Source organism: Nonomuraea sp. NPDC003201, assembly GCF_053590415.1.
On record NZ_JBSFTC010000069.1, the window covers coordinates 1 to 43,225 of the forward strand.

The 43,225-nt window shown below is 70.2% G+C and carries 35 protein-coding genes and 1 pseudogene; 22 read left to right on the forward strand and 14 right to left on the reverse strand.

Annotated elements, in window-relative coordinates:
* Window positions 1-531, reverse strand: a 531-nt coding sequence (locus tag ACWDX9_RS24310) for an ABC transporter permease (RefSeq protein WP_449957579.1), incomplete at its 3' end; no start/stop codon positions are given.
* Window positions 531-2,078: an ABC transporter substrate-binding protein gene (locus ACWDX9_RS24315; protein WP_449957581.1), complete on the reverse strand. Its 1,548-nt coding sequence runs from the start codon at window positions 2,076-2,078 to the stop codon at window positions 531-533. The genes ACWDX9_RS24310 and ACWDX9_RS24315, both read right to left, overlap by 1 nt.
* A gap of 330 nt (window positions 2,079-2,408) precedes the next feature.
* Here ACWDX9_RS24315 and ACWDX9_RS24320 point away from each other — a divergent pair.
* Window positions 2,409-2,570: pseudogene (locus ACWDX9_RS24320) on the forward strand (hypothetical protein); the annotation flags it as partial.
* A 117-nt stretch (window positions 2,571-2,687) separates the two neighbouring features.
* On the opposite strand, the gene ACWDX9_RS24325 reads toward ACWDX9_RS24320, so the two are convergent.
* Window positions 2,688-3,557, reverse strand: a complete 870-nt coding sequence (locus ACWDX9_RS24325) for a LysR family transcriptional regulator (RefSeq protein WP_449957582.1) — start codon at window positions 3,555-3,557, stop codon at window positions 2,688-2,690.
* Between the two features lie 68 nt (window positions 3,558-3,625).
* Here ACWDX9_RS24325 and ACWDX9_RS24330 point away from each other — a divergent pair, with 68 nt between their 5' ends.
* Window positions 3,626-4,504, forward strand: a complete 879-nt coding sequence (locus tag ACWDX9_RS24330) for an EamA family transporter (RefSeq protein WP_449957584.1) — start codon at window positions 3,626-3,628, stop codon at window positions 4,502-4,504.
* A 108-nt stretch (window positions 4,505-4,612) separates the two neighbouring features.
* Window positions 4,613-6,025, forward strand: a complete 1,413-nt coding sequence (locus tag ACWDX9_RS24335; RefSeq protein WP_449957586.1) for a WS/DGAT/MGAT family O-acyltransferase — start codon at window positions 4,613-4,615, stop codon at window positions 6,023-6,025.
* 4 nt (window positions 6,026-6,029) lie between these two features.
* Here the strand turns inward: ACWDX9_RS24335 and ACWDX9_RS24340 are convergent, their stop codons facing one another.
* Complete coding sequence (locus ACWDX9_RS24340; RefSeq protein WP_449957588.1) at window positions 6,030-6,698, reverse strand: helix-turn-helix domain-containing protein; 669 nt, start codon at window positions 6,696-6,698, stop codon at window positions 6,030-6,032.
* Between the two features lie 126 nt (window positions 6,699-6,824).
* Between ACWDX9_RS24340 and ACWDX9_RS24345 the strand changes: the two genes are divergently transcribed.
* The 3 genes from ACWDX9_RS24345 (at window position 6,825) to ACWDX9_RS24355 (ending at window position 9,068) form a co-directional block, all read left to right on the forward strand.
* Window positions 6,825-7,667: a universal stress protein gene (locus ACWDX9_RS24345; protein ID WP_449957589.1), complete on the forward strand. Its 843-nt coding sequence runs from the start codon at window positions 6,825-6,827 to the stop codon at window positions 7,665-7,667.
* A gap of 96 nt (window positions 7,668-7,763) precedes the next feature.
* Window positions 7,764-8,432, forward strand: coding sequence for a CBS domain-containing protein (locus ACWDX9_RS24350; protein ID WP_449957591.1), 669 nt, complete (start codon window positions 7,764-7,766; stop codon window positions 8,430-8,432).
* 111 nt (window positions 8,433-8,543) lie between these two features.
* Window positions 8,544-9,068, forward strand: coding sequence for a hypothetical protein (locus ACWDX9_RS24355; protein WP_449957593.1), 525 nt, complete (start codon window positions 8,544-8,546; stop codon window positions 9,066-9,068).
* Between the two features lie 182 nt (window positions 9,069-9,250).
* On the opposite strand, the gene ACWDX9_RS24360 is transcribed toward ACWDX9_RS24355, so the two are convergent.
* The gene (locus ACWDX9_RS24360) at window positions 9,251-10,156 is read right to left on the reverse strand and encodes a TNT domain-containing protein (RefSeq protein WP_449957595.1); all 906 of its coding nucleotides are present in this window, start codon (window positions 10,154-10,156) and stop codon (window positions 9,251-9,253) included.
* A 703-nt stretch (window positions 10,157-10,859) separates the two neighbouring features.
* Here ACWDX9_RS24360 and ACWDX9_RS24365 point away from each other — a divergent pair.
* On the forward strand, window positions 10,860-11,297 hold the full coding sequence (locus tag ACWDX9_RS24365; protein WP_449957596.1) for a hypothetical protein: 438 nt from the start codon (window positions 10,860-10,862) through the stop codon (window positions 11,295-11,297).
* 409 nt (window positions 11,298-11,706) lie between these two features.
* Here the strand turns inward: ACWDX9_RS24365 and ACWDX9_RS24370 are convergent, their stop codons facing one another.
* Window positions 11,707-12,348: a response regulator transcription factor gene (locus tag ACWDX9_RS24370; protein ID WP_350735980.1), complete on the reverse strand. Its 642-nt coding sequence runs from the start codon at window positions 12,346-12,348 to the stop codon at window positions 11,707-11,709.
* A gap of 323 nt (window positions 12,349-12,671) precedes the next feature.
* Between ACWDX9_RS24370 and ACWDX9_RS24375 the strand changes: the two genes are divergently transcribed.
* Window positions 12,672-13,091 (forward strand): pyridoxamine 5'-phosphate oxidase family protein, encoded by a 420-nt coding sequence (locus ACWDX9_RS24375; RefSeq protein WP_449957597.1) that lies wholly within the window; start codon window positions 12,672-12,674, stop codon window positions 13,089-13,091.
* A 231-nt stretch (window positions 13,092-13,322) separates the two neighbouring features.
* Complete coding sequence (locus ACWDX9_RS24380) at window positions 13,323-14,999, forward strand: sensor histidine kinase (RefSeq protein WP_449957599.1); 1,677 nt, start codon at window positions 13,323-13,325, stop codon at window positions 14,997-14,999.
* 2 nt (window positions 15,000-15,001) lie between these two features.
* Here ACWDX9_RS24380 and ACWDX9_RS24385 read toward each other — a convergent pair whose 3' ends face one another.
* Window positions 15,002-15,982: a helix-turn-helix transcriptional regulator gene (locus tag ACWDX9_RS24385; protein ID WP_449957600.1), complete on the reverse strand. Its 981-nt coding sequence runs from the start codon at window positions 15,980-15,982 to the stop codon at window positions 15,002-15,004.
* A gap of 65 nt (window positions 15,983-16,047) precedes the next feature.
* On the opposite strand from ACWDX9_RS24385, the gene ACWDX9_RS24390 reads away from it, so the two are divergent.
* Window positions 16,048-17,517, forward strand: coding sequence for an MFS transporter (locus tag ACWDX9_RS24390; protein ID WP_449957602.1), 1,470 nt, complete (start codon window positions 16,048-16,050; stop codon window positions 17,515-17,517).
* A 56-nt stretch (window positions 17,518-17,573) separates the two neighbouring features.
* On the opposite strand, the gene ACWDX9_RS24395 is transcribed toward ACWDX9_RS24390, so the two are convergent.
* From ACWDX9_RS24395 to ACWDX9_RS24405, 3 genes are all read right to left on the reverse strand, one after another.
* Window positions 17,574-18,428 (reverse strand): hypothetical protein, encoded by an 855-nt coding sequence (locus ACWDX9_RS24395; RefSeq protein WP_449957603.1) that lies wholly within the window; start codon window positions 18,426-18,428, stop codon window positions 17,574-17,576.
* Window positions 18,429-18,572: 144 nt separating this feature from the next.
* Window positions 18,573-18,920: an STAS domain-containing protein gene (locus ACWDX9_RS24400; RefSeq protein ID WP_449957605.1), complete on the reverse strand. Its 348-nt coding sequence runs from the start codon at window positions 18,918-18,920 to the stop codon at window positions 18,573-18,575.
* Window positions 18,921-19,170: 250 nt separating this feature from the next.
* Complete coding sequence (locus tag ACWDX9_RS24405; RefSeq protein ID WP_449957606.1) at window positions 19,171-20,304, reverse strand: mandelate racemase/muconate lactonizing enzyme family protein; 1,134 nt, start codon at window positions 20,302-20,304, stop codon at window positions 19,171-19,173.
* Window positions 20,305-20,498: 194 nt separating this feature from the next.
* On the opposite strand from ACWDX9_RS24405, the gene ACWDX9_RS24410 reads away from it, so the two are divergent.
* The 10 genes from ACWDX9_RS24410 (at window position 20,499) to ACWDX9_RS24455 (ending at window position 34,264) form a co-directional block, all read left to right on the forward strand.
* Window positions 20,499-21,566 (forward strand): GntR family transcriptional regulator, encoded by a 1,068-nt coding sequence (locus ACWDX9_RS24410; RefSeq protein WP_449957608.1) that lies wholly within the window; start codon window positions 20,499-20,501, stop codon window positions 21,564-21,566.
* A gap of 64 nt (window positions 21,567-21,630) precedes the next feature.
* The gene (locus ACWDX9_RS24415) at window positions 21,631-22,953 is read left to right on the forward strand and encodes an ABC transporter substrate-binding protein (RefSeq protein WP_449957610.1); all 1,323 of its coding nucleotides are present in this window, start codon (window positions 21,631-21,633) and stop codon (window positions 22,951-22,953) included.
* A gap of 35 nt (window positions 22,954-22,988) precedes the next feature.
* The gene (locus ACWDX9_RS24420) at window positions 22,989-23,879 is read left to right on the forward strand and encodes a carbohydrate ABC transporter permease (RefSeq protein WP_397370475.1); all 891 of its coding nucleotides are present in this window, start codon (window positions 22,989-22,991) and stop codon (window positions 23,877-23,879) included.
* Window positions 23,872-24,717: a carbohydrate ABC transporter permease gene (locus tag ACWDX9_RS24425; RefSeq protein ID WP_449957612.1), complete on the forward strand. Its 846-nt coding sequence runs from the start codon at window positions 23,872-23,874 to the stop codon at window positions 24,715-24,717. Before ACWDX9_RS24420 ends, ACWDX9_RS24425 begins: the two co-directional genes overlap by 8 nt.
* A gap of 25 nt (window positions 24,718-24,742) precedes the next feature.
* Window positions 24,743-25,762, forward strand: coding sequence for a Gfo/Idh/MocA family protein (locus tag ACWDX9_RS24430; protein ID WP_449957614.1), 1,020 nt, complete (start codon window positions 24,743-24,745; stop codon window positions 25,760-25,762).
* On the forward strand, window positions 25,759-26,535 hold the full coding sequence (locus ACWDX9_RS24435) for a sugar phosphate isomerase/epimerase family protein (RefSeq protein WP_449957616.1): 777 nt from the start codon (window positions 25,759-25,761) through the stop codon (window positions 26,533-26,535). Before ACWDX9_RS24430 ends, ACWDX9_RS24435 begins: the two co-directional genes overlap by 4 nt.
* Window positions 26,532-30,608 (forward strand): alginate lyase family protein, encoded by a 4,077-nt coding sequence (locus ACWDX9_RS24440; protein WP_449957618.1) that lies wholly within the window; start codon window positions 26,532-26,534, stop codon window positions 30,606-30,608. The genes ACWDX9_RS24435 and ACWDX9_RS24440 overlap by 4 nt, the downstream gene beginning before the upstream one ends.
* 9 nt (window positions 30,609-30,617) lie before the next feature.
* Window positions 30,618-31,220 (forward strand): GNAT family N-acetyltransferase, encoded by a 603-nt coding sequence (locus ACWDX9_RS24445; protein ID WP_449957620.1) that lies wholly within the window; start codon window positions 30,618-30,620, stop codon window positions 31,218-31,220.
* 13 nt (window positions 31,221-31,233) lie between these two features.
* Window positions 31,234-32,481 carry a carbohydrate-binding protein gene (locus ACWDX9_RS24450; protein ID WP_449957622.1) on the forward strand — a complete coding sequence of 416 codons (1,248 nt, stop codon included), beginning with the start codon at window positions 31,234-31,236 and terminating at the stop codon, window positions 32,479-32,481.
* Window positions 32,482-32,617: 136 nt separating this feature from the next.
* Entirely contained in the window at window positions 32,618-34,264 is a 1,647-nt protein-coding gene (locus tag ACWDX9_RS24455; protein WP_449957624.1) for a beta-N-acetylhexosaminidase, read from the forward strand.
* A 14-nt stretch (window positions 34,265-34,278) separates the two neighbouring features.
* Here ACWDX9_RS24455 and ACWDX9_RS24460 read toward each other — a convergent pair whose 3' ends face one another.
* The 4 genes from ACWDX9_RS24460 to ACWDX9_RS24475 all read right to left on the reverse strand — a co-directional run bounded on the left by ACWDX9_RS24460 (window position 34,279) and on the right by ACWDX9_RS24475 (window position 37,678).
* Window positions 34,279-35,325 carry a LacI family DNA-binding transcriptional regulator gene (locus ACWDX9_RS24460; RefSeq protein ID WP_449957626.1) on the reverse strand — a complete coding sequence of 349 codons (1,047 nt, stop codon included), beginning with the start codon at window positions 35,323-35,325 and terminating at the stop codon, window positions 34,279-34,281.
* On the reverse strand, window positions 35,322-35,627 hold the full coding sequence (locus ACWDX9_RS24465) for a hypothetical protein (RefSeq protein ID WP_449957627.1): 306 nt from the start codon (window positions 35,625-35,627) through the stop codon (window positions 35,322-35,324). Before ACWDX9_RS24465 ends, ACWDX9_RS24460 begins: the two co-directional genes overlap by 4 nt.
* Entirely contained in the window at window positions 35,624-36,238 is a 615-nt protein-coding gene (locus ACWDX9_RS24470) for a DUF305 domain-containing protein (protein WP_449957629.1), read from the reverse strand. The genes ACWDX9_RS24465 and ACWDX9_RS24470 overlap by 4 nt, the downstream gene beginning before the upstream one ends.
* Before the next feature lie 90 nt (window positions 36,239-36,328).
* Window positions 36,329-37,678 (reverse strand): DUF1996 domain-containing protein, encoded by a 1,350-nt coding sequence (locus tag ACWDX9_RS24475; protein WP_449957630.1) that lies wholly within the window; start codon window positions 37,676-37,678, stop codon window positions 36,329-36,331.
* Window positions 37,679-38,020: 342 nt separating this feature from the next.
* Here ACWDX9_RS24475 and ACWDX9_RS24480 point away from each other — a divergent pair, with 342 nt between their 5' ends.
* Entirely contained in the window at window positions 38,021-40,981 is a 2,961-nt protein-coding gene (locus ACWDX9_RS24480; protein WP_449957632.1) for a discoidin domain-containing protein, read from the forward strand.
* Between the two features lie 45 nt (window positions 40,982-41,026).
* Window positions 41,027-43,201 carry a discoidin domain-containing protein gene (locus ACWDX9_RS24485; protein ID WP_449957633.1) on the forward strand — a complete coding sequence of 725 codons (2,175 nt, stop codon included), beginning with the start codon at window positions 41,027-41,029 and terminating at the stop codon, window positions 43,199-43,201.
* Window positions 43,202-43,225: the final 24 nt, after the last annotated feature.

The following is a 43,225-nucleotide window of genomic DNA, read 5'->3' on the forward strand; positions in this document are numbered from 1 at the left end:
GCCGTCGCCCGGTGTGGACATGCCGGACGACGGCGCCCAGCCGAGCCGCAGCGAGAAGAGGTAGATCGCGGCGATGCCCAGGAAGAAGCCGGGCACCGAGATCGCGCCGAGGCCGGCGACGGTGGTGGCGTGGTCGACGGCGGTGTTGCGCCGGATCACGGCCAGCGTGCCCGCCGCCACCGCCAGCACCAGGCCGATCGCCAGGGCGGTGCCCATGAGCAGCACGGTCGGCCCCATTCGCTCGCCGAGCACCTCGGCGACCGGGCGGCGGCTGACGAAGGAGTGGCCGAGGTCGCCACCCAGCACGTCACGCAGCCAGATGCCGTACGTGACCAGGATCGGCCTGTCCAGGCCGAGTTCGGCGCGTTTGGCGGCCACGAACGCCGGACCGCCCGAGGCCAGCCGCTCGGGGTCGACCATCATCCGGACCGGGTCGCCGGGCGCGGCGCGGACCAGGAGGAACACGCCGGCGCTGATGAGCAGGAAGACGGCGGCGTTGGTCAGGAGCCGGCGCGCGAGGTAGGCGAGCATCAGCCGGCCAGGGTCCACTCGTCGGCGTTCCAGAAGCCGGTGGTGAAGTCGCCGCTGGGCTTGAAGCCGCGCAGCCGCGAGCCGGTGGCCCACAGGGTGTCGGGGTTGTACAGCCACAGGTACGGGACCTGGGCGTTGTCCTTGCTGGCGGCCTCCTGGTAGAGCTTGGCGCGCTGGTCGCGGTCGGTGCGGGCGTCGGCTTGAGCGGCGAGGGTGTCCAGCGACTCGTCGCAGAAGTTACTGATATTTCCCCCGCTGGGGTAGAAAGCGGCGCAATTGATGATCGTGACGCTGCTGGAGGGGTCCACGGCGTAGCTGCCGCCGCCGAAGAGCGCCAGGTCGAACGTGCGTTTCTCGTAGGACTCCAGCAGTTCGGCCGCCTGCACCTGCTTGAGCTCGACGGTCATCCCCGCCGCGCTCAGCGCGCCCTGCACCACCGTGGCCGTCACGTCGCGGTCGCGCTGGCCGGGGATCCACGACAGCGTCACCTTCTGGCCGGCCTTCCAGCCCGCCTCGGCCAGCAGCGACCTGGCCCTGGCCGGGTCGTAGGCGTACTCCTCCAGCGTGCCGGGCAGCGCCCAGGGGGTGACGAACGAGGAGTTCTGCACCCGGCCGCGGCCGGCCAGGAGCTTGGCGACCAGCGCCTCGCGGTCGATCGCGTGGAGCATCGCCCGGCGTACCCGGGGATCGGCGAAGCGCTTGTCGCTCTGGTCGACCGCGATCCTGATGAAGCCCGGGCTCGGCTTCGCCGAGACGGTGACGCCCTTGAGCTCCTCCACCGCCCGCAGGTCGGTGGGGGAGATCTGGACCAGGTCCATCTCGCCGGTGCCGAGCTGCGCGGTCGCCACGTCGGAGCTGATGGGTTTGAGGAAGATCCTGGGGATCGCGACAGGCTTGCGGTAGTGCGGGTTGGCGGCCAGCTCCACGTACTGGTCGGTCTTGTAGGTCACGAACGTGTACGGGCCCATGCCGACCGTCGGGTGGTTGAAGAAGGTGCTGCCGGCGATCTTGTCCACCGGCTCCATGCCGAGCACGTGCTCGGGCAGGATGAAGGCGAACGGCCCGGCGATCAGGCTGAGGAAGCCGACGTTCGGTCTGGCCGGCCTGATCACGAACGTGGCGTCGTCCGGGGCCTCGAAGGCGGCCCCGGCCAGCTTGCCCGCCATCGCGCTGCCGCTCTTGGCGTCGGCCAGCAGCCTGTAGGTGAACAGCACGTCTTCGCTGGTGAACGGCATGCCGTCGCTCCACTTCAGGCCCGCGCGCAGGTGGAAGGTGATCCGGTCCTCGTCCACCTCCCAGCGCTCGGCCAGGCGCGGCGCGTAGGCGTAGGAGTCGTCGACGGTCAGCAGGTTGTCGAAGATCAACGTCATGACCTGCTGGTCGGGGCCGGTGGGCGGATCCAGCGGGGAGAAGCGCTTCGGCTTCTGGTACAGGTGGATGTTGATCGCGTTGTGCGCGGAGTCCTGGGTGGGGGAGTCGGCCGGGCCGGAGCAGCCGGCGGCGAGCACGAGGACGACGACGGCCAGCGCGCCTGACAGGCGGTTCATGGGAGCCTCCTGAAAGGGTCGTGCACATTGAGTGACTGTAAAGATACTTACAGTAATGTAGGCTCCACGCAAGCGGGCGGGGTTTGTGTAGCGTTCCACTGAGTCCTCGGGCCCGACTCCGACGACCGCGCGTTGTCCGGGTCGTTCGAGCCGACCGGCGCTTCGCGGCGCTGGAGGCCGGTGAACGGCCCGCCTCGTTCGACGTGCCGGAGGTCGACACGTCGATCGCCGACTACGCCTGGTTGCCGATCCGCTTCGACGGGCGGACCCCGGCGATCGAATGGCATGCCGAGTGAGCGCTGAGCTGCCGCCGTCCCGGCGGCATCGTTCCAGGACATGGCCGCCGCGGTGGCCGATGGCCGGCGCGAGGGCCGGATCAACCCCGCCTTCACGCCCGAGTTCGTCGTGATAACGCTGATGGCGGTGGCCACGGCGTGGTCGGCGCGTCCACCAGGCACCCGGAGCCGGAGGTGCTGCGGGAGAACATCGTGAAGGCGATCGCGCTGCTGGTGCGGCCCCTTGCCGCTGCTCACACGGTACCCAGGCGAACGGGCCGATCCCGACGCCGAGCACCTGGCCGGGCGGGCTGGGGAACGCTTCGCTTGAGCGTCAGGCGCCTTCGCGGTAGAGATCGGCGAGCAGGGCGACGGCGGCGTGGGTGGCCGGGTGGGGGTCGTGCCGCCGCCAGATGAGATGGACGGGTACGGGGTCGGCGTCGCGCAGGGGACGGTAGGTGATGCCGTCGCGGCGGTACTGGTTGGCGGTGGCCTGCGGGGTGACGCCGACGCGGCGGCCGGTGGCGATGGCGGCGAGCCAGTCGTCGATGTCGTGGGTGTACTCCGTCGCGGGTCGGGCGCCTTCGGGCCACAGGTCCAGCGTGGTGGTGCCGGTGCGGCGGTCGACCACCAGGGTGCGCTCGCGGATCTCGTCCAGGCGGATGCTGCGGCGGCCGGCCCAGGGGTCGTCGGAGGCCAGGGCGAGGTAGCGGCGCTCGTGGCCGACGAGCGCGTGGGCGTGGCGGCGGGTGTCGATGGGGGTGCGGACGACGGCCAGGTCGCACAGGCCCTCGGCGAGGCCGCCGGTGGGGGTGTTGTGGCGGATCAGGTGGAGCTCGATGCCGGGGTAGCGGTCGTGCCACCGGCGCTGGAACTCGGCCGTGTGCCGGCCCATGGCGGACCAGGCGTGGCCGATGCGCAGCCGGGTGTGGCCGGTGGTGGCCTGGTGGACCAGCTCGTCGGCCTCGGCGAGCAGGTGGCGGGCGCGGGCGAGGACCTGCACACCGGCGGTGGTGGGGGTGAGCGTGCGGCTGGTGCGGTGCAGCAGCCGCACCCCGAGGATCCGCTCCAGCGCCAGCAGGGTGCGGGAGACCGCCGCCTGGGACAGGCCCAGCTCGATCCCGGCGTCCGTGAAGCTGCCGGTGTCGACGATCGCGACCAGGCAGCGCAGGTGCCGCAGCTCCAGCTCCTTACGACCATCCATGCGTCCAGAGTATAGATACGTCCTTGGATGCATTTTGCGTATGCTTCGGCGTACCGGATGGTTGTGCCATGGCACTCGAAGCAGGCACGGAGACGGCCATTCCCGCGTCGCGGACGAGCCCGACGCGGTGGTCCGGGATGGCGCTGATGGTGGGCAGCGGGCTGTCCAACCAGGTCGGAGCGTCGGTCGCCGCGCTCGCCCTCCCGGTCCTCGGGCCGGTGGGGGTGGTGGCGGTGCGCCAATGGGTGGCCGCCGCGGTGCTGCTGAGCGCCGGCCGGCCGAGGCTGCGCTCGTTCAGCGCCGAGCAGTGGCGGCCGGTGCTGGGGCTGGCCGTGGTGTTCGCGACCATGAACCTGACGCTCTACGCGGCGATCGGCCGGATCGGGCTCGGACTCGCGGTCACCCTGGAGTTCCTCGGCCCGCTCGCCGTGGCGCTGGCGAGTTCGCGCCGCCGTACCGATCTGGTGTGCGCTCTCGCCGCCGCGGCGGCCGTGGCGATCCTCGCCCGCCCCCAGCCCAGCACCGACTACGTCGGCATCGGCCTGGCCCTGGTCGCCGCCGTCTGCTGGGGCTGCTACGTCCTGCTCAACCGCACCGTGGGCGAGCGCTTGCCCGGGCTGCAGGGATCGGCCGCCGCCGCGGCCGTCTCCGGCGTGCTCTACCTGCCCGTCGGCGTCGCCGTCCTGTGGCTCCACCGGCCCACCGCCGGTGCCCTGCTGTGCGCGTTCGCCGCGGGGGTGCTGTCCTCCGCGGTGCCGTTTCTCGCCGACCTGCTCGCGCTGCGCCGGGTCCCCGCCCACTTCTTCGGTATCTTCATGAGCGTCAACCCGGTGTTCGCCGCCCTGATCGGCATGGTCGTTCTCGATCAGCGCCTTGACGCGGCCTCGTGGCTGGCCATCGCCATGATCGTCACCGCCAACGCCGCCGCCGTGGCTCCCAAACGCTGATCATCGTACGCCGAGTCGGCCGATCAGGTCGTTGGCCCTGTTCAAGGGGGGACTTGTGGCCCTGGGGCGGCGCGGTGGCGCACAGTGGAATGAGGGGAGGGGAGAGACATGCGGCAGCTCAGCGCGCTGGACGCGCAGTTCCTCAACTTCGAGACCGCCACCAACGTCGCGAACGTCGGCGGTCTGGCCGTGCTGTACAAGGACCTGTCCAGGAAGAAGATCCAGCGTAGGCTGGCGGAGCGGATGGCCGGGGTGCCGCAGCTCCGGCAGCGACTGGTCCGCGTGCCCCTCGGCCTGGATCACCCGTACTGGGCCGACGACGGCGAGGTGGACCTGGACCATCACGTCCGGGAGCTCACCCTGCCCCCTCCCGGTGACGACATGCAGCTGGGCGAGCAGGTGGCCCGCCTGCACGAGCGCCGCCTGGACCGAACCCGTCCCCTGTGGGAGATGTACCTGATCCACGGCCTGGCCGGCGGCCGCTGCGGTATCTACGCCAAGGTCCACCACGCCGCCGTCGACGGGCTGACGGGGGCGGAGGTGCTCGCCGCGCTCATGGATCCCGTGCCCGAAGCGGCCTCGTACGAGCTCGAAGCCCCTCCGGGGCTGTGGCGGATGCTGGCCAGGAGCGCCTGGCACCTTGCGGGGAATCCCGCGCACCTGCTGCGGTTCGCGGGCGAGGCCCTGCCGGTGCTGGACCAGCTCCCCGTCATCTCCCGGCTGCCCGGCGCGAGCGGTGTCGCGCGGCTGATCCGGCGCGCACCCCGGCCTGAGCTGCCGGACATGGAGGCCCCGCACACCCCGCTCAGCGGCCCGGTCTCCTCCCGCCGCCGTTACGCCTTCGCCGAACTGCCGCTGAAGGAGATCAAACGGGTCAAGAACGCCTTCGGCGTCACCGTGAACGACGTCGTGATGGCGCTCGTGGCCTCCGCGTTGCGGCGCTGGCTGCTGGCCCACGCGGCGCTGCCGGAGATCCCCCTGGTCACAGGGGTGCCGTTCTCCGTACGCGGTCAGGAAGGCGTGAACGAGGGCAACCAGGTCACCATGATGATCACACAGTTGCCCACGCACGTGGACGACCCCCGCCGGCGGCTCGAACTCGTGAGCGAGGGGATGCGGCAGATCAAGGAGCGGTTCGCCCTGACCCCCGCGCGCCTGTTGCGTGACCTGAGCGAGAGCATGCCCGCCGCCCTGAACGGCCTGGCCGACCGCGCCGCGCTTGATCTTCTGGGACGTACGGGGCCGCCTGTCAACGTGGTCGTCTCCAACGTTCCCGGCCCGCAGTTCCCGCTGCGGATCGCCGGGGTCAGGCTGCTGGCGCACTATCCGGTGTCCGTGGTCACCGATGTGAGCGGCGCCGTGAACGTCACGGCCTTCTCCTACAACGGTCATCTCGACGTCGGGTTCACCGCCTGCGGGGAGCTGGTTCCCGACGTGTGGGCCTTTCCGGGCTACCTGCGCGAGGCCCTGGACGAGCTCAGGCCGAGCCCGAGGAGGGCAGGAGCCCGCGGGAAAACCTGAGGGCTCAGAGGCCGTGGATGCGGCGGCCCGTGATGTGGTGCGGGACGATGCGGATGTAGAGCCGACGCTCGCCACCCGCCCACGGGGTGACGTCGGCCCGGATGACCTCGTCCTCGGGCACGTGGTGGGCGGGGCCCTGGACGAGGACGCTCCAGCCCTCCCTCTGGGCCTCGTCGATCCGGTCGACCTGGAAGCCGATCTTGATCTCCACGCCTTCCACGCCGCTGCGCAGGTCCTGGTCCATGGGGCCGCCGTGGGCGGTGCGGAAGACGATGGCGCCGTCGTGGACCTTGTAGTTCACGGGCAGCACCGTGGGCCCCTCCGGGCCGTTGAACGCCACCCGGCCGATGCCGCCCGGGGCGACCAGCCGCAGGCACTCCTCGGGTTCGAGGACTTCCAGGACCGCGTCGGCCGAGCCGGATCCGGGGCCTGGAGGACGATCGCGGCCGCCGCCCAGCAGGTCCTCGGCCGTCGTTTCGAGGGCGGTGGCCAGGCGGGCCACCGTACCTGTGTCAGGAGCGCCCAGATGGCTTTCGAGGTGCTGGACGTATCCGGCGGACATGTCCGCCCGGTCCGCCACCTGTTCGGCGGTGAGGCCGAGCCGATGACGGTGGTAGCTGATGCGACGCGCGAAGTCGCCGGTGCCGGTCATGAGCGTGTCCTCCCTGGTCATGTTCACGAAGCTAGCCAGTCACCCGCTCGGCGGACAGAGTCCTTCGGCCCTTGCGGGACCGACCTCCGGCCCTGCTGCGGACGGGCGTGAGCGGGTCGGATGGAGGGTGACGAAAGGAGGCGTATCGTGATCATCGTAGGAGCCGACGGCTCGGAGAACTCGCGCGCCGCGCTGGAATGGGCGGCCGACGACGCGTACCGCATGCGGGTGCCGCTGCGGATCGTCCACGCCATGGACCGCTCGCCGTACCAGATCCGCAAGTACCCCATCGACGCTCTCCCGGACGCGCTGCGGCGCGAGGGACAGAGGATCCTGCGTGAGGCGGAAGTGCTCGTGTGCGCGCGCCAGCTCACCATTGAGGTCACGACCGAGGACCTCGAGGGCACGCCCGCCGAGGTCCTGCGCGAGCAGGCCAAGGACGCCACCGAGGTCGTGGTCGGCAGCCGGGGGCTGGGCGGGTTCACCGGCGCGCTGCTGGGCTCCGTCAGCATGCACGTGGCCGGCCACGTGCCCTGTCCCGTCGTGGTCGTACGCGGCGAGCGGCGGCCGGTGTGCCAGGAGGTCGTGGTCGGGGTGGACGACTCGCCGGCGTGCGAGCCCGCGCTGGCCTACGCCTTCGAGCAGGCGAATCTGCGCGGGAGCGCGCTGCGGCTGGTGCACGCCTGGCAACTGCCGGTGCACGCCTTCGCGCCGGAGATCAGCTACGACATGGACGAGATCCGTACGGCGCAACATCAGGTCGTCCGCGAGCGGGTGAAGATCCTCAGCGCTGACCATCCAGAGGTGAAGGTGGTCGAGGACGTCCAATCCGCCCACCCCGTCGAAGCGCTCACCGACGCGTCCGAGCGGGCGGACCTGCTGGTGGTGGGCTCGCACGGGCGCGGAGCCCTGGGCTCGATGCTGCTCGGCTCGGTCAGCCGGGGTGTCCTGCACCACGCGCACTGCCCGGTGGCGGTGGTCCGCGCCTGACAATCGCCGGTCAGGACCTTGGTCACCCGGCATCGGGGACGTTGGCCACTGCCGCAGGAGGCAGGGCCGGCGGATCGTGAAAGCGGAGGTGGAGCTATGTCGATCGAAGTCAAGGACGTCATGGGCCGGGTGGCCATCGCCGTGCTGAAGGAGGCCTCCTTCGCCGAGATCGTGGAGGCCATGGAGCGGTTCGCGGTGGGCGCGGTCACCGTGATCGACGCCTACAGACGGCCCGTGGGGGTCGTCTCCGAAGACGATCTCCTCCTCAAGGAGGCCGACACCGTCAGGCACGGCGTGCCGATCTTCGAGTCTCGCCGGCGGCAGCAGGAGCACCGGAAGGCCGCGGGCGTGACCGCCGTTCAGCTCATGACCTCCCCGGCGATCACCGTCACACCGGACACCTCCGTGCGGGACGCGGCCCGGCTGATGCACGCCGAGCGCGTCAAGCAGCTGCCCGTGATCGACATGAACACCGGACGCATCGTCGGCACCCTGCACCAGCGCGATGTGCTGCGCGTCTTCACCCGCCCGGCCGAGGAACTGGCAGCGGACGTCAGAGCCGTCCTGCCGGATCCCGAGGCGTTCACCGTCGGCATCCACCAGGGCGTGGTGACGATCAGCGGCGTGGTCGAGTGGAAATCCCAGGCCCTGGCGTTGACGGAGCAGATCCGGCTGATCGAGGGGGTCGTGGACGTGAGATCCGAGGTGACCTTCGACAAGGACGACCTCCTCATCGTCCAGGGGTCCTTCCGGGACGGCGGCTGAGGGACGAAGGTCCCGGCCGCCGCGGGCCGTACGGCACTGCCTCGAAGAGAGCGAAAACGGTCTGCTTGGGATGTGACAAGGACGACCGATCCCCACCGAAAGGGGGCCGTCATGAACACCACCGTCAACAGGCCCGGCACGGACACCGGCACCGCCACCACCCGCCGTCCCGTCGACTACGTCTGGGCGATCGCCCGGATCTCGATCGGCTGGATCTTCCTGTGGGCGTTCCTGGACAAGACCTTCGGCTGGGGATTAGCCACCCCGGCAGACCGCGCCTGGATCTCCGGCGGCAGCCCGACGACCGGGTTCCTCAAGGGCACCGGCGAGAACGCGCTGGGCGGCTTCTTCGGCTCGCTGGCCGGGCTGGCGTGGGTGGACTGGCTGTTCATGGCCGGTCTGCTGGGCATCGGCCTGGCGCTGGTCCTGGGCGTCGGCACCAGGATCGCCGCGGTCACCGGGGGCCCGATGCTGGCTCTCATGTGGGCGGCCGAGCTGCCCCTGGCCAACAACCCGTTCATGGACGAGCACATCGTCTACGCGATCGTCCTGGCCGGCCTCGCCCTCGCCGACGCGGGAACCACCCTCGGACTCGGCAACCTCCCCCTCGTTCGGCACAACCCCTACCTCAAGTAGCCGGCGACCCCCACGCCCACCCCTCGGAAGGGGTGGGCGTCGCGATCCCGTCGACCGGCTCCCGTCGCGGTCGCGGCCTCCGGACTGCGCGGCCGCTCGCCTTCAGTGAGATGTGCCAATCGCGCTGAAGGCGAGCGCTGCCGGTGCCTACCTGGCCTCAGCGGACAGGAGAGCTTTTCCCGTCACGCTTTTCCGGCGCTTGTACGGCTCAGCTGCTGCCCGCCGGCCTTGTCGCTCGTGGTCCGAGGGCTTATGGCGGTGGTCTGGTTGCTTACCGTGCCGTTTTTGGTGATGGGAGAGCCGGCCCTGAGGTCGGTCAGGATGACCGGCTCGATCTCTTCCAGATAACCGTTCAGCAGCAACCAGCTGATCGGGACTTCTTCGCTTGTCTGAGGAGCTTCGGGAATGTACTTGCTGAGCACGTGATATTGCGTGCCGCCGCCTGGCTGCTCGAAGGCGGGCGCCACCGGGCCCACATCGACGCGGAACGACTTGAGCACCCGGAACGCGTGATAGTTGCACAGGTGCTCGGGATCCTGTGCGTTGGTGTTGAGATTCCGCGGTGGCAACGCGCGCCTGGTGTACAGGTCGCCCAGTGGCGCCAAGAATGACCCGGTGTAGCCGCCGAAACGGTCGAGTCTCATGCCAGGCTGGAGAAACGTCGTCTTGAGCAGCAGTCTGCCGTTGGGATAATCGCCGGAACGGGCGAATCCGGCGTCGGGCGGGAAACGGTAGTTGTTCACGACGTAGTCCCAGTAGCGCCCGAGGAAATGCTGGGGACTCAGGCCGCCCAACGGCACGTAGCCGCGCAGGAGATTGCTGATGTAGCCGGTCTGGGGCAGGAGCTTCGGTCCCAGATCCGGGTCTCCGGTTATGTACGGTGATCCGCATACCTGGCCGCTGCTCTGCGTACTCCCGGTTTCGGTCTCGCTTTTGTCCGGGGGCGCCGTGGTGCGGAAGGCCATGGGTTGGACGAGCCGGGTTGCCGGCGGGGCGGCATTGTCGGCATGCGCGGCCACGCCGCTTTGGGTGCTGGCCAGCGTGCATATCGCGGCAGCCAGTAGGGCGCTTCGTCGATGAAATCGCATAATTTATCCGTTGGGTGCACTTGGGAAGTGAACAAAATAGATCACCGGCAAGTCTGAGTATGTCCGTGCGGAGGCGTGCATCTGAATGCGGTGATCGGGTTCTACATTCCCAGCGCCGCCTGTGGCGCATCTTCGGCGTTATAAGGAAAAGGTAAAGATGTTGCGACAAAAGTGGTAAGGATTGTCATTAATTGAATTTATTGCGCATGTTGGCCTTTGTCGGATATGTGCCGATCTCGCGACGCCGTCGTGGCGGAGTTTGGCGGTCGAGATGGCGGAGGCGATCATGCCTGGGCGGTCGCGGTTGCTCATCGGGTTGGCGTCGGTGGCGAATGGCCCAACGGCGCGGGCGGTCATCGCTGCCGATGTCGCCGATCGACTCGGTCGCCCAGGTCGGGTCGCCCGCTTCTCGGCGAGGTCGCGTTCCAGGTGGCATCCAGGAAGGCCGACGTGTGGCTGAGCGGCATGTGGGCGCCGTTCCACTCCTTGATCGCGGCCATGCAGGCGAAGTAGGGCCATCAAGCGGCGCGGCCGGCTTGGCCCCAAGGAGTTGATCTACACTGTAAAGGGCGGCGCGATGTGATCCTCGGCGATGCGGCCACACACCGACGTCGCTGTACCATGGCCCGACCATGCCGACGGTGGACTTCAGGATGCGAGAAGCCGAAGGAGGCGCGGACGACATGTTCCAAGTGGGTGCACGATGACCTGGTGGACGATGGTCCGGTTCCTGCACGTGTTGTCCGCGGCCTTGTGGGTCGGCGGGCAGCTCACGGTGTCGCTGGTGGTGCTGCCCCTGGCGCGTCGCCTGCTGGAGGATCAACCGCGGGCCGAGGTGCTGACCGCGGTCGGCCGCCGCTTCGGGATCATCGCCGTGGCCGCGTTCTTGCCGGTCCAAATCGGCACCGGTGTCGCGCTCGCCCGGCACAAGGGTGTCACCTGGTCCTCGCTCGCCGATCCCGGTTATGGCCGGATCCTGGCCGCCAAGCTGCTGCTCTTCTGCGCGGTCATGGCCGCCGCCGGTCTCCACGGCTGGACATCAGGCGCGGCCCGTCCCCGGCTGGCGCGGACCATGGCAGTGGCCTCACTGGTGGGGTCGCTCGGTGTCGTTCTGCCGGCCACCGCCCTGCCCGCGAGCTGAGCCGCACCTCGTGACCGCACCGGGGACAGGACGGGTCACGCACTCGGTCCGGACCCTCCAGCCGGCCCTTCGGGGCCTTCTACCGGCGCTGTGTCCTCGCTGTCAGTGCTCAGCAGCGGTCAGCCTGCTGCGCCGCCCGCTCTGCCGAACACGAGAGACCGTGGCCGGCGCGGACGAGATCCGTGTGGCGCAACGGCAGGTCGTCCCGGACCCGGCAGGGGCCCGAAGTAGTGGAAATCCGCAGGTCGGGTGAGGGAGGAGGCTGTGTCGGGGCCGAAGCGGAAGGCCTCCAGCGAGGGTCGACTGTTCGACACAGCCACCGCCGTGCCGGCCCGTGCAACGGCATCCGCTGCGGCCGGGCGAGCGTAGCGGCGGTGTGACCGGCGTCTGCCCAGGCACGCTGAAGTGATCATTCTGGCTTGTAGGCCCGCAGGCGGGCGGACAGGGCGGCGGCCTGGGTGCGGCGTTGCATGTTGAGCTTGGCGAGCAGGTTGGAGACGTAGTTCTTGACCGTCTTCTCGGCCAGGAACAGTCGTTCGCCGATCTGCCGGTTGGTCAGGCCTTCGCCGATCAGGTCGAGGATGTGGCGTTCCTGTTCCGTCAGCGCGGCGAGGGGGTCCTTCCGGGCGGCCTGGTCGCGCAGGCGTTGCAGCATGGCGGCGGTGGTCTGCGGGTCGAGCAGGGACTGTCCCGAGGCGACCGTGCGTACGGCGCCGACCAGGTCGGAGCCGTGGATCTGCTTGAGCACATACCCGGACGCCCCGGCCATCACCGCGTCGAACAGCGCGTCGTCGTCGGCGAACGACGTCAGCATCAGGCAGGCCAGCCCGGGCACCCGGGAACGGACCTCTCGGCACACGTCCACGCCGTTGCCATCCGGTAACCGCACATCCAGCACCGCGACGTCGGGCTTGAGCGCGGGGATGCGGGCGATGGCCGACTCGGCGCTTCCCGCCTCTCCGATGACCTCGATGTCGTCCTCGGAGTCCAGCAAGGCGGCGACCCCGCGCCGTACGACCTCATGGTCGTCAAGGAGAAACACGCGAATCATGCGCCCGACGTTAGTCACGCGATCCACGATCACAAAGAGGCCAAAGTCCCTAGCCGGGCGCACCCGAGGCGCTCGATCGTCGAGGGTGGCGCACGCCATGCCGCGGTGGGCGTACGAGATCGGCCGCTTCACCGAAAGGGGCCGGGCGGCACCCGCTCCCGGGCCGGTCCTGTCACGCGGGCAACCTCCCCACGGGCACATCGCACTGCGGCGGCGGAAGTCCGGAGAAGAAGCGCCAAGAAGGGACGTTGGACCCTATTCCTGGCCTCGCCCGTACAGCAGGCTGTCGCGGTGAACTACAGGACGACAGGCGGTCTGGCGGTATGAACGGCCGTAACCTCAAGGAACTGTCCGCGGCGGACTCACTGCGACGGCTGGCCGGCGTGCCGCTCGGACGGGTCGTGTTCACGCGGCACGCGCTTCCGGCCGTACGGCCGGTGAATCACGTCGTCGCCGACGGGCAGATCGTCATCCGCACCAGCGCGGGGACCATCCTGAGCGCGGAAGTGGCGGCGTTCCAAGCCGTGGTGGCCTTCGAAGCGGACGAACTGGACGTCGAGGAACGCCTCGGCTGGAACGTGGTCGTCACCGGTTTCGCCCAGCTCGTGCGGGATCCCGGTGAGGCGGCCCGGCTCAAGTCCATGATCAAGCCCTGGGTGATGGGACAGCTGGACCAGGTGATCCGCATCCGTCCGCAGATCATCACCGGCTACGAACTGGTCCCCGCCACTGTCCCCGGATGAGGGCGTGCGGCGCCTGGTGCCGTCATCGTCGCGCAGGTCCCGGCGGTTGGCGACCGGCCGTTCGACGCCGCTCTCGTCCATGATCCGGGTGGCCGCTGACGTCGGAGGCCGGACTCCGTTTCCCCGTGGCGCCGCTTTCCGAGGTGGCCTGGGGACCCCGGGAACGGAGGGTAGGAAGCGTTTTTGTGGGATGCCAGACTGATCGATATGGAAAGCGAGCACCGTCCGTTGATGCCGCACATGCGGCTCGATGAGCTGCTGGCCGAGCTGCAGGTAAGGCTCAACGCCGTGCTGGCCACCCGGGACCGGGTGCACGCGCTGCTCGAGGCCGTCGTGTCCGTGGGCAGCGACCTCGACCTGGAAACGGTGCTGCGGCGCATCGTGGAGACCGCGACCAAGCTGGTCGACGCCGGCTACGGCGCGCTCGGCGTGGTGGGCCAGGAGAACACCCTCATCCAGTTCATCCCGGTCGGGCTGAGCGAGGAGGAGATCGCTCGCATCGAGCACTGGCCGCATGGGCTCGGCCTGCTCGGGTTACTGATCAAGGACGCCCGGCCGCTGCGGCTGCGCCGCATCTCGGATCATCCGGAGTCGTACGGCTTCCCGGCCGGCCACCCGCCGATGGGCACCTTCCTCGGTGTCCCCGTACGGGTGCGTGACGAGGTGTTCGGCAACCTCTACCTGACCGAGAAGCGCGGCGGCGGCGAGTTCGACGAGGAGGACGAGGCGATCGTGATCGCGCTGGCCACCGCGGCCGGCGTCGCCGTCGAGAACGCCCGCCTGTACGAGGAGTCGCGGCGGCGCGAGACCTGGCTGCAGGCCTCTTCGGAGGTGACCACGAGCCTGCTGTCCGGCGCCGAACCGGGTCAGGTGCTCGCCGTGGTGGCCGCACGCGCCCGCCAGATGAGTGACGCCGACCTGGTCCAGGTGCTGCTGCCGGACCCGGCCGGCGACTCGCTGCGTGCGCAGGTCGTGGAAGGAGAGGGCGCCGAGGAAATGCTGGGAACCGCCTTCGAGATGTCGGCCACGCTCGCCGGCGACGTGTTCGCCCAAGGGGAGCCGCTGACCGACGCGGACCTGCAGAGCGCTCCGCACCTGGACTCGCCGCTGCGGCGGCTGGGTTACGGCCCCGGGCTCATGATCCCGCTCGGCGCCCCGCCGAAGGTGCGCGGGGTGCTCGCGCTGGCCAAGCGGGACGGGCGGCTGCCGTTCAGCGCCGCGGACCGGCAGATGCTGCATGCCTTCGCGGGCCAGGCGGCGATCGCGCTGGAACTGGCCGAGGCGCGCCGGGACGCGGAGCGGCTCGGCCTGCTGGAGGACCGGGACCGGATCGCCAAGGACCTGCACGACGTGGTGATCCAGCGGTTGTTCGCGACCGCGATGACGTTCATGAGCACCGTGCGGCTGGTGGACCATCCGGAGGCGGCCAAACGGCTGCAGCGCGGCATCGACGAGCTGGACGAGACGATCCGGCAGATCCGCTCGTCCATCTTCGCCCTCCAGGTCTCCCACGACCAGGCCGCGCCCAGCCTGCGGGGGCAGATCGTGGACCTGGTGGAGGGCGCCGGAAGCCATCTGGGGTTCATGCCGGGCCTGCGGATGGAAGGCCAGATCGACACGCTGGTGCCCGAAGGCGTCGCCGAGCAGCTGCTGGCCGTCCTGCGCGAGGCCCTGTCCAATGTCGTACGCCACTCCCACGCCACCCGCGCCGACGTCTCGGCCGAGGTGTCGAGAGACGGCGTCACCCTCGTGGTCTCCGACAACGGCGTCGGCCTGGGGGAGGGCGGACGCCGAAGTGGCCTGCGCAACATCGAGGAACGGGCAGGCCGCCTGGGCGGCGCCGCCGAGTTGGAGAGCCCGGGCCCGGACGGGAAAGGCACGCGGCTACGCTGGCATGTCCCTCTGTGAGATCACTGGTGAGGTCGGTCGGGTCGGGTGGCCTTGGTGATGCGGGTGCGCACGGAGCGCAGGGCTTGCCTGAGTTCGGCCGGTTCGACGTCGGTGATGTCGGCGTCGAAGGTGAGGAGCAGTCCCGCCAGTCCTGGCCATGACCATGCGCCGAGCGTGAGCCGGCACGTGGTTTCGGTGACGTACCCGACTGTCGATCCGCCGGGGGCGAACCGGGCGACGGTGGAGGCGGGCAGGGCGAGGACGGCTGAGCCGCGGCATGGCCATTCGGCGGCGGCGTCTCCGCGGTCGTGTGCGGTCATGACGAAGGCGACGGGATCGCCGTGCGGGATGTCACGTCGGTCGAAGGGGGTGTGCGTGGGCATGTGTGGTTCGATGCGATCCATGCGCATCGCGCGCCATCGGTCCGCATCCGGGTCGAAGGCGACCAGGTACCAGCGTGCGGCCCAGACCACGAGGTCGTGCGGCTCCAGCGTGAGCGTGACGGGTTCGCCGTCACCGGTGTAGTCCACGCGAACGAGGTGCTGCCGGTTGATCGCGCTGCCGACGGCGCGGACGATCTCGGCGTCGATCGGCGGCGCGGGAAACTCCCAGTAGTTGCGGGCCGTGATGACGGTGAACGCTTCGGCGTGCACGCGGCTGCGCGCGGGCATCGCCTGGTGCAGTGTGGCGAGAGCACGGGCCGCGTTCTCGCGGATGCCGGAGAGCACCGTCGGCACGGTCTGGAGCGCGACGGCCGTGGCGACGGCCTGGTCCTCATCGAACACGACCGGCGGCAGGCGGGTGGCACGCCCGAGCCGATATCCTCCACCCGCTCCGCGGACGGCCTCGATCTCGTAGCCGAGGTCCCGGAGCGTATCGATATCGCGACGCACGGTTCTCACCGACGTTCCGAGACGGGTGGCGAGTTTCTCGGCGGTCAGGGTCGCACCGATCCCGAAGATGGACAGCAGCTTGAGCGTCCGCGCGGAGGTGGCAGCCATGATTGTCCGATTCTCCCACCGATAGCGGTCACTCGATGGCAACTATGCCCGCCATGGTGACCGGCATGACCGATTCACCGAGCCCCCGAGAGGGCACCCTCACCACCGAGGCATCTCCGGCAGGCGCGACCATGGCGCTGTTGGTGGTGCTCTTCGGTTCCTTCATGGACCTTCTCGACGCGACGATCGTCACCGTCGCGGCCCCGGCGATAGCCCAAGACCTGGGCGCCGGAGCCGCTGAGATCCAGTGGACGATCGCCGCCTACACCCTCGCCCTGGGCGCGGGCCTGATCACCGGTGGACGACTCGGTGATCAGTACGGCCGCAAGCGGCTGTTCATGATCGGGCTGGCCGGATTCATGGTCACCTCGGCGCTGTGCGCGCTGGCCGTCGATCCGGGCATGCTCATCGGCATGCGGGCCGGGCAGGGACTGACCGCCGGGATCATGGTCCCGCAGGTGTTCGGGATCATCCGGGCGTCATTCGCTCCGGGCGATCGTGCCAAGGCGTTCGGCGCCTACGGAGCGGTCCAGGGCCTCGCCTCGGTCGCCGGCCCGCTGCTGGGCGGGCTGCTCGTGGACATCAACCTGTTCGACCTGGGCTGGCGCACGATCTTCTGGATCAACGTGCCCGTCTCGATCCTGGCGTTCATCATCGGCGCGAAGGCCCTGCCGGAGTCCCGCTCCGCCTCGACCGCGCGACTGGACCTCCCCGGCGCGCTCCTCGCGGCCACGGGCATCCTTCTCCTGCTGCTGCCGATCATCCAGACCGAGACCTGGGGATGGACCTGGGCCGGCTACGCCCTTCTCGCAGCCGGAATCATCGTGCTCGCGATCTTCCTCGCCCACGAGCGCCGCCTCACCGGACGCGGAGACGAACCTGTCTTCGACCCGGCCCTGCTGAGAATCCGCGCCTTCGCAGTCGGCCTGAGCGCTTCGGTGCTCTTCTTCGGCGGCATCGGGCCGTACTTCCTCACCCTCTCGATCTACCTCCAGAACGGAACCGGCCGAACCGCATGGGAGACCGGCCTGGTGATCCTCCCGTACGCGCTCGGCTCGATCATCACCTCCGGCCTCGGCGTCGCTCTCGCCGCCAAGGCGGGCAGAACGCTCCTGATCGCCGGCTCGCTCACCATCGCGGCCTCTCAGCTCGTCCTGTGGTACATCGTCAAGGACGGCGACGATCCCGGATACTGGCCCCTCGCCCTCGCGCTCCTCATCGGTGGCCTCGGCCTCGGTCTCGCCGCACCCGTTCTCGTCAACGTCGTCCTCGCCGGCGTCCCCGGACGCAACGCGGGCGCCGCGGGCGGGGTGCTCTCCACCGTCAACCAGATCGGCGGCGCCGTCGGCATCGCCGTGCTCGGCACGATCTTCTTCACCTCCGTCACCGCTTCAGCCACCGGAGCACCGGTGCTGCCCGACTACGGTCACGCGCTCGGCATCGTCCTGATCGCCTCCGCCGCGCTCTACCTGATCACGGCGCTCGTGATGCTGGCACTCCCGAAAGCCGGGCACGCCTCTGCCGGACCGAGGTGACCCAAACGCTCGGTCATGGACGCGGACGGCGGCAGCCCAGGCCGCATGACAACCGGCTACACCCGGGCGAGCCGGGCGGCCGTGACGGGACGCAGGCTGTCGAGGAGCGCGAACAGCTCCTGAGGGGTCAAGGCCATGCCGGAAGCCTGGACCAGAGCGCTCCCGTGCCAGGCGAACGCCGCGACCTCCCCGCTCGAGTCCTCACGGATCCACCGGTCACCCTCTGACGGGGTGCAGGAGACGCCGTCCGTGCCCCAGATGAGGACAGGGAACGGCGAGCCGCACGCGGTCTTCGGCGTGGCGGCCGTGGCAGGACGGAGGAAAACCTGGACGTCCGTCCGGTCCGGGCGCGTGTACTCGAGCAGGATCGCCGTCCCGTCCTCCTCGCCGGTCCACAGCTCGGCTCGCCTGATGGAGTAGCCCGGCAGCTCCGGTGCGACCAGCGGGATGCCCGACCGCCGGAAGGCCAGGGCCTCCTGCCACTCGTTCAGCGGATCCCGCACCTGGCCCGAGATCACGTGCACCGACAACAGCACGCCGGTGACCGTGATCGCGACCCACCGGTCGCGGGCCCACCACGCTGCCGCCACGTACCCGAGCACCCCGGCGACCACCCACACCCCGGTGGTCCACATCTCGTCGAAGCCGAAGAGGTAGAAGTCGGGGATGACCTGCATCAGCGCCGATCCCAGTACGGGCGTGGCGATCGGCCCGGCGATCGCCACGGCACCCCAGCGCGGTATCCGCAGCAGCGCCGCGCCCGCCGCACCGATCGGGAAAGGAACCAAGAGCATCAGCGCACTGTTGAGCATCGTGCCGAGCTCGTGCTCCTGTGCGATCGTATCGGCGTAGATCAAGGCCACGACCGCGCCGACCATGAGCCCTGTCACTGCGCCTTTCAGCGATCTCATAGCGCAGCATCCCACCACGAAACGTGGACAATGCGCATCCGCGCCTGCTGGGGCACTGTGGAACTGGGCTCACGACGCCGCGGTCTCGATCGCGGCACCTGGCGCGCACCCGCACGGTGGGCGAGCCGCTTGTCACACAGGTGATCAGGTCAGGATGGAGAATCGACGATCCAGATCGAAGATCCTGAGGAGGCGGAAGACACGTTCGGGGACATGGGACAGGTGCAGCTGTCCGCCGACGTCTCGGGCCTTGGTATCGGCCCGGATGAGCGCTGTGAGTCCTGACGCGTCCATGAACGACACGTCGCCCAGGTCGACCTCGGTGGTCGAACTCGGGCCGTTCATCGTGCCGAAGAGCAGCTCCTGCAGCGGCAGCGCGGCAGCCAGGTCGACCTCTCCACTGACCATGATCTTCGCGGCGCCGTTCACCGCCTGCTCGGAAAGTTGGAAATGTTCCATATATTGGCCTGGATTGGCATGTTTCCCGTTCATCTTCGCCTCCAGCCGGATCCCCCTCGCTCCATGCTGTCGGAGCTCCGACGGCCGCAGTAGGGCCGAAAGTCCCGGTCCTTTTCCTCCGATGGTCCTCTGGGATGGCGGTTGACCAGGGCGGATATGGACGACGAAGAGATCGTGGGCGATCCGGCCCGCGCTCACTGCCGATCATCAGGGGCGGGACGGGTGCGGGAGACGAGTGCGACACCGAGCTGGGCCCGCTGGTGCGCGGGTGGTCGCGTACGGCCTATGGCCAAGCCGGTTGAGGGACGGCCAGGGCCCGGACCGCGTCCTCGTCGACCTCCACGCCCAGGCCGGGACCGGAGGGCACGTGAGCGGTGCCGTCGCTGATCACAACGTCTGGACCGCGTACGTAAGGTGATCGGACGAACTGGGGGCCGTTGAGGTCGGCCGGGTGGGTGATGCCGAACGCCGCGAACAGATGGAGGGAGGCCGCCAGGCCCAGGGCGGAGTCCGTGAGACCGGAGCCGACGAGGCCGATGCCGCTGTCCTCGGCCAGAGAGCAGAGGCGGCGGGACAGCAGGAGGCCGCCGGTTCGCTGGACCTTGGCCACGGCCAGGTCGAGGGCGCCGAGACGGATGAAGGTGGCCAGGTCGGACGGGTGGACCAGGCTTTCGTCGAGGGCGATCGGGATCGGGCTCCGGTCGCGCAGCCGGCTCAGGCCGATCGGGTCGTTGGCCCGGAGCGGCTGTTCGAGCAGGCTGACCGCCAGCGGCTCGATGCGGCGGGCCAGGCGGAGAGCCTGGTCGAGGGTGTAGGCCTGGTTGGCGTCGATCCAGAGCGGCGCGTCGGGCGCGCGGGCGCGGACCGCCGCCACGCGTTCGGCGTCGTGTTCGGGCGAAGAGATGCCCACCTTCGTCTTGAACGCCCGATATCCGGCCGCCAGGCCCTCTTCCGTCTCCTTGGCCGCCGATTCAGGGTCGGCGCCCGACACGATCCAGGCCAGGGGGATCTCGCCGACCCGGCGCCGGCCCCAGAGCTCGCCGATGGAGACGCCCAGGGCCCGGCCCATGAGATCGTGCAGGGCCACGTCGACCGCCGCCTTGGCCAAGGGGGCACCGAGGGTGTAACCGGGGCTGATGGCCCGCTCGAAGAGGCGGATGGCGCCGTCGAGGTCCCAGACCGGATGGCCGACCAGGGCGGGGGCCAGGTAACCGCGGATGGTCGAGACGATGCTCTCCGTCGTCTCGTAGGTCCAGGTCGGGGCCGGAGTGGCTTCGCCCCACCCGGACAGGCCGTCCGCGCCGACGCGGACCAGGACGCGGGCATGCGCGCCGCCCGCGCGGGTGACGGTGCCACCGGAGATCTTGAAGTCGCGGAGCGCGGGCAGGTGCAGGACGAAGCATTCGACCGAATCCACGGTCATTCTCGGGCCGGGCACTTTCCTCCTTCAAAAAGGAATGAATTCATTCCATGAAGTCGCACTTCAGAGGGGGTGATAGGCAGGAGGAAATCACGAAATAAACGGCTGGACAACTCTTGACCGCCTCTTTCTGCTCAGGCATGATTCCGGCCATGACACCGCCGATCGGATCAAATTCATTCTCTCAGGGAATGAAATCGGAAAAGGTGGCGGCCGCACTGCGGGAGCGGATCGCCGACGAGGGCTGGTCCGTCGGCAGCCGGCTGCCGACGGAGCGGGAGCTGGCCGCGACCTTCGGTGTCGGGGTCAACACCGTCCGGCGGGCGGTGGGGATCCTCGTGGACGAAGGCGTCGTGGTGCGGCGGCAGGGTTCGGGCACCTACGTGGCGAACCGGCCCGCGCCGAAGGGCCGCAGGCTCATCGGCGTGCTCGTCCCCTCGACCTCGTACTACTACCCGCGGGTCATCGAAGGCATCGAGCGGGCGCTGACCGCGGCCGGCGCCGGAGTCATTCTCGCCAGCTCCGAGAATCAACCCGGCCTGGAGCACGCCCAGACCCGCAGGCTTCTCGACAGCGGAGTCGAGGGGCTCATCCTCGTGCCGAACCTGAACGTCATGGACGACCCCCAGGCGCACATCGAGACCCTGCGCAAACTGCCCGTCCCGTACGTGCTGGTCGAACGCCGTCCGACGGTGCTGGAGCCGGACGACCCGACCTCCTACGTCGTCACCAACCATGTCGGCGGCGTCCACGCCGCAGTTCGGCACCTGGTCGGGCTCGGCCACTCCAGGATCGGCTTCGTCGGGCGGGTCAGAACGGGGACGGCCGACGTCGTCACCGATGGATTCGAGCGCGCGATCCGGGCCTTCGGCGTCGAACGGGTCGCCGAGGCGGTCGTCAGGCGCACGGAGTGGCCGGCCGAGGAGCTGTTCGCCTTCGCCCGGGACTGCCGCGACCACCGCGTGAGCGCCGTGTTCTGCCATGGCGACCGCGACGCCGCGTCGCTCGTCGTCCAGGCCCGCAGGCTCGGCCTGCGGGTGCCGGAGGACCTGGCGCTCGTCGCCTACGACGATGACGTCGTCGACCTGACCGACCCTCCGCTCACCGCGGTGGCCCCGCCGAAGCCGGAGGTCGGAGCGCTGGCCGCGGAGCTGCTCCTGCGCCGCATCGACGACCCCGCCGCCCCGGCCCACCGGATCGAACTGCAGCCCCGGCTGGTCGTGCGAGGGTCCTGCGGCGGGGCCCCCACGACTCCTTAGCCACCCAGAACGACCTTTTCGTCGCCTCAGACGACGCGTCACCCCACGGAGAGCAGGTACCCCCATGCCTGAAAGAGAACGTTCCAGAATCGCCGCGCTCGGGACGGCCCTGACCCTGACCCTGGCCACAACCGCGGCCTGCGGCGGAGGCGGCGACGAGACGGCCGGCGGCAAGGTCGCCCTGACGCTCGGCTACTACGCCGAAGTCGGCGGCCCTGCGGACGGCTTGATGCGCAAGCTGGTCGACCAGTTCACCAAGGCCAACCCCGGCATCGAGGTGAAGATCGAGTCCGCCGACTACGACCAGTTCTACAAGCGCCTGCGCACCCAGCTCGCCGGCGGCCAGGCGCCCGACGTATGGCTGTCCGACGGCGTCCTCGTCCAGGAGTTCAGCGGCCGTAACAGCCTGCGCGACCTCACCGCGTACGCCTCCGACATCAACCCCGCCGACTACTACGGCATCGACATCATCAAGAAGGGCGACCCGCGGGGACGCCTGTTCGGCTTCCCGCAGGGCGCCCAGTCCACCGCGCTGTTCTACAACAAGGCGATCTTCGCCAAGGCCGGGGTGGAGCCGCCGACCGCGGACTGGACCTACGACGACCTCCTCGCCGCGGCCAAGAAGCTCACCCGGGACACCAACGGCGACGGCAAGACCGACATCTACGGCTTCCGCGCCTACTCGCCCAGTTTCGTGGAGAGCTGGTGGCCGATGGTCAAGGCCTTCGGCGGTGACGTCCTCGCCGACGACGGGAGGATCGCGATCGACAGCCCGCAGAGCCGCGAGGCCCTCACCTGGATGAACAGGGCGATGCATGAGGAGAAGGTCGCCCCCGACCCGGTGACCACCGAGGCCCTGGGCAAGTCCCAGATCCTGTTCCCGAGCGGCATCGTGGCGATGCAGTTCGGCATCTACGCCCGGATCCAGACCGCGGCCCAGGGCAAGATCGACATGGGGGTCGTACCGCTGCCGAAGGGGCCGAACGGGCAGCGCGGCGACCTCGCCAACATCAACTCCTGGGTGGTCAACCGCGCCTCGTCCGAGCCCAAAGCCGCGGCCGCCTGGAAGTGGATCAAGTTCTTCGCCGGTGAGGGGCCGCAGGCCGCGTGGATGTCCACCGGCGAGGCCATCCCGATCAACAAGAAGGTCGCGCAGACCCCGGCGTTCCTCAACCCCGGCACGCCTCCCACCGACCGCAAGCCCTTCACCGACGCCCTCGCGGACGCCGATGACATCGGCCTGAGCCCGGTGTGGAGCGAGTACACCGCCGCGATCACCAAACAGGTCACCAGCGCGCTGTCGAAGCAGACCGGGATCGAGGACGCGCTGAAGACCGCCCAGACCGACGCCCAGGCCGTCGTCGACCGGTTCAAGCCGGCCGGATGACCCGGCACGTCAAGGAACGGGAAGGGGGGCGAGAGGTGACGATCACGACCGGATCCGGAAAGGTCGCCGAGAGGCTGTGGGCGAGCCTGTTCGCCTCCCCCTACCTGGCCCACCTCGTCCTGCTCACGGCCTGGCCCGTCCTGGCCCTGAGCTATCTCAGCTTCACCGACTACGACACCGTCTCCTCGCCGAACTGGATCGGCCTGGACAACTACGCCAGGCTGCTGAAGGACGAGCACTTCTGGAACAGCCTGCTCAACACGGGCCTGTTCGCCCTCCTGTACGTGCCGGCGCAGACGGTCCTGGCACTGGTTCTGGCCGTCGGCCTCAACCAGCGGTTGACGTTCATGCCGTTGCTGCGCGGCGCCTATTTCGTCCCGGTCGTCTCGTCCTGGGTGGTCATCGCCTACGTCGCCGACGCGGTGTTCAACCCGCGCACCGGTTCGGCCAACACCGTCCTCGGCTGGTTCGGCGTCGACCCGCAGAACTGGCTCGACAGCCCCGCGCTGGTCATCCCGACCCTCGCCCTGGTGGCGGTCTGGAAGGGCGTCGGCTACATGATGGTGCTCTTCCTGGCCGGGTTGCAGTCCATTCCGAAGTCGCTGTACGAGGCCGCCGAGATGGACGGTGCCGGGCCCGTCCGCCGCTTCCGGCACATCACCGTGCCGGCCGTGTCCGGGACGACGTTCCTGGTCCTGGTGCTGTCGACGATCTCGGTCCTTCAGGCCTTCGAACAGGTCTACGTCATGACGGGCGGCGGGCCGGGCGATGCCAGCGAGGTGACCGTCCTGTACATGTACCGGCAGGGCTTCGAGTACTTCCAGATGGGCTATGCGGCCGCCGTCGCCTGGGTGCTGTTCGGCATCACTCTCGTCCTCACTCTCGTCCAGCTCTGGCTGCAGCGGAAGTGGGTGCATTATGCCTAGCCGCGCTCTCGCGCGCCGGGTGCGGCCCGGCCGCCTGCCGGCCTACGTGTTCGTCGTCTCCGGCGCCGTGATCATGCTGCTGCCGTTCGTGACGTCCCTGTTCAACTCGCTCAAGTCCTACGCCGACTTCATCGCCATCCCGCCGGCGCTGCTGCCCGACCCGCCGGTCTGGTCGAACTACACCGACGTGTGGGCCCGGGCCCCGTTCGCGTCGTACGCGATCAACAGCTTCGTCATCGCGGGACTGGCGACGGCCGGGGCCGTGATCAGCAGTGCGATGGTCGGGCACGCGATGGCCCGCATGCGCCTGCCGCTGCGCGACGCCCTGCTGACCGCCGCGCTCGCCACGCTCATGCTGCCGACGGTGGTGACGATCATCCCGACGTTCATCATGTTCCGCGAATTCGGCTGGCTGGACACCTTCCTGCCGCTGATCGTCCCGTTCTGGCTCGCCACCCCCTTCGGGATCTTCCTGATGCGTCAGGCGTTCCTGGCCATCCCCACCGACTTCATGGAGGCCGCCGCCCTCGACGGCGCCGGCCTCTGGAAGATCTTCACCCGGATCCACCTGCCGCTGGTCAAGCCGTCCCTGGCGACGCTCGCCGTCTTCACCTTCATGACGTCCTGGGGTGCGGTCCTCGAACCGACGGTCTACCTGATCTCCCCGGAGAAGCTGACCCTCCCCATCGGGGTGATGGGCCTGCGCGGTCAGTTCGTCGGCAACGACCAGCTGGTGACCGCCGGAGCCCTGATGTCGCTCGTCCCGATCCTCGTGGTCTTCATCGTCGCGCAGCGCTACTTCGTGCGCGGCGCGGCGGCCTCCGGCCTCAAAGGCTGACCTCTCCCAAGCCAAGGAGTTGTTTGTGCTTACCAACGAGCCCTCGTTCCGGCTCGGCCTCATCGGCACCGGCATCGTCGGCGACCTGCACCTGCGGGCCGCGCGGAACCTGCCCCAGGTCACGGTCGGCGCGGTCTGCGACATCCGCGCAGACGCCGCGCGGCGCGCGGCCGAGGAGGCGGGCGCCACCGCCTACACCTCGCACCGGGAGATGCTCGCCCGCGAGCGGCTGGACGGCGTGATCATCACCTCGCCGCACAACCTGCACGCCGAGATGACCGTGGACGCGGCCGGCGCGGGGGTGCACGTCCTGGTGGAGAAGCCGATGGCCACCACGGTCGCCGACTGCACCGCGATGATCGAAGCCTGCGAGGCCGCGGGGGTGACGCTCGCCGTCGGGCACGTGCTGCGCTTCAGCGCCCACGCCCGTCAGGCCGCGGCGCTCCTGGCCTCCGGTGAGCTCGGCCCGGTCCACGCGATCAGCCACCGCAGAACGGCCCATTACGAGCGCGGCTCGCGTCCCGACTGGTTCTTCGACCCGGTCGCGGCCGGCGGCGGCATCGTGATGAACGTCGGCACCCATGGTCTCGACCGCATCCAGTGGCTCGGCGCCGGCGAGATCGAGTCGGTCCACGCCCACCTGTGGAGGCGGCGCGGCCTGGACATCGAGACCGACGCGGTCGGCGTCATCGGCCTGTCGAGCGGCGTCAAGGCGAGCTTCCTGTTCACCAGCGCCGGCCTGCCCTACACCGACGAGACGCTCGTGATCTGCGAACGGGGCTCGCTGCGCTGGTCGGCCACCGAGGGCACCTTCGTCAGCGACGGCGGTGCCGAACGGCAGATCACGCCGGGCGGGGACCACCCGGAGGCGGCCTTCACCGAGCAGCTCGCCGACTTCGCCGACGCCTGCACGAGGGGCCGCCCGCCGCTGGTCGGGGGTGACTACGGCCGGTCCGTCGTGGCCGCGGTCCTGACGATCTACGAGTCGGCCGTCCGCGGCCGCCCGGAAACGGTCGGCTCCGCCTTGCTGAGGAACCCGGCATGAGCGGCCGCCTGGCCTTCAGCACCCTCGGCTGCCCCGGCGCGCCGGTCGAGCAGGTGATCGAGCTGGCACGCGAGCACGGCTGCGAAGGCATCGAGCTCCGGTGCGCCACCGGCGAGATCCTGCCGCCCACAGCCGCCGACGCCGAGGCCCGGACGGTCGGGGCCCGGTTCGCGGAAGCGGGCATCGAGATCATCTGCCTCGCCTCCTACGTGCGGGTCGGGATGCCGGGCGAGGGGGCCGCACTGGCCCGGCATCTGGAGCTCGCGCGGCTGGCCGGCGCGTCGTTCGTACGGGTCTTCGGAGGAGACCCGGACGACCCCGGGGTGGCGGGCCGCGCCGTCACGACCCTGCGGGCCGAGGCCGGGAGCGCCGCACGGTCCGGGGTGCGGATCCTGCTCGAAACCCATGACGCCTTCCTCACCGGACGCGCCGTCGCCGACGTGCTCTCCCAGGTCGGCTCTCCGCATGTCGGAGCCCTCTGGGACGTCGTCAACCCGTGGCGTGCGGGTGAGCCCCCGGCCGTCACCGCCGAGGCGCTGCGCCCCTGGCTGGCCCACGTACAGGTGAAGGACGTCACCTCCACCACCGACCTCGCGCCCGTGCCGCCGGGCACCGGAGCCGTGCCCCTCGACGCGTTCGCCAGGGAACTGGCCCGTCTCGGCTACGGCGGCTGGACCTGCCTGGAGTGGGAGGCCGCCTGGTACCCGCAGGCCGCGCCCCTGCGTGAGGCCCTGTCCGCCTTCCGCTCGCTGATGTCGGAGGACATCCGATGATCGAGAACCTGAACGATCCGCTCGAAGCGCTCTCCACACCGTCCGAGGCCGTGGCCGACGGCCTCGCCCGCACCGCGGGCGACCTGATGCTGCTGGGCGCCGGAGGCAAGATCGGCCCCGGCCTCGCGGTGATGGCCCGCCGGGCCCTCGACGCCCGCCGTTCCACCCGAACTGGTGGACGACGAGTTCGTCGCCCGGCACCGCGACGCGTGGCTGGAAGCGGCGTGAAGAAGATCACCGCCTTGCTGGCGGCGCTGATCGTGGCCTCGGTCCCACTTCAGGCGGTGCCCGCCGCCGCCGACGGGCCCAACCTGGTGCCGAACCCCGGGTTCGAGACGACCACGCCCTCCACCGAAGCCTGCCCGGCACCCGCCTGGTGCACGCCGTGGCAGAGCTCCACCTACGCGATCGACACCTCGGTGGCCGCGGAGGGCGGCCGGTCGATGCGGATCGACGGCTCGCCGACCAAGAAGATCGGCGGGTACGTCACCGTCCCGCTCAACCAGACGACCACCCCCATCGTGCACATCTCCGCCAAGGTGAAGCTCGACGCGATCACCCTGGCCGACTACACCGACTTCCCCGGCGCGGCCCGCGTCTCGCTCAACTTCAGCTACGTCGACGGCGCGGGGACCACCGTCTACACCGGCTCCGGCCTGCTCGGCGGCATCCTCACCGGCACCAGGGACTGGAGCACGGTGGAGGGCACCTTCAAGGTGCCGCCGCTGACCACGCGGGTCCAGATCATCAACACCGTGCAGACCTCCACGGGCACCATGTGGGTGGACGACGTGCGGGTGACGCCGGGATCGGCCTGGCTCTATCCCGAACGCGCCACCAAGAAGGCCGCGCCGGGCAGCGACGCCACGTTCCTGGTCACGGTCACCAACCGGCGCGCCGTGGCCGACACCCTGCGGCTCGCGGTGGACCGCGGCACGGTGAGCCCGGCGGTGACCGCGCCACTGAAGCCGGGGGAGTCCACCCTGGTCACGGTGACCGTTCCGGGCTCGGCCGTACTGACCGCCACGCCCAGCGGTGACGCGGCATCGGCACAGCGGGCCACGCTCACGGTGGAGGAGGCCACCGCCAAGGGCGGCGAGCCCCGGGTCTACGCGACGCCCGCGGAGCTGGACGCCCTGCGCAAGCGCATCTCGGGGCGGCCGTGGGCGGCCAAGGCCTTCGACACCACCGTCAAGGCGGAGGCCGACGCCTGGCTGGGCAGGCCGCTGGACAAGACGGTCTTCCACGGCGGCTGGAGCGGCAACTTCAAATGCCCCGGCACCAACACCATGCTGACCTTCGACTACGACAGCCCCACGAGCCATAAGTGCCCGCTCGACGGCAAGACCTACGGCGGCGAGCCGTACGACAGCGCATGGGTGGAGATCTGGCACAACAACGCCGCGCAGGGCGCTTCCGACCTGGCGCTCGCCTACCGGGTGACCGGCGGTGAGCGGTACGCGGCCAAAGCGCGTGACATCCTGCTCTACTACGCCGACCGGTTCCTGGCGGTGCCGCTCAACCCGCTCTACGGGCGCATCCACTACCAGTCGCTGGACGAGGCGGTCGCGGCCATCGGGCTGATCGACGCCTACGACCTGATCCGCGACACGCTCACCGAGGCCGAGCGGGTGAACATCGAGGGCAATCTGCTGCGCCCGCTGGCCGAGCTGCTGATCTCCAGCCCGATGGCGACCTCCAACTTCCAGGCCTGGACGGCCGCGGCGGTGCACGGGGTCGGCGCGGCGATCGACGACGCCGGACTGCGCGATGCCGCGCTGAAGGACACCGAGTTCCTGCTGGACAAGGCGATCGTGAGCGACGGCTGGTGGTGGGAGGGCTCGGCCAGCTACCACCTGTACGCGCTCCAGGCGCTCACCCAGGTCGCCATCTCGGCGCGGGAGAAGGACTACCCGCACGATCCGCGCTTCAAGTCGATGTACACCACGCTCCTGCCGTACCTGTATCCGGACCTGACCGTCCCCGCGGCCGGTGACGGCGGCACCTGGGGACGGAGGTTCGGCCCGAACTTCACGATGTTCGCCGAATGGGCCTATGCCACCTACGACGACCCCGACTTCGCCGCCGGGCTCGGGCTGGCCTACCACAATCTCGGCCAGCCGCGAGGCGACCGGTGGGCGCTGCGGTACGGCGCCGACGAGATCCCCAAGAGCCCGGGTGTACGGCAGCGCAGCACCACCTTCCGCGGCCTGGGCGAGACCGTGCTGCGCGGTGGCGAGCCGGCCAACCTCGTCCCCAACGGGGACTTCACGGAGGCGGCACTGGAGGACGCGGGCAGGCCGGCCTTCTGGGCGCTGACCGGGACCTGGAAGAAGGGCGCCGTGACGGGCCAGGCGACCCAGACCTTCCCGGTGGACGGCACCCGCCTGTCACACCTGCGGCTGTCGGCCCTGGGCCGCGGATCGGTCAAGCTGACCTTCCTCGACAGCAAGGGCAGGAAGATCAGCGCGACCGAAGGAGAGAAGGAGCTCCAGGTGCCGGTCAAGGCGCGTGCCGTACGGCTGGCGATCGACGGCGGCTTCGAGCGGCTGGACCTGTGGCCGGCCGACCTGGCCCGGGACGGCGGCTTCGAGGACGGCGGCACGTCCTGGGCCCGCGAGGGCCGTACGGCGATCTCGCCGCTCGCCTATCGCGGCGGCTCGGCGGCGACGGCCACGCAAGGGCGCTGGAGCAGCGACATCCCGGTCAGCGGCGGCCTCGTCGGCACCGTCGAGCTGAGGGCACGGGTCCAGGGGATCGGCCGGATCGAGCTGTCGTTCGTGAAGAAGGACGGGACGACCACCGAGCCCGTCTCCACGGCCTTCGCGGGCACCTGGAAGGCCGCCGGAGTGCACGGCGCGGTTCCGCGTGAGGCGGTCGCGGCGCGGGTGTCGCTCGTCTCGGACCGGGCCGCAGGCTTCTTCGACGACGTCGCCCTGCTCTACGGCTCGGCGGTGGACCCCTTCCAGGCCGACGCGATCCGGATGGACCACGGCATCCCGGGCGGCAGCCACGGCCACGCCGACAAGCTGCACGTCGACGTGACCGGCGGCGGGCTGCAGTCGACCGACCTCGGCATGGTCTACGGCTCCGACAACGCCGACCTGACCAACAACTGGTACCGCGAGAGCGTCTCGCACAACACGGTCGTCGTGGACGGCCGAAGCCAGGACCGCACCATGCGCGGCTCGCTGAGCTTCTTCGGCACCACCCCCGGGCTGCGGGTGGCCGATGCCGGAGCCAAGGACGGGGACGTGGCCATCCGCCGTGCGGACCTGATGACCGACCGCTACACACTCGACGTGTTCGACGCCTCGGGGAGCACCGCGCACCGCTACGACCAGTCGTGGCACGGGCAGGGGACGCTGGAGGTGAGCGGGCCCGCCATGACGCCGCCGCCGTGCGGCGACTGCGTGCTCGACCCGGCCGACACCGACTTCGGCTACCACCGGCTCAAGCGGGTCGCCGAGGGCACGGCGGCGGACGGGCGGTGGCAGGCGCGGTGGACCTCCGACACGGCGGTGCTCTCGCTGCGGTCGCTGGAGCCGATCTCGACCGGGATCCTGCACACCAGCGGGCCGGGCGAGGCCACCACCGGCAAGCCCATCCCGTTCCTGCTGGCCAGACGGGAAGGGACCGCGCGGACGCGGTTCACCACGCTGATCGAGACCCGCTCACTGGCGGACCGGCCGGCCGTGAACGACGCCCGGCGAATCGCCGACGGGCACGTGCGGGTCGACCTGACCGCCGGCCTCCGCGACGACGTGCTCTTCGACTCCGGCTACGCGCTGCTCAGACGGGCCGCGAACGGCTCACCGGTCAGCGTGGACCTGATGCGCCGCGCCGCGGTCTCCGTGGACGGCGTCGACTGGGTCAAGGTCTCGCAGCCGATCGAGCGGGCGTCGGTGGCCTACGCCGGGTCCGAGCTGCGGCTGACCGTGCCGCGCGGAGCGACCGGGCGGTATGAGATCTCGGTCCACGCGCCAGGTATACGAAATGTCACCTTGAACGGACAATCCGTGAGATACGTCCGATCGGGCGACAGGGTGACCGTCGCCGTCACGGTCTCCTAGGAGCTCGCGATGGCGGCGCTCCTGCGGCCCTACCATCCCGCCGACCTGGCCGGAATCTACCGGGTGTGCCTGCTCGTCGACGGGCAGGGCCGGGCGCAGGCGCCCCGCTTCCACGCCCCCGACCTGCCCGGTCACCTCTATGCGGGGCCGTACGCGGTCGCCGATCCCGGCCTGGCCTTCGTCGTCGCCGACGAGCAGGGGATCGGCGGCTACGTGGTCGCCACCGGGTGCACGGAAAAGTTCCTCGGGTGGGCCCGCGAGCACTGGTGGCCGGTGCTGCGCGAGCAGTACTCGCGCCGTCCCGATCCCGGCGACGGCACCCTCGACCACCGCTACGTCGATGTGATCCACGACTACCCGGACGCGCCTCGGCCCTGGTTCACCAGCCACCCGGCCCAGGCGCACATCAAGCTCACCGCGCGACTGCGGGGCAGGGGCTGGGGCCACCGCCTCATGTCCGCCCTGATCGCGTCGTTGCGGGAACGGCAGGTGCCCGGCCTGCACCTCGGCGTCGCCGAGACCAACGTCCGGGCCCTGGCCTTCTATGCCGCGCTCGGCTTCACCGAAGCCGAGCGTCACCCCTGGGGACGCACGCTCGTCCTCGATCTCTGAACAGGAGCCAGCCATGAGAGGAAAGGTCCTCACCGCACTCGTCTCCCTCTTAGCCCTCATCCCCGGCACCGCCCTGGCCGCGCCCCGCGTCAACACCTTCGAACGGCCCGAACGGGGCACCGCCTACACCCTGAGCCAGTGGGCGGCCGACGGCTGGAGCGCGCCCTGGCAGGAGGGCATGGACACCCGTACCTGGATCGACGGCTACAACTTCAACCACTCGGGCGGCAAGTCGCTGCGCGTCTTCTACCCCAAGGGCAAGATCGGACCGGCCGACTCCGGCGCCCAGGCGCCGCTCGCGCTGACCCCGGCCCGTGAGTACTACCTGTCCTACTGGGCGCGCTACAGCAGTGACTTCAGCTGGGGCACCACGGAGTTCGCCGGGAAGCTGGGACTCGGTCTGGCGGGCGGCGCCGCGTGCTCGGGAGGCCAGGTCTGCGACGGCTACAACGGCTTCAGCTCGCGCATGATCTGGCGGCGTGACAACGGCCAAGCGGCGATCTACTACTACCACATGGGTCACGCCGGGCAGTACGGCGACTACGCCGTGCTCAAGCGCAACGGCGCCGACATCCTCTATCCGCGGGGGGAGTGGTTCAACGTCGTCCAGAGGCTCAAGGTCAACACCGTCACCAACGGCAACGCCAACCCCGACGGCGAAATCGAGATCTTCTACAACGGCGTCTCGGCCGCCACCGTCACCGGGCTGCGCTTCGTGCGCAACGGCGACCTGATCGACAGGGCCTACTTCTCCTCCTTCTTCGGCGGGGCGACCACCGACTTCGCGCCCGCCAACGACTCCTGGATCTGGTACGACGACCTCAAGGTGTCGACCAACCGGGCCGACATCTGCGAGCTGGCGCCCGGTGGCTGCCACACCCGCACCTTCGAGGCCGAGAACTACAGCGCGATGAAGGGCGTCGTCACCGAGCCCACGCCCGACACGGGCGGCGGGCAGCACGTCGGCTCCTTCGACAGCACCGACTGGATCGCCTTCGGCGGGGTCACCGTCCCGTCGGCCGGGCGTTACCTGGTGGAGTACCGCGTCGCGTCGCCGAACAACGGCGGGGTGATCTCGCTGGACGTCAACGAGGGCGCCACCCCGCTCGGAAACGTCGACGTGCCGAACACCGGGAGCTGGTCGAGCTACCGGACGATCTCCCGTGAAGTCGACCTGCCCGCCGGGACACACCAGTTCGGCGTCTACGCGGTGACGGGCGGCTTCAACCTCAACAGGTGGAAGATCACCCGGCTCTACTGAACCGCTACGAGGTGGCACCCGGACAGGCCGTGATGGTGCGCGGCCTGTCCGGGCCGCAACCCGTCCACGCCATACGACCGTCGACGTCGTCCGCGCGCCGCCGTCAAGCCCTTCCGCGACCTGTGAGGAAAGCCGCATGAGCCTCGTCCCCTTGCCCGCCGCCGTGGTCCCGGCCCGCGGCGCCTTCGCCCTCACCATGGAAACCGGCCTGACGGCGCCGGACGCCCTGCACGGAGTCCTGGCGTGGTTGCAGGGCGCCCTGCGCATGGGGACCGGGCTGCCCCTGCGCGAGTCGGCGTCCGGATCGATCCGGCTGGAACTCGAGCCCGATCTCGCCCCCGAGTCCTACCGGCTGCGGGTCACCCCCGACCACGTGCGCATCGAGGGCGGCGACCCCGCCGGGGTGTTCTACGGCTGCCAGACGCTGCTGCAACTGCTGCCGCCCGCCGTACACCGCCGCTCACCCATCGCCCCCGGCACGGACTGGGTCATCGGCGCGACCACCGTCACCGACGCGCCGCGGTTTCCGTGGCGCGGCGTCCTGCTCGACGTCGCACGCCACTTCATGCCGGTGCGCGGCGTGCTCAGGTTCATCGACCAGATGGCGGCGCACCGGCTCAACCGGCTCCACCTGCACCTCACCGACGACCAGGGCTGGCGCCTGGAGATCGGCCGCCACCCCCGTCTGACCTCGGTGGGAGGGTGGCGTACGGAGACGCAGCTAGGTTCCGGGCCGGCCGCGGGCACCGACGGCCGGCCGCACGGCGGCTATTACACCCACGACGACATCCGCGAGATCGTCGCCTACGCCGCCGGACGTTTCGTCACCGTCGTGCCGGAGATCGAGATGCCCGGCCATGTCCGCGCCGCCCTGGCCGCCTACCCCGAACTGGGCGCCGGGGCGGAGCGACTGCCGGTGTGGACCCGCTGGGGCATCGACGATCATGTGCTCAACGCCGAGGAGCACACCGTCAGGTTCTTCTGCGACGTGCTGGACGAGGTGATCGAGCTGTTCCCGTCGCCGTACGTCTGCGTGGGCGGCGACGAGGCCCCGAAGACCCGCCTGCGCGACGATCCGGCCTCGCGGGCCAGAGCCGCCGAACTCGGGCTCGACAGCGTGGACCGGTTGCCGGGATGGTTCCTGGGCCGCATCGGCCGTCACCTGGCCGGGCACGGCCGCCGCATGCTCGGCTGGGACGACCTGCTCGAAGGCGACCTGCCGGCCGGGACGACGCTCCTTTCCTGGCGCGGCATGTCCGGCGCCGTCGTCGCGGCCCGCCGGGGACACGATGTGATCAGCTGCCCCGACAACCACGCCTATCTCGACTACCGGCAATCCGACCTGGACACCGAGCCGATACCGCAGTCCGTCGTCCTGGACCTCGACCGCGTCTACGCCTTCGAGCCCGTGCCCGCGGAGCTTTCTCCCGAGGAGGCCGGCCATGTGATCGGGGGCCAGGCCAACATCTGGACGGAGTACATGGACTCCGGACGTGTGGTCGACTATTTCGCCTTCCCCCGCCTGGCGGCGATCGCGGAGGTCCTGTGGACTCCGGCCCGCCTGCGTGACCTGCCCGGTTTCCGCGAGCGCATGGAAACCCACGTGCTGCGCCTGGAAGCCATGGGGATCGAGTTCCGCCGGCCGCAGGGTCCGGAACCCTGGCAACAACGGCCCGGGATCGCCGGACGCCCCAGGACCGAGGAGGAACGCGACGCCCACATCGCCCGCATCACCGGCCGGTCGTGCCCCCCAGTGAACGCGTTGACGGGACACACCCCGTAGGGCCGCGGCGGAGGTCAGGCGGACTGGCGGACGACGAGAGCCGGATCGAAGATCACCGAGGTCGGCGGAAGGCCCGGCTCCTCGATGCGGGCCAGGAGCAGGCGGGCCATCTCGGCGGCCATGTCCTCCACCGGGTGGCGGACCGTGGTGAGCGGCGGACGGCAGGCGGTGGCCACGCTGCTGTCGTCGAAGCCCACGACCGCGACGTCCTCGGGAACCCGGCGGCCGTGCTGCCGCAGCGCGGGAAGGGCCCCCTGGGCCATGAGGTCGTTGCCCACGAACAGGCCGTCGAGGTCGGGATGTTCGGCCAGGAGCCGTTCCATGGCGGCCTCCCCGCTGCCGTAGGTGAACCCGCCCTCGGCGCAGGGGATGTAGGAGTGGCCGTGCACCGCCATGGCGTCGCGGAAGCCGGCCAGCCGCTCCTGGCTCGCGGGCACGTCGAGCGGGCCGGAGATCGTGGCGATCCGCCGCCGTCCCAGTGCCCACAGATGGTCGGCGGCGAGCTTCGCCCCGGCCCGGTGGTCGACGTCGACGTAGCTGATGGGGATGGGCCGGGCCGGTTTGGCGAACAGCACCGTCGGCACCCGCGCCTCGACGAGGAGCGCGGGAAGGGGGTCCTCGGCGTGGGTGGACACCAGCGCGGCCCCGTCGGCGTTGCCCTGCCGAAGGTAGGTGACGATCTGCTCGCGACTCCGGTCGGTCTCGGCGAACATCAGGGTGGGATGCACGCCGCGCGTGCTCAGGAAGCTCACGACGCCGGCTACCACGCGTCCGAAGAACGGGTCGGTGAAGACGGTGAAGCGCTGATCGTCGTCGCCGTCCCCGGCACCGGAGACGACCAGCCCGATCGCGCCGGTCCTCCTCGTCACCAGAGACCGCGCCGCCGAGTTGGGCACGTATCCGATCGTGCTGATGGCGTGGCGCACCTTCTCCTGGATCGCGGGGTCGACGTTGCGGATGCCGTTGATCACCCTGGAGACGGTGGCGCGCGAGACCCCCGCCACGCGCGCCACGTCTTCCAGGGTGGGCAGGGATGGCGATGCCGGGAGACGAGGGGTCATGTGGGTTTTATAGCAGAGGCGAGGGAGAGCGCTCTCCAAGGCGAGCACTCGAAGTGGCGCCCGCCGACCAGGCGCTCGTCCCAGGTGGCGGCCGGCGCGGTCGGGCAGGGCAGGGTCAGGGAGGTGTCCCGCTCGTCCCAGCCCTCCCCGCGGACGCCGGCCGGGCCGTCGGAGAACACCATGGCCCGCAGCCCGATGTCCGGCTCGGCGCCGGTGCGCCACACGCTCGCACCGGTGACCAGCCGCGCCTTCTGTTCCAGGTCGAGCTTGCTCACGAGGCGATCGATGTCGTCGTCGGTCACACACGTTCCCTTCGTATCTCCATCTCGTTCAGCAGGCCGCGCTCGGCCGTCCGGCTTCGCACGATCGCGGCGGCGAGGTCCCTGGTGGCGCGGTCCGCCCCGGAGACCTGCTCCGATCGGGACACCAGGGCCGTCTGCTCGACGTGCTCGCTCAGCCGGGTCAGGAAGAGCCGGTCGAAGGCGCCGCCCGTGGCGGCCCCGAGCGCCGCCAGCTCGTCCGGGGTGGCCATGCCCGGCATGTCGTGCCCTTCGTGCGGGTTCCGCGTAGGCAGTCCGGTACGGCCGAGTCCGGCCCGCAGGCGTCGCAACTCCCCTGCGTGGGCCTGCCGGAGACGGCCCGCCAGCCCTCGCACGGCGGGCGAACCCCCGCGTTGCGCACCGAGGTCGAGCAGGAGCAGCGCCCGCTCCTCCATCGCGATCATCAGTTGCAGCCAGGCGGTGTCGGTGGCGTTGAACCCGGCGGCCGTGGCGGGCAGGACGGCGCCGGCAGCGGGCGGACGCGAGGCATGCCGGTCGTGTGATCCAGGTCCGGCGGAACGGGCGAGGCAGCCTCCCACCAGGGCGACCGCCGCCCCGAGCACCAGGAGCAGGACCGCGGGGCCGTGTCTCATGCGAAGTCCCTCGATCGGGTCGGGCCGTGCCGGGCACCGGGTCACGGCACCCGGCACGGTGATCATGTCCCCGGGCGAGCCGGGCAGGGGTCAGGGCAGCTCGAAGTTCTCGGTGAGGGCGGCGCCGCGGTGCGGCTTGTACTGGTCGTATCCCCGCGGGTCGCACTGCAGGCCGCCGTTGATGCAGTGCGTCACCAGCGCGTCCAGGATGGCGGGGTTGTCCCAGGCGTTGAAGAAGTCGTAGTGCCAGGTGTAACCGCGCCCGCTGGCCAGCCGCGCCTGCGACAGGTCGCCACTGGCGGGGAAGGCGATCTTGAACTCCAGCATCGGCACCGCGACCGGGTGGCTGGCCGGGCAGTAGCCGCCGGCCGGGTAGGCCATGTGGCTCTTGTGGTCGGCGCTGTCGAGGTGGACGCCGTCCCAGCAACTCGGCGCCTGGTACCGGACGTTCACCTGGGTACCCGCCGCGCACGACTGCGGGATGTCCCAGCTGCGTGAGATGTCCCCGCACTCGAAGCCCTCGACCGCGCCCGGGGAGTCACGGAACTGCTCCAGCGTCGCCGTCGGGCTGCCCACGACGAAGCGCAGCCCCTGCGGGAACGGCTGGACCCGCCAGTACTCCAGGATCCCGGACTTGTAGTAGACGACCTGGTTCCCGGTCGGCTGGATCAGCTGGTCGCCCTTGTAGAAGCTGGGGAACCAGTACGCGGACCGGTCGTGCGGGTTGGTGCAGGACGTGCCGCCGGCGAGCAGCGAGGTCGCCGTGCTGGCGGCGTTCGTCGTCCTGTTCCCGACGAAGGTGTGCATGTGGGACGCGCCGGGAAGGCCGGGGTAGACGATGGGGTCGTCGGGACGGTTGGCCGTCCATGAGCAGTTGGCCTGGAATTCGTGGTGCGTCACCTCGTCGGTGAAGGTCGGCCTCGGCCTGGGTGCGGTCCCGTCGCCTCCGGCGCCGTACACCTTGAACTCCCACAGGGAGTAGCCGTAGCCGGTGCCGCGCGCCGTGCCGTACATCCGCACGTACCGGCCGGTGCCGGACACCTGGAGGCTCTGGCTGCCTCCGGTGCCGGACGTGGTGGAGTAGACATCGCTCCAGCTCTGCCCGTCGGGCGAGGTCTGGATCTTGAACGCCTTGCCGTAGGCGCCCTCCCAGACCAGCAGGACCTGGGAGATGGTCGCCGGACCGCCGAGGTCGACCTGCAGCCACTGCGGGTCGGCCGCGAGGCTGGACCAGCGGGTCCCGGTGTCGCCGTCGACGGCGGCTCCGGGGCCGTATCCCGCTCCCTCCACCGAGGAGGCGGTGACGACGCGGCCTTGCGAGAGCAGGGCGTCCGCCGCGCGGGCCGGCGCGATCATGACCAGCGCGGCGGCGACGACCGTGGCCAGCGCGCCGGCGAACAGGGCCAGGTTGAGCCTGGCGGGTCTTCGGGAGGATTTCATGATCTCTCCTTGGGGGGAACCGTCGGACCGGCAAGGAGAGCGCTCTCCAACGAGAGTCGTACGCCGGGCCACGCTTGTCAAGGCGCGATGACTCCGACCGGAAAGAGACGTTCACCCCGCCGACACGCGGGCACCCGCTCAAGGCCATGGCCTGCGTAGATTCGAGTTGGATGTTTCGTGCGGGTGAGCGGCGGATTTCCAGATCGCGGGAAATGGGCCTTGACTGGGTTCGATTTGCCGGGCACTCTCGCCGGTACGGAGAGCGCTCTCCCTCTGTCGCCGGTGCGGCGACCACCCCCCATGTTCGGAGGAGAGACAGTGCGTCCAGCTCGAAGTCCCGGCTTGTCGCGACCGGCCCTGGTCGTCGTCACCCTGGTGGGGCTGCTCCTATCCGGCCTGGCCTGGCCCGGCCCCGTCTCCGCGGCCGACACCCTGCTGTCGCAGGGGAAGCCGGCGACGGCGTCCTCGTCGGAGGGGGCCGCCTACGCCGCCGCGGCCGCCGTCGACGGCGACACCGCCAGCCGGTGGTCGAGCTCGTTCAGCGATCCCCAATGGCTGCAGGTCGACCTCGGCGCCCCGGCGACGATCAGCAAGGTCGTCCTGATCTGGGAGACCGCGTACGGCAAGGCGTTCACCATCCAGACCTCGCCCGACGGCACGAACTGGACCGACGTCTACCAGACCGCCGCCGGCACCGGCGGCACGCAGACCCTCGCGGTCACCGGCGGCGGCCGGTACGTGCGCGTCCACGGCACGGCGCGCGGCACCGGCTACGGCTACTCCCTGTGGGAGTTCCAGGTCTACGGCCAGACCGGCGGACCTCCGGGAGACGACTGGACGGAGGTGTGGAAGGACGACTTCACCGGCCCGGCCGGCACCTCCCCGGCGGCCGGCGACTGGATCCTGCGCACCGGGACCCAGTATCCGGGCGGCCCGGCGAAGTGGGGTACCGGAGAGGTCGAGACGATGAGCGCCTCAACGGCGAACGTGTCCCTCGACGGTCTGGGCCATCTGAACATCAAGGCGATCAGGGACGCCTCCGGCGCCTGGACCTCGGGCCGGGTCGAGACGCAGCGCACCGACTTCGAGCCGAAGCCGGGCGAGATGCTGAGGTTCAGCGCCCGCGTCAAGCAGCCCGACGTCCCCGGCGCGCTCGGCTACTGGCCGGGCTTCCGCGCGACCGGCGCCGCCTTCCGCGGCAACCACACCAACTGGCCGTCGATCGGCGAGACCGACATCATGACCGACGTCAACGGCCGCGACCAGCTCGCCAACACCCTGCACTGCGGCACCGCCCCCGGCGGAGCCTGCAACGAGTACGACGGCCGCACCAGCGGCTTCGCCACCTGCGGCGGCTGCCAGAGCGACTACCACGACTACGCGCAGGTCATCGACCGCACCACGACGGACGAGGAGATCCGCTTCTACCTCGACGGCAGGCAGACCTGGGTGGTGCGCGAGAGCCAGGTCGGCGTGGCCGCGTGGAACGCCGCCGTCCACCACGGCTTCTACCTGCGCCTGGATCTGGCGATCGGCGGCTCCCTGCCCGACGCGATCGCGGGCCGCACCACGCCGGTCGCCGCCACCACCTCCGGCGGCGTGCTGAGCGTGGACCGCGTCGTGGTCGAACGGCGGTCCGGCACGACGCCCACCGCCATGACCGACCCGCCCGTCCCCGCCGGGCCGAGCACGGTGAAGGTCACCGGCTCGCAGGGCAACTGGCAGCTGCAGGTGAACGGGTCGCCCTACCTGGTCAAGGGTGTGACCTACGGTCCGCCGCAGGGCGCGGCCGACGCGTACATGCGGGACCTGGCCGCCATGGGCGTCAACACGATCCGGATCTGGGGCGTCGACGACACCGCCACCCCCGCCCTGCTCGACACCGCCGCCCGGCACGGCATCAGGGTCATCGTCGGTCACTGGCTCAACCAGGGAGCCGACTACGTGAACGACACCGCCTACAGGACCAGCGTGAAGAACGAGATCGTCGCCCGGGTCAACGCGCTGAAGAACCGCCAGGGCGTGCTGATGTGGGACGTCGGCAACGAGGTCATCCTCACCATGCAGGACCACGGGCTGCCCGCGGACGTCGTCGAGCAGCGGCGGGTGGCCTACGCCAGGTTCGTCAACGAGGTCGCCGAGGCGGTCCACGCCGCCGACCCGAACCACCCGGTGACCTCCACCGACGCCTGGACCGGGGCCTGGCCGTACTACAAGGCGTACTCTCCGGCGCTCGACCTGCTCGCCGTCAACGCCTACGGCGCACTCAAGAGCGTCAAGGACGACTGGTCCAGGGGCGGCCACACCAAGCCGTACATCGTCACCGAGGCCGGCCCGGACGGCGAGTGGGAGGTCGCGAACGACGTCAACGGGCAACCCACCGAGCCGACTGACCTGCAGAAACGCGACATGTACAGCGCGAGCTGGAACGCGATCCGCGGCCATCCCGGGGTGGCGCTCGGCATGACGGCCTTCAACTACGGGCTGGAGAACGACTTCGGCGGGGTCTGGCTGAACGTCCTCACCGGAGGGTGGCGGCGGCTGGGGTACCACGCGCTGAAGCAGGCCTACACCGGGCAGTCCTCCGCGAACACCTCGCCACAGATCACCTCGATGACCGTCGGCTCGCAGACCCAGGTGCCCGCCGGGCGCACCTTCACGGTGGACGCCCCGGCCACCGACCCCGACGGCGACCCGATCCGCTACAACCTGATGTTCAGCGACAAGCACGTCACCGGGAACCGGGGACTGCGGCACGTCTCCTTCACCCAGACCGGCCCGGGACGGTTCTCGGTGACCGCCCCCGAGCAGCTGGGCGTGTGGAAGGTGTACGTCTACGCCTATGACGGCCAGGGCGGCGTCGGCATCGAGCAACGCTCGTTCCGCGTGGTCCCGCCGGTCGTGGACGGGACGAACGTGGCACGCGGGAAGCCCACCACCGCCTCCAGCTTCCAGCCGACCGGCGACGGCGGGCCGTTCACCCCTGATCGCGCCACCGACGGCAGCTTCACCACCAGGTGGGCCAGCGAGTGGGCCGATCCCCAGTGGATCACTGTCGACCTCGGCCAGGTCACCGCGCTCAAGCAGGTCCAGCTCGGCTGGGAGGCCGCCTACGGCAAGGCCTACCAGATCCAGACCTCGGCCAACGGCGCCGACTGGGCCACCGCCTACGGCACCACCACCGGCGACGGCGGTTTCGACCAGATCCCCCTGAACGCCTCCGCCCGGTACGTCCGGCTGAACCTCACCCAGCGAGGCACCGCGTACGGCTACTCGCTGTGGGAGTTCGGCGTCTACAGCTGACGCGCCCGGTGACCCGCTCCACCACCCCCGATGAAAGCGAAGGACATGAGACACAGGTCAAACCCGGCCGGGCTCGCGATCCTGGCCGCCCTGCTGGTCACGCCCGCGGTGGTCACGCCCGCGTCCGCCTCCTCGATCTCCCAGGGCGGCGCGACCGCCCTCGCCGACTGCCAGTCCGCCAACGCCGCGCTGAACAGGCCGGCCTCCGCCTCGTCGATCGAGGGCGCCGGCACCCCCGCCTCGGCGGCCTTCGACGGCGCCCCCGGAACCCGCTGGTCGAGCGCGTTCAGCGACCCGCAGTGGATCCAGGTCGATCTGGGCGCGGTGCGCGACATCTGCAAGGTCGATCTGTCGTGGGAGGCCGCCTACGGCAAGGACTTCACCATCCAGGCGTCCGCCGACGGCACCACCTGGAGCGTGCTGAGGACGGTGACCGGCGGCACCGGCGGCACCGCCTCCTACGACGTCACCGGCTCGGGCCGCTACCTGCGGATCAACGGCACCGCCCGCGGCACCGGCTACGGCTACTCGCTGTGGGAGGTGGCCGTGCACGTGACCGGCGGCGGCACGCAACTGCCCGGCGGCGGCGACCTCGGCCCGAACGTCAAGATCTTCGACCCGTCCATGTCGTCGGCGACCATCCAGGGACAGATCGATCAGATCTTCAAGCAGCAGGAGGCCGCCCAGTTCGGCACCGGCCGGTACGCCTTGCTGTTCAAGCCCGGGAGCTACGACGTCAACGTCAACACCGGCTTCTACACCTCCGTGCACGGCCTCGGGCGCAACCCCGACGACGTCACCGTCAAGGGCGTGAGCGTGGACGCGGGCTGGTTCAACGGCAACGCCACCCAGAACTTCTGGCGCTCCACCGAGAACCTCGCGGTCACGCCGTACGACGGCACCAACCGGTGGGCGGTCGCGCAGGCCGCGCCGTTCCGCCGCATGCACATCCGCGGCGGGCTCAACCTCGCGCCGTCCGGCTACGGCTGGGCGTCCGGCGGTTACATCGCCGACAGCAAGATCGACGGCACCGTCGGGTCGTACTCCCAGCAGCAGTGGTACACCCGGGACAGTTCGATCGGCGGCTGGTCCAACAGCGTGTGGAACATGGTGTTCTCCGGAGTGCAGGGCGCGCCCGCCACCAGCTTCCCCGAGCCGCGCTACACCACGCTCGACACCACCCCGGTGAGCCGCGAGAAGCCGTACCTCTACCTGAACGGGAACGACCCCGCCGTGTTCGTCCCCGGCAAGCGCACGAACGCCCGCGGCACGACCTGGGCGAACGGCCCGACCCCCGGCGCCTCTGTCCCGCTCACGCAGTTCTACGTGGCCAAACCCGGCGTCAGCGCCGCCACGCTCAACCAGGCGGTCGCGCAGGGGCTGCACCTGCTGTTCACGCCAGGCATCTACCACCTCGACCAGACCGTCGAGGTGACCAGGCCGGACACCATCGTCATGGGCCTCGGCCTGGCGACGCTGGTGCCGGACAACGGTGTCACCGCCATGCGGGTGGCGGACGTGGACGGGGTGAAGCTGTCCGGCTTCCTGATCGACGCCGGCACGGTCAACTCGCCGACGCTCCTGGAGATCGGCCGCCAGGGCGTCCACACCGACCACTCGGCGAATCCGATCACCGTGCAGGACGTGTTCGCCCGGATCGGCGGGCAGTTCGCCGGGAAGGCGACGACCAGCGTGGTGGTGTACGCCGATGACACGGTCATCGACCACACCTGGATCTGGCGGGCCGACCACGGCGACGGCGTCGGCTGGGACGTCAACGCCGCCGACTACGGCCTTCGCGTGTACGGCGACGACGTGCTGGCCACCGGGCTGTTCGTGGAGCACTTCAAGAAGTACAACGTGGAGTGGTCCGGCGAGCGCGGCCGGACGATCTTCTTCCAGAACGAGCTTCCGTACGACCCGCCGAACCAGGCGGCGTACATGAACGGGAGCGTCAAGGGCTGGGCCGCCTACAAGGTCGCCCCCTCGGTGAACACCCACGAGGGCTGGGGCATGGGCAGCTACTGCGTGTTCACCAGCGACCCCACCATCCAGGTGGACCACGGCTTCGAGGTCCCGGTGAAGGCGGGCGTGAAGTTCCACAGCCTCCTGGTCGTCTCCCTCGGCGGCAAGGGGCGGTACAACCACGTCATCAACGACACCGGCGCCCCGGCCTACGGACCCGACACCATCCCCTCGACGGTCACCACCTATCCGTGACCCGCGCGACGTGCCGGGCGGGGT

Excerpts from the sequence above, each read along its gene's own strand:
- ACWDX9_RS24315 (WP_449957581.1), bottom strand. The coding sequence starts at position 2,078 with ATGAACCGCCTGTCAGGCGCGCTGGCCGTCGTCGTCCTCGTGCTCGCC.
- ACWDX9_RS24325 (WP_449957582.1), bottom strand. The coding sequence starts at position 3,557 with ATGGATGGTCGTAAGGAGCTGGAGCTGCGGCACCTGCGCTGCCTGGTC.
- ACWDX9_RS24330 (WP_449957584.1), top strand. The coding sequence starts at position 3,626 with ATGGCACTCGAAGCAGGCACGGAGACGGCCATTCCCGCGTCGCGGACG.
- ACWDX9_RS24335 (WP_449957586.1), top strand. The coding sequence starts at position 4,613 with ATGCGGCAGCTCAGCGCGCTGGACGCGCAGTTCCTCAACTTCGAGACC.
- ACWDX9_RS24340 (WP_449957588.1), bottom strand. The coding sequence starts at position 6,698 with ATGACCAGGGAGGACACGCTCATGACCGGCACCGGCGACTTCGCGCGT.
- ACWDX9_RS24350 (WP_449957591.1), top strand. The coding sequence starts at position 7,764 with ATGTCGATCGAAGTCAAGGACGTCATGGGCCGGGTGGCCATCGCCGTG.
- ACWDX9_RS24355 (WP_449957593.1), top strand. The coding sequence starts at position 8,544 with ATGAACACCACCGTCAACAGGCCCGGCACGGACACCGGCACCGCCACC.
- ACWDX9_RS24360 (WP_449957595.1), bottom strand. The coding sequence starts at position 10,156 with ATGCGATTTCATCGACGAAGCGCCCTACTGGCTGCCGCGATATGCACG.
- ACWDX9_RS24365 (WP_449957596.1), top strand. The coding sequence starts at position 10,860 with ATGACCTGGTGGACGATGGTCCGGTTCCTGCACGTGTTGTCCGCGGCC.
- ACWDX9_RS24370 (WP_350735980.1), bottom strand. The coding sequence starts at position 12,348 with ATGATTCGCGTGTTTCTCCTTGACGACCATGAGGTCGTACGGCGCGGG.
- ACWDX9_RS24375 (WP_449957597.1), top strand. The coding sequence starts at position 12,672 with ATGAACGGCCGTAACCTCAAGGAACTGTCCGCGGCGGACTCACTGCGA.
- ACWDX9_RS24380 (WP_449957599.1), top strand. The coding sequence starts at position 13,323 with ATGCCGCACATGCGGCTCGATGAGCTGCTGGCCGAGCTGCAGGTAAGG.
- ACWDX9_RS24385 (WP_449957600.1), bottom strand. The coding sequence starts at position 15,982 with ATGGCTGCCACCTCCGCGCGGACGCTCAAGCTGCTGTCCATCTTCGGG.
- ACWDX9_RS24390 (WP_449957602.1), top strand. The coding sequence starts at position 16,048 with ATGACCGATTCACCGAGCCCCCGAGAGGGCACCCTCACCACCGAGGCA.
- ACWDX9_RS24395 (WP_449957603.1), bottom strand. The coding sequence starts at position 18,428 with ATGAGATCGCTGAAAGGCGCAGTGACAGGGCTCATGGTCGGCGCGGTC.
- ACWDX9_RS24400 (WP_449957605.1), bottom strand. The coding sequence starts at position 18,920 with ATGAACGGGAAACATGCCAATCCAGGCCAATATATGGAACATTTCCAA.
- ACWDX9_RS24410 (WP_449957608.1), top strand. The coding sequence starts at position 20,499 with ATGAAATCGGAAAAGGTGGCGGCCGCACTGCGGGAGCGGATCGCCGAC.
- ACWDX9_RS24415 (WP_449957610.1), top strand. The coding sequence starts at position 21,631 with ATGCCTGAAAGAGAACGTTCCAGAATCGCCGCGCTCGGGACGGCCCTG.
- ACWDX9_RS24425 (WP_449957612.1), top strand. The coding sequence starts at position 23,872 with ATGCCTAGCCGCGCTCTCGCGCGCCGGGTGCGGCCCGGCCGCCTGCCG.
- ACWDX9_RS24435 (WP_449957616.1), top strand. The coding sequence starts at position 25,759 with ATGAGCGGCCGCCTGGCCTTCAGCACCCTCGGCTGCCCCGGCGCGCCG.
- ACWDX9_RS24440 (WP_449957618.1), top strand. The coding sequence starts at position 26,532 with ATGATCGAGAACCTGAACGATCCGCTCGAAGCGCTCTCCACACCGTCC.
- ACWDX9_RS24445 (WP_449957620.1), top strand. The coding sequence starts at position 30,618 with ATGGCGGCGCTCCTGCGGCCCTACCATCCCGCCGACCTGGCCGGAATC.
- ACWDX9_RS24450 (WP_449957622.1), top strand. The coding sequence starts at position 31,234 with ATGAGAGGAAAGGTCCTCACCGCACTCGTCTCCCTCTTAGCCCTCATC.
- ACWDX9_RS24455 (WP_449957624.1), top strand. The coding sequence starts at position 32,618 with ATGAGCCTCGTCCCCTTGCCCGCCGCCGTGGTCCCGGCCCGCGGCGCC.
- ACWDX9_RS24460 (WP_449957626.1), bottom strand. The coding sequence starts at position 35,325 with ATGACCCCTCGTCTCCCGGCATCGCCATCCCTGCCCACCCTGGAAGAC.
- ACWDX9_RS24470 (WP_449957629.1), bottom strand. The coding sequence starts at position 36,238 with ATGAGACACGGCCCCGCGGTCCTGCTCCTGGTGCTCGGGGCGGCGGTC.
- ACWDX9_RS24475 (WP_449957630.1), bottom strand. The coding sequence starts at position 37,678 with ATGAAATCCTCCCGAAGACCCGCCAGGCTCAACCTGGCCCTGTTCGCC.
- ACWDX9_RS24485 (WP_449957633.1), top strand. The coding sequence starts at position 41,027 with ATGAGACACAGGTCAAACCCGGCCGGGCTCGCGATCCTGGCCGCCCTG.